The following is a 54,804-nucleotide window of genomic DNA, read 5'->3' as shown; positions in this document are numbered from 1 at the left end:
GTTGATGGCCGCCAGGCTCTGCGCCTGGATCAGGCGCCAGGGAATGTGCACCGCGTGCACGGTGTTGATCAGCGCTTCCTTGATCGCGTAGTAGCGATTGCGCGGCGCCGCCGAGCTGACCGCCAGGGCCTTGTTGACCCGGCTGGTGGTTTTCAGGGCCCCCAGCACCTGCTCGAAGCTGCGGGTCTGCAGGGCTTCGAACACGCTGAGTTCGGATGGACTCAGGGGCTTTTCTTCGACGGTGCGGGCGTTTTCGAACAGCGAATCGTAGGCGAAGTCTTCCCACACGGCGCGGCTGGCGCCGTTGCCGATCAGCAGGCCGCCGAACGCCGTGCTCGTGCCCAGGGCGTTCCAGTCTTCAAGTTCGGCGTCAAATTCCTGGAAATCCGTCATCGCGGTCATTGGTCTCAAGGCAGTAGGTGATCAGGGCGCCGACTTTATCACGACCGACCCTTGAGCCAGATCAAGATCGCCCGTGACCGATGAGTCGATCCTGTCGGGCATACACCGCATCGACACCCGCATTGGGCCTTCGCCCGGAGACTTCCTCATGAGCAGCACCTTCTTTATTCCCGCCGTCAACATCATGGGTATCAACTGCCTGGACGAAGCCATGGAGGCCATTCGCAACTATGGTTTTCGCAAGGCGCTGATCGTCACCGACGCCGGCCTGGCCAAGGCCGGGGTGGCCGGGATGATCGCCGAGAAGCTGGCCATGCAGGACATCGATTCGGTGATCTTCGATGGTGCCAAGCCCAATCCGAGCATCGCCAACGTCGAGCAGGGACTGGCGCAGTTGCAGCAGTCGCAGTGCGATTTCGTCATCTCCCTGGGTGGCGGTTCGCCCCATGACTGCGCCAAGGGCATTGCCCTGTGTGCCACCAACGGCGGACAGATTGCCGATTACGAAGGGGTCGATCGCTCAAGCAAGCCGCAGTTGCCGCTGATCGCCATCAACACCACCGCCGGCACCGCCAGCGAAATGACCCGTTTCTGCATCATCACCGACGAGTCGCGCCACGTGAAAATGGCCATCGTCGACCGTAACGTCACGCCCTTGCTGTCGGTCAACGATCCGGCGCTGATGGTGGCGATGCCCAAGGGCCTGACCGCCGCCACCGGCATGGACGCCCTGACCCATGCCATCGAAGCCTATGTGTCCACCGCCGCCAACCCGATTACCGATGCCTGTGCGCTCAAAGCCATCAGCATGATCAGCGCCAACCTGCGCCAGGCGGTGCACGACGGCAGCGATCTGTTGGCGCGGGAGAACATGGCCTATGCCCAGTTCCTCGCCGGCATGGCCTTCAACAACGCGTCCCTGGGCTTCGTGCATGCCATGGCCCACCAACTGGGCGGTTTCTACGACTTGCCTCATGGGGTGTGCAACGCCGTGTTGCTGCCCCATGTGCAGAGTTTCAATGCCAGCGTCTGTGCCGACCGCCTGACCGATGTGGCCCACGCCCTGGGCGCGGACATCCGTGGTTTCAGCCCGGAGGAGGGGGCCCAGGCGGCAATCGCGGCGATTCGTGTCTTGGCTCGGGATGTGGAGATTCCTGCCGGCCTGCGTGAGCTGGGGGCCAAGTTGCAGGACATTCCGCTGCTGGCGGCCAACGCCCTGAAAGACGCCTGCGGCCTGACCAACCCGCGTCCGGCGGATCAACGGCAGATCGAGGAGATCTTCCGTAGCGCGTTTTGAGGAACGGGTAGATCCGTTTCGCTGGCAAGCCAGCTCCTGCAAGTGAAGCGTTCATCAACGCGCCGGGGGCTGACGGCGGGTATGGAAAATTCGCAGTATCTGTAGCCGGTCTCCCCGCACCCGATAGGGAATCAGGTAGGGCCAGCCCGGGACCATCCACTCCCGGGTGCCGGGCAGGCGGCCTTCGCGGCCGCTTGAGGGGAGGCGGGCCAGTTGCTCGATGCTGGCCAATAGCGTCCTGACGAATTCCGCTGCGGCCCGGGGATCGTCCTGGGCGATATGACGCGCCTCAGCATCCAGGTTGTTCAAGGCGCTGCGCAGCCATTCAATGCCCATTGTCGGTCCACTTGCCGGCGATGGCCGCCACTTCTTCGGCACTGGCAAAGTCACCCGCGTCGGCCTCGTTCAGGGCCTTCTGGATTTCCTCTATCTGCCAGGCTTCCCGCGCCAGGTAATCCCGCAGGGCATCCACGGCGAGAAACGACTTGCTGCGCCCGGTGGCCTTTGCCAGCAGGGCCAGGGTTTCAGCGAGCTCATCGGGCAAGCGCAGGGACATGATGGACATGGCGATCTCGTCATACCCTAGCCCAGCCCCGGCCATTCGTCAGGTCTGGAGTTGTCACAAGGCAAGGCAACTCCCGAGCTCCAGCTCCCAGCGTTGAAAGCGCCCGCGCGGCAGAGGATAGTGCGAGCAGAAATCGCGCTGTATCCGCCTGTCACAAGGAGTCGTGAATGTTCCGTCGCTCTTCTCTGATCCCGCTGCTGGGCAGCCTGGCGTTGCTGGCCGGCGCCACCTCGGTGGCGGCCCAGTGCCTGCCGCCGCCACGCAATGCCGAGGTTCCGGGCTTTTCCCTGTGCAAGGACTGGCCGGCGTTTGCCGACCAGAGCATCAGCCTGTTGTCCGAGATGGTTCCGGACCCCAGCGACACCGGCAACGGTGACGGCACCTACAACCTGCAACTGGCAGTGCTGGAGCGCAACAGCGGACAGGTTCTGGCGCGCTATGCACAGCCTGCGGCCTTTGTTTCCGACGCGGTTCGCCTGGAGAGCGTGAAGCTCGACACCGGGCGCTTCCAACTCACGCCGCAGGTGCGGGCGTTCGGGGTCCGTGCCGGGTTCGAGGGCTCGTCCCGGGTCAACCCCTTCAGTCAGGTCTGGCTCAGCCTGTATGTGCGAGAGGGCAGCACCTTGCGCCCGGTGCTGGAGAAATTCCTGGCCCACTCCTACAACGGCGAATGGGATGGCCAGTGTGCCGGGGAGGGGACAAAAACCACCCGTACCCTGGAGATCGCCAAGACCCGCAGCCACGGTTATGCCGACCTGATCGTGCGTTCGGTCAGCGTCAGTACCCGAAGCGAAATAGTCGGCGAGGAGTGCCAGTCCAAGTCGGTGACCGCCAAGCCGGTGCTCGTCACTTTGCATTACGACGGCCAGCGTTATGTCCTGCCCAATGGCTACAGCGGTATCTGATACCGGCAATCGATAAGGACGCTTGATGAAACGGCTTGAACAATCGGCCCGAGGGCTGCTGCTGTGCGCCTTGCTGGGCATGGCGACGACCGCGCTGGCCGAGTGCAGCGACTCAATCTATGCCCCGGGAGAACTCCATGTCTGCAAGCCCTGGCCGGCGGAAGAAGGCATGAATATCGGGGTTCGAGCAACGCCGATGCAGGGGCCGGTCAACGCCAAAGCACCCCGCTACAACCTGGATGTGGCGCTGCTGCTCGACGACAACGGCTGGGCCGTGGCCAGTTACAACAAGGACCTGGCCCCGCGTTCCGATGGCCTGGCCTTGCAGGGGTTGCAGATCGACACCGGGCGTTATCAGTTGAGCGAGGAGGAGCGGGCCTTTGGCCTGCGGGTGAACTACCTCCGCGCCTCCAGCCCCCGGCCCTATGAGAAAACCGTGCTGACCCTGTTCGTGCGCGATGGCAAGGGCCTTCCGCCGAGGCTCGAAGGGCTGGTGGTGGATGAGCGCCGCGGCGAGTTCGGCACGGGCGGTGAGTGTGTCGGGCGCAGCCGGATCCTGCAGCGGACCCTGGAGCTGGGCAACGGCCAGCGCAATGGCCATGTCGACCTGCTGGTGCGTACGCGAATCGTCGACACCGAGCATTTCAAGGGCCCGGCCGGTTGCGAGCGTCGTGATCTGGCGCCCAGGAGCAGCCGCGTTACCTTGCACTACGACGGTCAGCGCTACCCCTTGCCCCAAGCCCTGAAAGGTGTGTGATCCATGCTCACTGGCCTCAATCACCTGACCCTGGCGGTCAGCGACTTGCCCCGCAGCCTGGCTTTCTATCACCAGCTATTGCAACTGCGCCTGGAGGCCACCTGGGAGTGCGGAGCCTATCTGTCGTTGCCGGGGCTGTGGCTGTGCCTGTCCCTGGACCCGCAACGGCAGGCGCCGGCCGTTGCCGATTACACCCATTACGCCTTTGGCGTCGGCGCTGCGGATTTTTCATCGCTGGTCCAGCGTCTGCGGGAGGCGCGGGTGCAGGAGTGGCGTGACAACCGCAGCGAGGGTGCATCGTTTTATTTTCTCGATCCCGATGGCCATCGACTGGAGGTCCATGTCGGTGACTTGGCCTCGCGATTACGCGCCTGTCGCGAACGTCCCTACGCGGGAATGCGCTTTTACCCCACCGACTGAGGTTGCGCTGCCTGGAAGCAGCTGACGAAAGTCGCTGGTGGCAAGGTGCCTTGATCGTGCAGAATCCGGCAGATTCGTTCTGTGCCTGGCGTTACCGTGAGGTGCATCCGTCCTGGAGTCTTGCCGATGACCTCATCGCTGTTGCTGGCCGTTATCGCCTCGGGTTTCATTTATGCCATCACCCCCGGACCCGGGGTCCTGGCGGTGTTCGGCATCGGTGCGTCCCGAGGCCGCAAGGCCGGCGCCGGGTTTCTTGGCGGGCACATGCTGGGGGATGTGGTCTGGTGCAGCACGGCGCTGATCGCCATTGTCGGTGCCCGGGAAATCGGCAGCGAGGCTTTCAATATCCTCGGCCTGCTCAGTGGCCTGTACCTGTTCTGGCTGGGAATGCGCGCGATCCGCGCCCGTCGCGGCAACGGCGATGAGCCCCAGGGCGCCGCGCGCCATCCGTTCTGGCACGGCGTTCTCTTCGGCCTGACCAATCCCAAGGCATACCCGGTGGCCGTGGCCACCTTCACTGCGCTGCTGTCCAGCCGCGCCGAGCTGCTCACCTGGTCGATGCTGCCCGGTCTGATTGCCCTGAGCTTCCTCGGTGGGCTTGCGGCATACGCTATTCTCATCGGCGTTGTCGGCGCGCGTCGGGTGCGCGATGGCTACCAGCGCCACGAACTGGCAATCACCCGGATCTGCGGGGTGATGTTCATCGGTTTTGCGATCAATGCCCTGCTGCATGCGGTACCGGGACTGATCGGCAACAAGGCATAACGCCGCTCGCGGGGTGCGAGGGTGTAAGGCCGGTGCTCGACACTGGCCGAACAGGCTCAAGGGATGGGTACTCAGTGCATTTTTCATGGGTAGTAGCTTTCTCTGATGGCAACCAACAACTCCGCGCCTCTGGCCAGTTTCATCGACCTGCTCCTGGACGCCGTGTGCGCCGTGGATATCGAGGGTCGCTTCGTGTTTGTCAGCGCTGCCTGCGAGCGGGTATTCGGCTACACCGCCGATGAGCTGATCGGTCGGAGGATGATCGAGCTGGTACACCCGGACGATCGCGAACGCACCCTGCAGGCCGCCCGGGAAATCATGGGCGGTGTGCCCAAGCCCAACTTCGAGAACCGCTACCTGCGCAAGGACGGGCGCGTGGCCCATATCCTCTGGTCGGCGCGCTGGTCGGAGGTGGACCAGTTGCGCATTGCCGTGGCCCGGGACATCACCGAGCGCAAGCTGGCCGAGTCGAAACAGGCCGCGCTGTATGCCATCTCCGAGGCGGCCCACGCCACCGAAGACCTGCTGGGGCTGTTCAAGCGAGTGCACCGGATCATCGGCGAGTGGCTGCCGGCGCTCAATTTCGCCCTGGCGCTGTACGACGAGCGCAGCGACAGCCTGAGCTTTCCCTACCACGTCGACGACTGCGAAAGCAGCCCGGAACGGCCCGGAACCCTGATCGGGCGGTTTTGCGCCCAGGTGCTGCAGCATGGCCAGTCCCTGCTGCTGGCGCCCACATGCCCGTCGAGCCGGAATCTGTGGGACGAGTTCGCGGTCATCCAAGGCCCGCGTTGCTGGCTGGGGGTGCCGCTGAATTCGCAGAAGGGCACCATCGGCGTGCTCATGGTCAAGAGCGCCCCCGGCGCCCAAGGCTACGGTGAGGCGGAGCTGGAACTGCTGCAGTACGTCAGTGCCCAGCTGGCTGCGGCCATCGAACGTGCGCAATTGCATGCGCGCCTGCACTACATGGCCGAGTACGACCAATTGACCCATCTGCCCAATCGCGAACTGCTGCGCGAGCGCTTGCGTTCGGCCCTGGCCCGGGCCCGGCGCGACTCGGGACGCATGGCCCTGCTGTACGTCGACCTGGACAAGTTCAAGGAGGTCAATGACACCTGCGGGCATGCCGTGGGCGACATGCTGCTGCAAGCGGTGGCCAACCGCCTCAAGGGTTGCGTGCGCGAATCCGACACCGTGGCGCGCATGGGCGGCGATGAATTCGTGGTGCTGCTGGAAAGCGTGCAGCACATTGATGACGCCCAGCACGTGGCGGAAAAAATTCGCCACGCGCTAAACGAGCCACTGCGCCTGGATGGCCATTGGCTGAACATCCTGCCGAGCATCGGCATTGGCCTGTACCCCGAACATGGCCTGGAGGAAAAACAGCTGTTCAAGTACGCCGACGAGGCCATGTATGCGGTCAAGCGCGAGCGCAAGAGCCGCTCCAGCGCCTGAGGCCGGCGCGCTGATCCAGCCCCCGGACCCAAGCGGGAAGCGTCGCCGTTCGTCGTCTCGGCGCCGCTCCCGGTAAACCTTTGGCGCTCAGGGTTTTCCCAATGCAGGCGGGGGCGCTGGCTCCCGCCGGATGGATTTGCAAGAGGAGACCCCCCATGAACTGCATGGCCACTGTCCTTGGCCGCGCCGGCCTGGCCCTGTTGCTGGGCCTTGGTGCCGGCAGCGCCCTGGCCCAATCCCCTGCGGCCTTCATCGACGATGCCTCGGCCCAAGCCATGGCCGATATCGAAGCCAGCCGCCAGGCGCACCGGCTGACCTCATCCAAGGCGCTCAAGGAATACACCATCCAGGTGATCAACGATCGCACCACGGCCAATCAGCATCTGGCGAAGATTGCCAGGCAGCTGGACCTGCCGGTGGCCCCCCGGGAACAACTGCTGGACCAGGCCAAGCGCCGGGTGCCGCCACTTCCCGAAGGCGAGGATAGCGACCGCGTCTACGCCACGAACCAGATCAAGGCCACCCAGGCGGCGATCCGGCAGATCCGGCAACAGGCGCAGACCAGCGAGCTTCCCGAGCTCAAGGCGTTCGCCGAGGAAACCCTGCCGAAACTGGAAAACCACCTGCAAATGGCCAGGGCGATCCGCGCCGGACGCCCGATCGATCGGCTGGAGGGGTGAACTGGCGTGAGCTGCTTCCAGCTGTTGGTGGGGCTCACAGACAGTTGCCTTGGGTGCTTCAACCTTAAGGCTGTTTGCTGCAGCGCGGCGTTTTTCTTCGCTTCGCTGCTGGCTGATGCTCAGGTGCGCTCCAGTTGATGTGGATGTCTGTCTTTGTGACGGTTTGTGACTAGTATCAATGGCGGTCAAAGTGCCAGCACGCTAACTCACGGATCGGAATCAGTCAGAGGTCTCCCATGGAATTTCTCGAAAAACTAACCAACCTTGCTGCCAAGGTGCGGCTGCAAGGTGCAGCCATTCAAACTGAAGAGGCCACGAAGAATGCTTTCGTCATGCCCTTTATCAGTACGGTTCTGGGCTATGACGTCTTCGATCCGATGGAGGTGACCCCGGAGTTCGTCTGTGATGTCGGAACCAAGAAAGGCGAGAAGATCGATTACGCGATCATCAAGGATGGCGAGGTGCAGATGCTCATCGAGTGCAAGAAAATCGGTGAACCACTGCACATCAATCATGCTTCTCAGTTGTTTCGCTATTTCCATGTCACCAGTGCGCGTATTTCCATTCTCACCAACGGTCAGGTCTACAAGTTCTTCACCGATCTGGACGCGCCGAACAAGATGGATGAGAAACCTTTTCTTGAGCTCGATCTGCTGGACATTGACGAGTACTCCGTTCCTGAATTGATCAAGTTGACCAAGTCGGCGTTTGACGTCGATTCGGTACTCAGTGCAGCTGGCGAATTGAAGTACGTCAGTCAGATCAAGAAAGTGATTGCCTCCCAGATCAGCAAACCTGACGACGACTTTGTGAAGGTTTTTGCTTCTCGGGTATATGAGGGCGTGATCACCCAGAAAGTCAGGGATCAATTCTCTGAACTGACGCGCAAGGCCATCGGGCAGTTTCTCAATGACCAGATCAATGAGCGACTCAAGTCAGCCATGAGTGGAACTAACCAGACGGTCATCACGACGCACTCTGCACCCATCAACGATGGACGTGAGCTGGTGGAGGAGGACGGCCCGGATGAAAAGATTTTCACGACGCTGGAGGAGCTGGAGGGGTATCACATCGTGCGAGCGGTGGTGCGCTCTGTGGTGGATGCCAAGCGGATTGTCCAACGTGATACCCAGAGCTATTTCGGTATCTTGCTCGACGACAACAATCGCAAGCCCATTTGCCGTCTGCATTTCAACCGTGCCCAAAAATACATCGGCATTTTCGACCAGGACAAAGTCGAAACTCGCCATCCGATCAGTTCGGTCGATGAGATCTATGAATATTCGGAACATTTGAAGAAGACGGTGGGTTTTTACGACTAGGCGATCTGTCTTCTAGAGAAAAACCGGCGGCCTGCCGTGATGAGTGAGCAAGGCGGTCCAGCGCCTGCTTACACCTCGGTACATGGCTTCGCACAATCAAACAGGATTGTGCTGGAGCTGCCTGGGCTGTGGGCTTAACGTGGCCCGCTGCAGGCGTCGGATCCGGCGCCGCGAGGCTCAAGGAGGCAGGACATGGCGCAGGCACCGCGCGTTGCGATCAGCGATCTGTACCATCGGGCAGAGGATTATTTCTTCCTGTCCATCTCGCAGTTCTATCGCCGCTTTGGCGACGAGGTGAACGCCTATTGCACCGGCGTTGCAGCCAGCAGCCTGAACCTGCTGCTGATGCAGGGCAGCGAACGCGACAACGCCGAGCCTCTGGCCGAGGGCGTGGCGTTTCTCGAGCGTGCCGGGGTGCCGTTCTGTGTGGTGATGCCCCAGGCCCAGGCGGCGCGCTACAGCCAGCAGTTGCTCCAGCAGCAACTGGTGGCGGCGGACCAGACCCGGTGCATGGCCCTCGATCTTGCTTCCTACGTCCCGCCCCAGGCCGCGCCGGCGCTGAGGGATGTGCGCTGCACCGATCGGCACCTGCAGGATTGGGCGCGGCCGGTGGCGAGTGCCTTCGAGTCGGGGGATGCGGCCATCGAGCAGTACCTGGCGCGGCATCGGGCGGCGTTGCAGGCCGGGCGGGCCTTGCGGCATTTCAGCCTGTACGTCGATCAGCGTCCGGTGAGCGCCTTGACCCTGTCCCTGGGGCCGGAGGTGGCGCGGCTGGACGATATCGGCACGCTGCAGGGTTTTCAGGGGCGGGGTTATGCCACGGCGCTGATCCACGCGGTGCTCGGCTTCGCCCGGAGCCGGGGCGCCAGATGGTGCGTGCTGGAGGCCTCGCTCGACGGTCTGTCGATCTACCGCAAGGCCGGCTTCAATGTCCTGTTCGACTACCGCACTTTCTGTCAGGCATGAGCGGGGCCGCGGCGTTCTGCCGGAACTGCCGCGGGCTGAGCCCGGTGAGGGCCTTGAATTGCCGGCTGAAGGCGCTGTGGTCGGTGTAGCCGCATTGCAGGGCCACTTCGGTGATGGGCTCCTGGGTCAGCAGCAATTGTGAGGCGTGTTCCAGGCGCACCTTGTGGATCATCTGCCGCGGCGTGAGGTGGAAGATGCGCTTGCAGTAGCGCTCCAGCTGGGCCGTGGACAGCCTGGCGATGCGGGTCAGGTCCTGCAGGCGGATGGCTTCGCTGTAGTGCTCGCGGATATGCCGGTCCACCGCCGCCAGGCGTTCATAGGCCGGATGGGTGTCATGGGCCGCCTGCAGGTCCAGGGAGATGCCGGCCATGCCGATGATCCGGGCGTCACGACCATAGAGCGGCAGCTTGTGGGTCAGGCACCAGCCCGGTTCGCGACTGCCGTACAGGTGCAATTCCAGTTGGCCCTTGATGGTCACGCCCTGGTGCAGCACGCGCTGGTCCTGCTCGGTGTAGACCGGGCCGAGCACCGCGGGAAAGACCTCGGCGGAGGTCTTGCCCAGCAGGGGGCGGATGCTCTTGAAGCCGCAGCGCTGGGCCAGGGTCAGGTTGGCGATCAGGTAGCGGGCCTGCAGATCCTTGATGAAGAACACCGCGCTGGGGATGCAGTCCAGCAGCGGGGCGAGGGGTGCCATGTTGGCCAGCAGGCTGTCGATGTCCCCGGGGGATTGGGCGGCGATGGCCCTGGGCAAATGGTGGAGCTGTGCGCTATCGATCATCGTCGGCCTCTCTCTGGGGGGGCTTGGGGGATGGATCTGTGTCGCTAAAGCCAGGGCCGGCAAAGGGCCGGGGGCTGCGTGCCGACCCGGGCCGGTGCCGGTTTTTAGTCTGCCGCGTCCGGCGGGCGGGCGTCGAGCATAAGGGTGGCGACCCGGGCCGGCACCAGGGGCGAACGCGGCGCCACCTCGGGCCAGTCGAACAGGCGCCGGGCGGCGCTGGCGCAGACCCGGCCCTGGCAGGCGCCCATGCCGCACCGGCTGTGCAGCTTGGCGCTGCTCCAGTCCGCCGCGCCGGCCACGGCCGCATAGGGCACATCTTCGCACCGGCAGAGCAGGGTATCGGGGCGGGCCAGTTGCAGGATCTGCGGTTGCAGTTCGAAGTGCCGTTGCAGCCGTGCGGCAAAGTCCTGCCAGTGCCGGCGGCGGTCGATCAGCGTGGCGGCCCGGGCACGCTGGCCGCTGGCCACGCAGCCGGCAATCTCGCCTTCGATCAAGGCCAGTTCGCTGCCACCGATGCCGGTGCATTCACCGGCGGCCAGGACCTGGGGCAGGCTGCTGCGTTGTTGCGGGTCGACGGCGATGGCCCCCTGCTCCAGGCGACAGCCCAGGTGGCTGGCCAGTCGGGTGTTGGGCACCAGGCCGAAGCCGCAGGCCAGGTAGTCGCAGGGCAGTTCACTGAGGTGCCGGCCCTGGCGGATGCGTACCCGTTGCAGGTGCTGGTCGCCCAGGGCCTCCACCACGTGGGCGTTGCAGCGGTAGGCCGGGGTGAGCAGTTGCATGGCCTGGATCAGCTTGGTCGGCCAGCGCCACAGTTGGCTGGCGAACCCCAGCACCGCCGCGGTGGGCGCCTGTTCCAGCACCCGCAGCACCCGCGCCCCGGCCTGGCGTGCGGTGGCGGCGGTGGCCAGCAGCAAGGGGCCGCTGCCGGCGATCACCAGGGTTTTTCCCTGCAGGGGCAGGCCGTTTTTCACAAGGGCCTGCAGGCCTCCGGCGCCGGTGACCCCGGGCAGGGTCCAGCCGGGAAAAGGCAGCAGCAGTTCCTGGGCGCCGCAGCACAGGATCAGCTGTTCGAAGTCCAGCTGCCAGGCCTGGCGGGCATCCTCCAGCAGCAGGCTGTGGGAGCTCAGGGCGGCGATCACGCGGGTGGCGCCGAGGTACCGCACCGCCGGGTGCTGCACAACCTTGAAGCGTTCGTCCGCGGCCGGCGGCGTCGGACCCTGGCGCCAGATCTGGCCGCCGGGGCGCGGGTTGTCGTCGATGAGCACGATCGAGCGGGCGCTGTGGCTGGCGGCCCGGGCCGCGGCCAGCCCTGCCGGGCCGCTGCCGACAATCAGTATCTGGCAGCGCAGGCGCCGGGGGTTCATTGGCTGCGCTCCACCTGCATGCCGTCCTGGCACAGGGTCTGGCAGGCCAGTTGGCGCAGGCCGTCGATGCTCATCCGGCATTCCTGGCAGATGCCCATGCCGCAGAACGGCGCCCGTGGCCCGCCGTTGCAGGCGGTGCGGGTCCGCGGGTCGCCGCTGGCGGCCACGGCGGCGGCGACCGTGAGGCCGGGGCGCACGGCCAGTGCCTGTCGATCCAGGTAGATGATCATGGGGACTCTCCAGTCAGGGGGGCGAAGCGCCCGGGCAGATAAGGTCGCGGATCGAGCGCCGGGCATTCGCCGAACATCTGCTGCACCAGCAGCCGTGCGCTGCCGGGGGCGGTGGTCACCCCCAGCCCTTCATGGCCGACCGCCAGCCACAGCCCCGGCTGTTGCGGGTGTTCGCCGAGGATCGGCAGGCCGTCGGGCGTGGCGGCGCGAAAGCCGGTCCAGGCGCGGATGCCGTTGAGCTGCGCCAGTGCTGGCAGGTACTCCACCGCGCGCCGCAGCATCGGTGCCAGCACCTGGGGCTCGACCTCGGGCTCCAGGGTGTCGAACTGTCGGGACGAGCCGATCAGCAGTTGCCCGGTGGGGCGTGGCTGGACATTGAACGCCACCGAGGTGCCGTTGCTGGCGTGGGCGCTGGCGGCATAGCCCAGCTCCACCAATTGATGCCCCACCTGCTGCGGGTAGCGGTCGGTGATCAGCAGGTGGCCCTTCTTCGGTCGCAAGGGCAGTTCCGCCAGCAGCTCCCGGGCGCCGTAGCCGTTGGCCAGCAGCACCTGGGGCGCCTGCAGCACCCGGCCATCGTCGAGTTCCAGCCGGTTGCCGGCGACGCTGCGGACCCGGGCACGCAGACAGCGGATCAGCGGCTGGCTGTCGAGCAGCCAGCGGGCGGTGGCCGGGGCGTAGAGGATGCCGTCGCCGGGGACTTGCAGGGCACCGCCCAGGCCCTGGCGCAGCATCGGTTCCAGGGCCGCCAGTGCCGGGCCATCGAGCAGTTGGCTGGTGACGCCCTGTGCGGCCAGGGTCTGCTGCTTGGTCCGGGCCAGGTCCATTTCCGCGCGGTCGGCGGCCAGCCACAGGGTGCCGCAATTGCGGTGGGCGCAGGCCTCGGGCAGATGGGCACGCAACTGGCGCCAGAGGCCGATGGAGTAGTGACTCAGGGCCAGCTCCGCAGGGTTGTCGTCCATGGCCACCAGATGCCCCATGCCGGCTGCGGTGGCGCCGCCACGGGCGTCGTCCAGTACCTGCACCCGCAGACCGCGGCGGGCCAGTTCGTGGGCGCAGGCGGCGCCGATGATGCCGGCGCCGACCACGATCACATCGGCCTCGGCCTGCACCTTCACGAGCCGATGCCCCAGGCGAACGGGTCGCTGTCGTCCAGCAGCAGGGTGGCTTCGGCGCTGATATGGGCACTGCCGCGCAGGGTGGGAATGATCCGGTCGCCGACCACTTCGTAGTGGGCGCTGAACTGGCTGCCGATGACGCTGGCCTGGCGCCAGGTCTGGCCCGGGGCGAGCTTGCCGTCCGCGGCCAGGCAGGCCAGCTTGGCACTGGTGCCGGTGCCGCAGGGAGAGCGGTCGTAGGCCTTGCCCGGACAGAGTACGAAGTTGCGGCTGTCGGCTTGCGGGTCGTCGGCGAACAGTTCGATGTGGTCGATGATCCCGCCCCCGGCGCCGGTAATTCCGGCGGCTTCCAGGGCCGCGCGCACGCTCCAGGTGTAATGGGTCAGGGCTTCGACATTGTCCAGGGCCAGGCGCTGGCCATGATCGCTGATCAGGAAGAACCAGTTGCCGCCCCAGGCAATGTCGCCGTGCAGCGTGCCGTGCCCCGGCACCTGCAGCGCCACCTGCCTGCGGTAGCGATAGGCGGGCACATTGCGCACGCTCACCGACAGGTCGTCATGCAGGGTGGCCTGCACCGTGCCCACCGGGGTTTCGATGCGGTGCACGCCGCAGTCGATGCGCCCCAGGTGGTACAGCGAGCGCACCAGGCCGATGGTGCCGTGGCCGCACATGCCCAGGTAGCCGCTGTTGTTGAAGAAGATCACGCCGGCGCAGGCATCGCTGGCCTGGGGCGCGCAGAGCAGGGCGCCCACCAGTACGTCGCTGCCCCGGGGTTCGAGGACGCAGGCGCGGCGCCATTGATCGTGGTCGTTGCGCAGGGTTTGCAGGCGCTCGGCCATGGAGCCCCGGCCCAGGTCGGGAAAGCCGTCGATGACCAGACGGGTGGGTTCACCCCCGGTGTGGGAGTCGATCACGGTTATTTTTTTCATGGCGGCACCTGCGGGGAAAGAGCTACAGAGTGGCCCTGGCGAGGGGGCTGCCGCTTGTGGGTTTTCCCTGGCGCGGATGACGAAATCGGCACAGTCGCCGGTGCGTACCCGGGCTCGGGGAGGTACGGCGCAGGCGATCGCTGAATGTGCCGATTTCGTCTCCTGCGGGGGTGAAAAGCTTCAAGCTGCAAGGGGGATAAAAGGCGACTCTGGATAGCGTCTCCAACGCCAGTCGGCCCGGCCGACCTCAAACAAGGACAAGACCATGAGCCGTAAAGCCATCCAGTGGAGCGGTGTATTCCCCGCCGTGACCACTCAGTTCAAAGCCGATTTCTCCCTCGATCTGCCGGCCACTCACCAGGTCATGCGCAAGCTGGTGGACGATGGCGTGTCCGGCCTGGTGGTGTGCGGCACCGTGGGGGAAAACACCTCCCTGAGTACCGCCGAGAAACTCGCGGTGATCGAAGTCGCCAAGGACGCCGCGGCCGGCCGGGTGCCGGTGATTGCCGGGGTGGCCGAGTTCACCACTGACTTTGCCCGCAACACCGTGCGCGAGGCCGCCAGGGCCGGGGCCGATGGGGTGATGGTGATGCCGGCGCTGGTGTACTCGGCCAAGCCCCATGAAACCGCGGCGCATTTTCGCGCCGTGGCCACCGGCACCGATTTGCCGGTGATGGTTTACAACAACCCGCCGATCTACAAGAACGACGTCACCCCCGAGGTGCTGATCGCCCTGCAGGACTGCGAGAACATCGTCTGCTTCAAGGATTCCTCCGGTGACACCCGGCGCTTCATCGACCTGCGCAACGCGGTCGGCGATCGTTACGTGCTGTTTGCCGGGCTCGATGACGTGGTGGTGGAAAGCGTCGCGGTGGGCGCCGAGGGCTGGGTCTCGGGCATGTCGGTGGCCTTCCCCAGGGAAGGCGAGACGCTGTTCCGCCTGGCCAGGGACAAACGCTTCGAGGAGGCCCTGGCCCTGTATCGCTGGTTCATGCCGCTGCTGCACCTGGACGCCCGGCCGGATCTGGTGCAGTGCATCAAGCTCTGCGAAGAGCTGGTGGGCCGCGGTTCGTCCATCACCCGGCCGCCGCGTCTGGCGCTGCAAGGGGAAACCCTGGCCGAAGTCAAAGCCATAGTCGCCAAGGCCCTGGCCACGCGGCCGCGCCTGCCGGACGTCGGCCTGTAATCCCTTGCCGGGCGCCCCGGGCGGGGCGCCCGCTTGCGCAACAGCGCATGTGCTGCAAGCGTCGGGCGGCCCCGCCGACGTGACATTCGACCTGCCTATTCCAATAACCCCAAAAAGGCGCAGCCCCATGTCAGGCAAAGGCAAATTCAAGAAGCAACTTTCTCTGGTGGACCTGACCTTTATCGGTCTGGGTGCGATCTTCGGTTCCGGCTGGCTGTTCGCCGCCAGCCACGTTTCGGCGATTGCCGGGCCGGCCGGGATCTTTTCCTGGCTGCTGGGTGGCTTCGCCGTGCTGCTGTTGGGCATCGTCTACTGCGAGCTGGGGGCGGCCCTGCCCCGGGCCGGTGGCGTGGTGCGCTACCCGGTGTTCTCCCACGGCCCGCTGCTGGGCTACCTGATGGGCTTCATCACCCTGATCGCCTTTTCCAGCCTGGTGGCCATCGAAGTGGTGGCGGCCCGGCAATATGCGGCGGCCTGGTTCCCGCTATTGACCCACGAAGGTTCCAGCAACCCGACGATCATCGGCTGGCTGCTGCAGTTCGCCCTGTTGTGCCTGTTCTTCTGGCTCAACTACTCCAGCGTCAAGACCTTCGCCAAGTCCAACAACTTCATCAGCCTGTTCAAGTTCATCGTGCCCTTGCTGGTGATCGTGGTGCTGTTCACCTTCTTCAAGCCCGACAACTTCCACATCCAGGGCTTTGCGCCGTTCGGCCTGTCGGGGATCGAGATGGCGGTATCGGCCGGGGGCATCATCTTTGCCTACCTGGGGCTGACGCCGATCATTTCCGTGGCCAGCGAAGTGCGCAATCCGCAGCGCACCATTCCCATCGCGCTGATTCTCTCGGTGCTGCTCTCGACCCTGATCTACGGCCTGCTGCAGTTGGCCTTCCTGGGCAGCATTCCCACGGAGATGCTGGCCAACGGCTGGAGCGGCATCAGCAAGGAATTTTCCCTGCCGTACCGCGACATCGCCCTGACCCTCGGGGTCGGCTGGCTGGCCTATCTGGTGGTGGCCGATGCGGTGATCTCCCCCAGCGGCTGCGGCAACATCTACATGAACGCCACGCCGCGGGTGGTCTATGGCTGGGCTCGCACCGGGACCTTCTTCAAGGTCTTCACCCGTATCGACGAGCAGTCCGGCATCCCGCGCCCGGCGCTGTGGCTGACCTTCGGCCTGTCGGTGTTCTGGACCCTGCCGTTTCCCTCGTGGGAGGCGCTGATCAACGTGGTCTCGGCGGCCCTGGTGCTCAGCTACGCGGTGGCGCCGGTCAGTGTCGCGGCCTTGCGCAAGAGCGCACCGCAGATGCCGCGGCCGTTCCGGGTGCGCGGTTTTGCCTTGCTCGGCCCGGTGTCCTTCGTGATTGCGGCGCTGATCGTCTACTGGTCCGGCTGGAGCACGGTGTCCTGGCTGCTGGGACTGCAGATCCTGATGTTCGTGATCTACCTGCTGTGCAGGCGCCTGGTGCCGACCGACCACCTGAGCATCGGCGAGCAGGTGCGCTCGTCGCTGTGGCTGATCGCCTTCTATGCCCTGACCATGGTCATTTCCTACCTGGGCAGCTTCGGCGGCATCGGCGTCCTGGCTCACCCTTTCGACACCCTGACCGTGACCCTCATGGCCCTGTGCATCTACACCTGGGGCGCCAACACCGGGGTGCCCGGCGCCAAGCTGGTGCTGGATGGCGATGAGGTGGAGTGAGCGTGCGCATTTTCCAACAGACGAGGCAAGCCATGACAGTGACTGGACAGATGCTGATCGGCCAACGCTCCAGCTTCGGCGCCAATGGGCGGATCCACGGGCTGGCCGCCGCCAGCGGCGAGCTGCTGCAACCGGCCTTTGGCGGTGCCGAACAGGCCGACCTGGAGCGCGCCTGCGCCCTGGCCCAGGCGGCGTTCGAGCCCTATCGGCAGTTGCCGCTGGAGCAGCGAGCGGCATTTTTGGAGAGTATCGCCAGCCACATCCTTGAGCTGGGCGATGAGCTGATCGAGCGCTGCCAGCTGGAAACCGGCCTGCCCCGCGCCCGCCTGGAGGGCGAGCGCGGACGTACCGTCGGCCAGTTGCGCTTGTTTGCCGCCGTGGTGCGCCATGGCGGCTTCCTCGGGGTACGGATCGATCCGGCGCAACCTTCGCGCCAGCCCCTGCCCAGGGTCGACCTGCGCCTGCGGCAGATCGGCCTGGGGCCGGTGGCGGTGTTCGGCGCGTCGAACTTTCCCCTGGCCTTTTCCGTGGCCGGTGGCGATACCGCCTCGGCCCTGGCAGCGGGCTGCCCGGTGATCGTCAAGGCGCATTCGGCCCACCCCGGGACCTCGGAACTGGTGGCCCGGGCCATCGCTCGGGCGGCCCGGCAGCAGGGCATGCCCGAGGGCGTGTTTTCACTGCTGTTCGACAGTGGCCGCAGCATCGGCCAGGGGCTGGTGGCGGATCCGCGGATCAAGGCCGTGGGCTTCACCGGCTCGCGCAGCGGCGGGATGGCGCTGATGCAGATCGCCGCGGCGCGCCCCGAACCGATCCCGGTCTATGCGGAGATGAGTTCGATCAACCCGGTGCTGCTGTTGCCCCATGCCCTGGAGGAATGCGCGGAGCCGATGGCCTCGGCGTTCGTTGCCTCGCTGACCCTGGGCGCCGGGCAGTTCTGCACCAACCCGGGGCTGATCCTGGCCGTCGATGGACCGGCGTTGCAGCGTTTTGAGCGGGCCGCCGCCGAGGCCCTGGGCCATGTGGCGGCGCAGACCATGCTCACGCCGGGCATCTACCGCAGCTACTGCCAAGGCGTGGCCATTCTCGCCGCGCATGCCCGGGTGCAGACCCTGGCCCTGGGCCCGGAAGGGCAGGGCCCGCAGGCGCGCGGGGCACTGTTCGCCACCTCGGCCACGGCCTTCATGGCGTGCCGCGAATTGCGCGAGGAAGTCTTTGGCCCGGCCTCGCTGATCGTTCGCTGCGAGGACGTCGCTGCCTTGCAGCAGGTCCTGCAGAGCCTGGAGGGCCAGTTGACCATCGCCGTTCACCTGAGCGACGGCGATCAGCCGCAAGTGCGGGCCTTGTTGCCGTTGCTGGAGAGCAAGGCCGGGCGCCTGCTGGCCAACGGTTTCGGCACCGGCGTCGAAGTGGCTCACGCCATGGTCCACGGCGGGCCGTTCCCGGCCACGTCCGACAGCCGCAGCACCTCGGTGGGCAGCCTGGCGATCCAGCGCTTCCTGCGCCCGGTGGCCTACCAGGACCTGCCCGAGGCGTTGTTGCCGGCCGAGCTGCACAGCGCCAATCCGTGGCGGGTGCCGCAACTGCTCGACGGTCAGTGACCGGCTTGACCTGAGGCGAGGCTGCGCTCCACCGGGGAGTGTCGGCCCGCTTGCTCCTTCATTCGCTTAATCCATCGGTAAAAACTCTCCCACAGGAGCGTTCCCCACCAGCCATAGAGGTTGCAGCATGTCTGAACACATCAGCCTGTCCCTGGATGACGTCCACGCCCTGGCGTATCGGGTTCTCAGCCATCACGGCCTGTCCGACGCCCATGCCCGGGTCATCGCCGAGGTCATTACCCAGGGCCAGCGTGACGAGTGCCATTCCCATGGGGTGTACCGCCTGCTGGGCTGCGTACGCTCGGTGCGCGAGGGCAAGATCGACCCGCGTGCCGAACCCAGCCTGCGGCACATCTCGCCGGCGGTGCTGGAGGTGGATGCCCATTACGGCTACTCGTTGCTGGGCTTTTACACCGGCTTGCCGTTGCTGGCGGACAAGGCCCGCAGCCAGGGCATCGCGGCGATGGTGATCAAGCGCTGCTTCCACTTTTCCGCGCTGTGGCCGGAGGTCGAGGCGATGGCCGCCAACGGCCTGGTGGGACTGGCGATGAACCCCAGCCACAGCTGGGTGGCCCCGGCCGGCGGGCGCCACCCGGTGTTCGGCACCAACCCCCTGGCCTTTGCCTGGCCGCGGCCGGGGGGCAATCCCTTTGTCTTCGACTTCGCCACCAGCGCCATTGCCCGGGGCGATATCGAGCTGCATGCGCGTCAGGGCAAGCCGATTCCCGAGCACTGGGCCATCGACGCCGACGGCGAGCCCACCACCGATGCACGGGCCGCCTTGCAAGGGGCGATGCGCACCTTTGGCGGGCACAAGGGCTCGGCCCTGGCGGCGATGATCGAACTGCTGGCCGGGGCGCTGATTGGCGACCTGACCAGTGCCGAATCCATGGCCTTCGATGAGGGTGTCGGGGCCACGCCTTGCCATGGCGAACTGGTGCTGGCGTTCGATCCCCAGGTGTTTCTGGGGGAGGGCTATCAAGCCGGGCTGGAGCGGGCGGAAGGGTTGTTTGCGGCCATTGCCCAGCAGGGCGCGCGGTTGCCGTCGCAGCGGCGTTTTGAGGCCCGGGCCCGCAGCCTGGAGCGGGGGGTGCAGGTTCCTCGGGCGCTGTGGAACGATATCCAGGCCTTGCTGCCATGACGCTCTGGGGGGCGATGGAGTGTCCATCGCCCCCCAAGTGCTGCGGCTCGGGTCAGAAGCGCAGGTTGGCCGCCAGTTCGGCGGAACGCCCCGGCGCGACGGTGGCAAACAGGCCAACGTGGGACGCGTCGTAGTAGGTCTTGTCGGCGAGGTTGAGCACGTTGAACTGCAGGTCCAGGTTCTTGTTCACGCGGTAAGCGGTCATGGCGTCGTAGCGCCAGTAGGCGTCCAGGCTGTGGGTGTTCTCATCGTTGGTGTAGCGCTTGCCCACGTAGTTGGCGCCGGCGCCGACCTTCCAGCGCTCGGTGAGTTTGAAGGTGCTCCAGACCGAGCCACTGTTGGGGGCGATGAATTTCAGCTGATTGCCGTTATGGACGGACTCGGCGTCGGCGGCGTATTTCACCGCCCTGGCATCCAGGCGGGTGTAGCCGGCCACCACTTCCCAGCGCTCGGTCAGGTGACCGGTGGCTTCCACTTCTAAGCCTTTGACTTCGACATTGCCGTCCAGGGTCGCGATGCCGGTCAGCGGATCGTAGGTGCGGGCGTTGTCTTTTTCGGTCTTGAACAGGGCGGCGGTCAGCGCCAGGCGTTCGTTGAGCAGGTCCCACTTGGTGCCCAGTTCGAGGCTGCGGCTCTTTTCTGGAGCCAGGTTGCTCAAGCGGCCGCCCGCCGGACCATCGGCCCTGCCTGATTGCCCGGCGGTTTCGCCCGAAGGGTTGAAGGACGTGCCGTAGGCCAGGTAGATGCTGCCGTAGGGCACGGGTTTGAAGACGATGCCGCTCTGGTAGCTCCACAGGTTGCTGCGGTTACTTTGGGCCGGGTCGCGGACGTGATAGGCGTCGTAGCGCAGGCCCAGGTTCAGGTCCCATTGCTCGTGCAGGGCGAGGGTGTCCATCACATAGACAGCGCGGTTGTTGTGTCGGGTGACAGTGTGCTGGCCATCGTCTCGCAGCACCGGGGTGAACGGATCCTTGGGATTGGGATGATGCAGGTCGCCGAGGTTGAGGCTCCTGGAGCTGGCGTAGCGGTTCTTGACATCGATGCGTTCATGGGAGAATTCCAGGCCGGCGCTGTAGCGGTGGCCGATGGCGCCGGTGTCGAAGGTGCCGTAGATGTCGGTCTGGTTGATCAGCGAGCTGTTGACCACATTGCGCCCGCGCGCCGAGCGTTGCACCCGGTTGGCCAGCTCCTGGGGCGCCAGGGCGATCGGCCGGCTCATGACGTAGTCCTGCATGCTGCGGCCCTGACGGGTGGTGTTGCGCAGGGTCAGGTGGTCATTGATGTCGTGTTCCAGCTGCAGGGTGGCGAGGTCCGCCGAGGTATTGCGGAAGTCGCGCTGGGTGAAACCATAGAAGTTGTCACGGTCGACCTTGATCGGCTTGCCGGTGATTTCCGACACCGGGTGACCCTGGTCGGGCAGGTCATCGCTTTGCAGGTGGTAGTAGCTCAAGGTGGCGCGGGTGTCGGTGTTCAGGCCGAAGCTCAGGCTCGGTGCCACGCCCCAGCGCGACACTTGCACATGATCGCGCCCGGGGGTATCGGCCTCATGCTTCATGGCGTTCAGGCGCAGCGCCAGGTTCTGTTCGGGCAGGTACTGGTTGAGGTCGACGGTGCTGCGGCGCAATTGATCGGTGCCCAGGGTCAGGCTGCCGGTGGCGAAGGTTTCCGCCTGCGGCACCTTGCTGATCAGGTTCAGGGTGCCGCCGGTGGAGCCACGCCCCGAGTAGGCCGAGCCCGGGCCTTTGACGATTTCGATCTGCTCGTAGTTGAACACTTCGTGGTTCATGCGCCCGACGTCGCGAATGCCGTCGATCATGATGTCGGTGCTGGCTTCGAAGCCGCGGATGAACGGACGGTCGCCCAGCGGTGTGCCACCTTCACCTGCACCAAAGGTGATGCCCGGTGTGTTGCGCAGGGCGTCGGTCAGGCTGGATACGGCGCGCTCTTGCATCAGGGTGTCGGTAATGATGGTCACCGACTTCGGGGTTTCGCGCAGCGGGGCGGTGAACTTCACCGAGTCCGAGGCTTCACGCTTGTAACCGGCTGGGTGAATACCTTGTACCGCCGTGGGCGCGAGGGTCACCGGAGCCGTCTGCGGGGGCTCGGTGTTGTCGGCGTCGGCGGCCAGGCTGGCTTCGCCAATTGCCATCAAACCAAGGGATGTGGACCACAACTTCCATGAATGTGGGCGGGCAGGACTGGACATTGAGAAAAGACCTCCATTTATTTGGAAGCGATTCTCATGTGAGAATTTTTATCATTCAATCAGACTTATCTGAACAATCGGATCGAAACGTGTATGCAGCGTTGGCTCTTCTGTTTTTTCGTCCGATGCGATTTCATGGACGGCCCTTTCTTCTTGGACACTCACGGATGAACCTGCACCTTGAAACCCCCAGGCTGTTGCTGCGACCACGGACCCTCGAGCATTTCCAGGCCTGCCTGCGCATGGACCAGGATCCGGAAGTCACGCGCTTCATTCCGGGCACCTGGGACGGCGGTCAATGGCACCAGGATTTCCTGCGCTCGCGCATGACCCAGGACTTTGGCCCGCGCTGCGGTTATTGGGCGATCTTCGCCAAGCAGGCGCCGGATGAATTGCTGGGCTGGGTGTCCTTCATTCCCTTCGACGCAGTCGGGCCGGAGCTGGAAATGGGCTGGCGCCTGGTGCGTCGGGCCTGGGGGCAAGGCTATGCCAGCGAGGCCGCACGCCGGATTGTCGCCCATGCGTTTGCCGACCCGGCCGTGGAACGGATAGTCGTCGATGCCCATGTCGATAACGAGGCGTCGTTGGCGGTGGCGCGCAAGATCGGCTTTCGCTTCACCCACGATGCGGATTTTGAAGGCTTGCCTTGCCGCTTCTTTGCGATGAGCCGTGAGGATTTCCGGCAGCAAACGGCGGCCGGCTGAGGCGGGGATGCCAGTGCGGGGCGCCGTGGTTCGGCGCCCCCATGCTCGATGACGGCCCTCAGAGGTGACGGCTGACCCACCACAGCACCAGGAAGGCGATCGCGGCGGCCAGGGCCGCAAGCTGGAACAGATTGATCAGGCACTTCAGGCCCAGGGGGAATTTCCGGTAGTCCTTCACGTTCAGGCCGCCGTTGCGCAGGAACAGGTGGGGCATGGCGAACATGGCGCCGATGCACAGCAGCATGAAGAAGCGGCTCAGGGGATCCTTGCCCAGGAGCGGCATGCGGATGGCGATGACCCGGCAGCGAGCCAGGTGCTTGACCATGTCATCGAGCCTGAAATAGCCCAGGTACACCTGGATCACCAGGGACACCAGCCCGGACATGACCACCAGGACCCAACCCGCAGTGTAAATATCTTTGGCGTTACACATATCTCTTCAGTGACCTCCTCAAGCTTCACGACCAGGCGTTCAGCGTATTGCTCCTCCAGTGAGCCCCGACACGCAGGGCAGCCGGCCACCATACCACCCCGGGAGGCGAGGCGGGCCGCAGCCGGGCTGTAGCGACCATAGGCGCGGGCTTGCCCGGCCAACATGAGACAAGTACCAAAGGTGCGGGCGAGGGCCCTGGAGTGCCCGCCAAGGGTTGTCCTAGAGCTTGGCGCAACACTCGACGTCGGCCTGGGTGGTGACCTGGGTGTCGATGCCCAGGCGGTATTTGCAGTAGTCGATGATCATCTGCCGTTGTTCGTCGCTGAGTTTTTCCACGCGCCGGTAATCGCCGTCATTGGCGTGGATGTTGAAAAACTCCAGGCGCAGGGTCGGGGCTTGCTTGAGAAACCAGCGGGTGTGGGTTTCGGCCTCTTCCAGCTCGGTGTAGTAACCGACATTGAGCATCAGCAACAGGATGAGGGAGAGCAGGAACAGCAGTTTTTTCAAGGTACGGCTCCTTCCGTGAGCGAGGGGCGCCCAGGGCGCGGGCGGCGCATGCTTGAGCTTTTTGCGCCGCTTGGCAAGGGTTTCGGGTCGCTGGGGTGCTCAGGCGTCCTGGGCCGGGTTGCACCGGGTTCAGCAAACAGACAGTGGCCAACTGTTAAAAAGTGCAACACGCCAAGCAGGAGCGGGGCGGTAACAGGGGGCAAATGGCTTCCAGCGGATGCACGGCAGATCGCCAAGCGACTGTCGCGGCCAGTGGCCCGATGCATCGGCTGGCAAGCCGCGAGGGCGATCTTCGGATCGCTCTTTTTTTTCGTGTTTATCCGGCTGCCTGGTCGAGGCTTCAGACCAGCCCCAGGGCATTGGGCCGCGAGTTGGGGAACACTTCCTGCACCTGGGCGCCCGTCAGCCCCCAGGTCGTGGCCAGCAAGCCCCCGAGCAGATCGCGGTAGTTGTTGAGCACCGGGTAGTCGCGGTCCTGCAGCAGGCCCCGGGCATTCACCGCCACTTGCTCCCCGGCCAGGCGCCCACCGCGTACAGCGCCGCCGAGCACCCAGTACACCGTGCCGTGGCCGTGATCGGTGCCCTTGGCGCCATTCTCGCGAAAGGTTCGGCCGAATTCGGATACCACGATCACCAGGCTGTTCTTCCAGTGCTCGCCCATGGCATCGGCATAGGCCGCCAGCCCTTGCCCGAGGTTGGCCAGGTTGTTGGCCAGCGGGCCCTGGGTACTGCCCTGGTTGACGTGGGTATCCCAGCCGCCGACATCGACGAAACCCAGGCGATATTGCTCGCGCATCAGGCTGGCCATGCGCCGGGTCTGGGTGGCGAAGCTCTGCGCATTGGCGGCCCCGCGATTGGCCGCGAGCATCTCTTGCTGCAGCTCCTGCGAGACTTTCTGGCGCAAGGCCAGGCCGTCGCTGGCCGCCGCGGCGTAGGGCGTGTGCTGGTACATGGACGACAGAATGTTTGCCTGGCGCGCATCGAAGGGCGCCTTGCCGGCACTGCGCAGGGACAGGTTGGGAATGTCCCGGCCACCCTGGAAGCTCAGGGGCAGGGCATCGGTGAAAGCCATCGGCGCGCTGTCGGGCACTTGCCGGACCAGGCGCGCGAGAAAGCCCGAGTCGTAGCGCCGGCGTGGCTGGCTCGGCTGTCCGGCCTCGATGCTGTCCTGGGTTGCGAAGTGGCTGCGGGACAGGTCGTCGGTGCCGGCGAAGGGCACGAAGGCCATTTCCTTGCGCTGCCACAGCGGGTACAGCGAGTCCCGCAGCACCGGGTTCAGGCCCCAGTGGCTGTCCAGGGCGATGGCGCTTTGCGGGTTGTGCGCATCGGGGCGGGCGATTGCCAGGCTTGGGCGCGACTCGTAGTAGAAGTCGCTGCTGTAGGGCACCAGCAGGTTGTTGCAGTCGTAACCGCCGCGCAGGAACACCAGCAGGGTTCGCGGCGCGACGGCCGGTGCGGCGAACAGCCGGGCGGAAAACGACAGGCCGGGCAGGGCGGCTGCGGCGGCCGCGGCAATCAGCAGTTGGCGACGATTCATGGCAGTTCCCGGTCAGGTGGCGCGCAGCCCTTTGGCGCGTGCTCAGCGGTTGTTGAAGTCCGGCGAGGACAACAGGAAGGTGTTCCATTCCTGGGGCGAGACGGCCTGCTCCAGGGCGTTGCGGGTGGCGCTGGAGAGGTGAGGCGCGATCGCCTGGTAATACATCGGGGTGGTGATCATCGGAAAACCCGGCCCCGGAACCGTGCTGCCTTCGGCGGTGAACAGCCGGTTATTGCCCGAACCTATGGCCCGGGCGATTTCAAAGCGCTTGGCCATTTGCCCGGAGCTCGACCAGCCACTGGCCACCAGCGGCCAGCCGTCGGGGGTAATCCGGCCGAACACCGGCTGGCCCATCTGGTTCAGCCAGTTGAGCAGGGGCCGCGGGTTGGCCACAGGCTTGCCGTCATAGGTCAGGCGCAGCGCCGACACCACGAACTGCTGTGGGTCCTTGAATTTCTTGCCGGTCGATTGCAGCAACTCCGGCGACTGCATCAGCGTGCGCATGACCTGGGCAATGTCACCGTCGCTGTCGCGGAAGGTCTTGGCCATGCGGGCCACCAGGGCCGCCGGCGGTTCGTCGGCGACGAAGTACTGGGCCAGCTTGCGCGAGATGAACTGGGCGCAGGCCGGTTGCCGGGTGATGAGGTCGATGGCCTGGGTGATCTCGTCGTAGCCGCTGCCCTTGATGGTGTGGCCGAGCAGGCGCTTGTCGCTGAAGTCATGGCGCCTGGGGTTGAACTGGAACAATCCCTGTTGCACCACCAGCGGCTGCAAGGACCGGGGCCAATGTTGTTCGCGACCGTCTCGGGGCGCCAATCCGGCTCCGGTCAGGATCAGTGCCAGTTGCTGCACGTCCTCCTGGCTGTAGCCGGCCGCCACGCCCAGGCTGTGCAGCTCCAGCAGCTCACGGGCGTAGTTTTCGTTGACCCGGCCCTTGGCGTTCTGGCTGTTGTCGAGGTATTCGAGCATCGCCGGGCTTTGCAGGGTGGCCAGCAGCAGGTCCTTGAACCGGCCCAGGGCATGGGGGCGAATCGCCTCGTTCACGTAGTCGGCGCTCAGCAGTCGCACCTGGCCCTTGCCCTGGAACAGGCTGAAGTGATTGAGCCAGAACAGCACCAACTGCTCCTTGAGCTGGTTGGGGCCATAGATGGCTTGCAGCAGCACTGCGGACTGGGTCTGCTCGGCGAGCTGGTTGGCCCGCTGGCGAAGGTCTTGCCTGGCCTGGTTGCGGGCATCGCCGTCGGGCATGGCCTTGAGCTGTTCCTGGCGCTGCTTGAACTCCTGCAGCAAGGCCGGGGTCGAGTCGTTCAGGGCCGGGTAGCTGCGCAGCAGGGCGTCGATTGCCGCTGGCAACGGCTCGCGCAGGCGATCCTGCAGTTGCGCCTCGAGCAATCCGTCGCGGCCCAGGTGGCGCAGGCGCTGGAGTTGTGCGGTGTCCAGATCGAAGCCGTCGCGCCTGAGCCAGGCAATGTCGGCGGCGCTGGGGGGCAGGGGCTCGGCGGCCTGGGCAAGGAGCGGCAGGAACACGGCCAGCGCGCTCCACAGGTACAGGCAACGATGCAGCGTATGAGGCCTTGGCATGGGGCGGTTTTCCGGATGGAGAGGGCAGCGGTGTAGCGTCGCAGTACGGCCTGGCTGGGTGCTACCTTCCAGGGTGGATCGCTCTAGATCAAGTGTTTCAACGCAGCCTTCGGGCGCTGGCCGTCGACCGTTCGTCCGACGGATGGAATTGGCAAGCACTAGTCACTGCGTCATGCTGTCGATGGATGTCGTAATGCCATTACTTCAAGGTTCGGCCGGTTTTCCGGGCGTCGTTATATCCCCGTGTGGGTGAGATAGGTTTCTGATGAGTGTGTTGATCCTGCCCGAGACGGCATATGCCCGATAAGGCGTTGGCCGAGGAGCAGCGCCTGGCTGCCCTGTATGCCCTGGAACTGCTGGATACCGCCCGTTGCGAGCGCTTCGACCGCATCTGCCGGCTGGCTGCCGAGTATTTCAAGGTGCCCACGGCGTTGATCACCCTGGTGGACCGTGATCGGCAATGGTTCAAGTCGCGGGTGGGGTTCGCGGTCGAACAGACCCCGATCGAGCAATCGTTCTGCGCTTACACCATCAGAACCGATGATGTGTTCGAGGTGGAAGACGCCCGCCAGGATGTGCGTTTTCACCGCAACCCCCTGGTGACTGATGATCCGGGCATCGGCTTTTATGCCGGCGCGCCGCTGATTACTTCCACCGGGCATGCGATTGGCAGTCTGTGCGTCATCGACAAAGAGCCCCAGCGCCTGAATGCCGCCGAGCGCCAGCAATTGCGCGACTTGGCATCGCTGGTGATGGAACAGGTCGAGCAGCGTCAGCGCCTGACCCGGCGCGACCCGGTGAGCTGCCTGCCCAACCGTGAACAGTTCCAGAGAGATCTGTACGACCTGGCGGACGAAAATCCGGGGGAAAGGCGCGTGCTGGTGCTGGTGGATGCGGTGGACATGACTGTGGCCCACGAGCTGACCCTGGCCATGGGCCTGGCGCCGTTCGAAACCATCGTGCGCTTCCTGGCCCAGCAACTGCTCGCCTACCTGGGGCGGCATGTGCGGGTGTACCACGTGTCGGTCAAGCGCTTCGGGTTCCTGCTGCCGGCGGCCCCCGGGATCGAGCGCTTTCTGGACGGGCTGGTGCGGCGTCTGCGCCGTCAGCCGCCGGGCCTGGAACTGCCGATGATTCCGGCGGTGTGCGCGGGCACGGTGGAATTTTCCACGGACCGCGACGCTGTGCCCGACGTGCTGCGCAAGGCGATGTTCGCCCTGGAGCTGGCGACCCTCAACCGCAGCACCTGGGCGCCCTACGATGTGGTGCGTGACCAGGCCTATCGGCGGGCCTTCAACCTCGCCTCGGACATCAGCGAAGCCCTGGACAGCGGGCAGATCTACCTGATGTTCCAGCCGCGCTTCGCCCTGCCCGACGGTGCTCAGGTGAGCGCCGAGGCACTAATCCGCTGGGATCATCCGTGGCTGGGGCCGATTTCACCGGCGGAGTTCATTCCGGTCATGGAGCGCAATGCGCTGATCCACCGGGTGACCCACTGGGTGATCAATGCCGTGCTGGAGCGCCTGCACCGCTGGAGTTCCAGCGACGTGCAGCGTCTGTCGATCAACCTCTCGCCCCAGGATTTCGAGGATCAGGACATTGCCGATGTGCTGCGCGATGCCTGCCGGCGTCATCGCATCGACCCGCAGCGCCTGGAAGTGGAAATCACCGAAGGGGCCTGGCTGCGCTCCAATCCCAAGGTGCTGGATCAGCTGAGCAAGATTCGCGGCCTGGGCATGGATGTGGCCATCGACGACTTTGGCACCGGCTACAGCAACTTCGCCTACCTGCACCAGATTCCGGCCAATGTGGTGAAGCTCGACAAGTCCATGGTCACCGACCTTGAGAGCAGCGCCCAGCACCAGAAGATCACCCGCTCGGTGATCGCCCTGGCCCGGGAACTGGGTTACCGCACCGTGGCCGAGGGCATCGAGAGTTTCAAATGTCTGCAGATGCTGCGGGCCTTTGGTTGCGACGAGGCCCAGGGCTACTTCCTGGCCCGGCCCATGGCCCAGGAAAAGTTCCTCGCCCGCTGTGGCGCCCGGCGCTTTCCCTTGCAGCAGGGCTTCTAGCCACGCGGGACCCTCCTGCCGAGGTGGCCGCGCAACGGCGGCCGCCTCAGCGCTGGGCGGCCACCAGCAACATCATCGGTCGCTCGCGCTCTTCTTCCAGGGCGGGTTGCGCCAGCACTTGCTGGGCGCTCGGTCCCCATTCCTCGACGTGGCGAATGTTGAACCCGGTAGCGATCAGGGTGTTGAGCAGGGTGCCCAGGGTACGGTGCTGCTTGATCACCCCCTCGGCCAGCCAATGGGTGATCCGTTCGCCTTCCTGCTGATAGCTGTCCAGGGGCCAGGACTTGCGGCCCTGGTCATCCACCTGCCAGCCCGGATTGCGTGGAGCCATGAAGATCGGGTGCTCGATGGAGAACACCAGGCGCGCCCCGGGCACCAGGGCTGCGTAGACCTGGGCGAACAGGCCGCGCAGGTCCTTGATGTAATGCAGGGCCAGGGAGCTGTAGGCCAGGTCGAAGCTGCAGTTGGGCAGGCTCAGGTGTTCCAGGTCGGCCCGCTGATAATCGATATGGGGCGCCGAGGTGCTGGCGCGGGCAGTCGCCAGCATCTTTTCCGAAACGTCCAGGCCCAGCACCTGCTGGGCCCCTTGTTCGCTTGCCCATCGGCTGAACCAGCCATAACCGCAGCCCAGGTCCAGCACCTTGAGGCCTTTCATCGGTGGCAGCAGGGCTTGCAGGGCCGGCCATTCCGGCGCCGCATCCAGGCCGCCGACGGAGCGCCCTAGCTGGCTGTAGCCCTGAAAAAAAGTCGGGTCGTCGTAAATGTTCTGGGTCATGTCGCAGTTCCTTCAGGTTCGTGTGCAGCCCGTGATGTCGGGCGAATCATGCAAAAGAAGCGGCTGAGGGGCTTGTCCCTCGAAGGGCGCGACGCAGGTATCGTCGATGGCCGGGCAGGGGGGCAGGGAAACAGGCCGGATATCATAGCCAATTTGCCAGGCCGGGCTATCGCCGGGTGCGTTGTGCGTGCCGATCGTCGGGAGCACAAGCGCCGGCCAAGGCCAACTGAAGCGTCCCGATTGGCGGCCTGTACCCTGCGAGGATTCATGGGCAAAGCGAGAGTGATGGGCACGACCATCGAGGCGACCCGTTCGGCCGAGCCAGGTACAGGGCTGGGGCTCGAGTCGTCAGGCTTGAAGCTTGGAAGAGAAGAGGTCGCCTGAGTTCAACGACGGGGAAACTGCTTTGCGGATCTGCGCTGACTGGCAGATTGGGGAAGTGGAGCGGGTGAAGGGAATCGAACCCTCGTTATCAGCTTGGGAAGCTGGAGTAATGCCATTATACGACACCCGCTCGAACGGCTGACTTTGTACCAGATGTGGCTGCAGATTTGAAGTTTTTCTTTATCTGACCTGCGCTTGCGTGTCATCGCTGTTCGCCGCAGGTGGGCCATGCGCCAGGAAAAACAGGGTTTTTCAAGGGCGGCTGGCCCACCGGTGACGATGCACTGTCAGATCGCCCGTGCATGCTGATGCTGAACGCAGTGCGCGCGCGTTCGACCGTCGTACTGACCCGGCTTGAGGAATCCCAGCAATGCCTGGCGGCTGTCGCGGCAGGCGGCCTTGTGTTCCATGTCGAGAAAGTGCCCGGTGGCCTGGATGGTGCTGAAGCTCGCTTGCTGCACATGGTCGGCGAACAGCTTGGCGTCATTGGCCGAGGTGTACTCGTCCCACTCACCGTTGAGAAACAGCACTGGCACCTGGATGTTCTTCGCCGCTCGCAAGTAGCACTGCCGGTCGCCGTTGAGCACATGGCTGATGTGGAAGTGCATCTGCCCGTATTCGTGCTCCGCCAGGCTGCTGACGTGGCGGTAGTTGTAGCGCTTGAACAGCGAGGGCAGGTGCTTGCCGATGGTGTCGTTGACCAGGTGGCCGACGCGATGGCGGTCGAGGTTGCCGAGGTAATCGACACCGCGCTCCAGATAATCGCGCATCGGCTCGTTGATCACCGGCGAGAACGAGCTGATCACCGCCTTCTCGATGCGCCGTGGACGCTGGGCCAGAGCCTGCAAGGCGGCGGCGCCACCCCAGGAAAACGACAGCACATGCTCGGCGGCGAAGTGCTCGATCAACTCCAGGAGGATCTGCCCCTCCACTTCCTTGGTGAGCATCCGTTCGTGTTTGTTGTGGGCTTTGGAGCGGCCCGCGTAGGGCTGGTCGTAGAGCACCACGTTGAACTGCGGGTGCAGGTTCTTCACGGTCTGCGCAAAGGACGCAGTAGTGGCCATCGAGCCGTTGACCAGAATGATGGTCTTGTCTGCGGCATCTGCGCGATAGAACTCCGTGTAAACCCGATACTGACCCTGTATATCCAGCACAGCGATTTCTGGCCTCATGTCATAAGACTCCTGGCAAGCGGGTATGCGCGCATCACTGAGTGTGCACGGGCAATGTGACAGGTAGGCATACGCCTGGAATGGGAGCCCATGTCGATCCGGTAAGGCAGGTCGACGGGTGTTGTTATAGGTGGGCGATTTGCCGGGGGAAATGCAGAGCAGGCAGGGCTCAGGCCGGCAAAAGGTTTCTTAGATGTCTGTTCGTGACTCATCGGTCACATTTCGGCCGACGGAGTGATTCAAGCAGGGCAATCGGCAACCTGCAAGTCGATTGGACAAATTGTTCGACAGCTTCTGCCCAGCGGTCGTCCGGGCAGGGGGGGGCACTTCAGATCAGGCGGATTTCGTCGGCGCTCAGGGGCCGGTATTCGCCAGGTGCCAGCCGTTCGTCCAGTAGCAGCGGCCCCATGCGTTCGCGATGCAGGCGCAGCACCTTGTTGTTGAAGTGGCCGAACATGCGTTTGACCTGGTGATAGCGCCCTTCGACGATGCTCAGCCGGGCGCTGCGCGGACCGAGGATCTGCAACTGCGCGGGCAGGGTGGTGAGGTCTTCGAAGGCAAAATACAGGCCCTCGGCGAAGGTCTGGATGTACTCGGGCCCAATCTCGTCTTCGGTTTCCACGTAGTAGAGCTTGGGCAGTTTGGTCTGCGGCTGGGTCAGGCGTCGCGACCACTGGCCGTCGTTGGTGATCAGCATCAGCCCGGTGGTGTTGTAGTCCAGGCGTCCGGCGATGTGCAGCTCCTGCGGGTGCGGCTCGTGGATCAGCTCCAGCACGGTCCGGTGCTCGGGATCGCGGGTGGCACTGACGCAACCCATGGGCTTGTGCAGCATGAAGTAGCGCGCCGGCTTGCCGGCCTGCAGCACCTCCTCATCCAGCTCCACCCGACTGAATTCGCTGACCTCGGCCCGGGGATCGCTGACCGGCTGACCGTCGATGCGGACGCGCCGCTGCACTAGCAGCAGGCGCACCTGTTGGCGGTTGAAGCGCGGCAGGTTGCTGAGGAAACGGTCAAGGCGCATGGCGGGAAATCGCTGGCAGTGGACGGGGACGGGTTTCAGGAGCGGGGCAGGGTGCCGGCGCGCAGCTGCGCCTCGACCCCGGCGCAGCGCGGGCACAGGCAGGCACGGTCGCGCAGTTGGGGCGCCAGGGCCTCGATGATGGCCGGGTCGATGCTCACGCTGTAGCACCAGCAGGCTCGGTCCGCCGTGCGTGGGTCGGCCAGGGCGCAGTCGTTGCGGGCACCGCAGGCCGGGCAAAGGTCAGGTTCATTCATGGCTGGAGTGAGGCATTTCCACGCAGGTTCGATTACGTCCACTTTGCTTGGCGCGATACATCGCATGGTCGGCACGGGACAGCATGCTGTGCAGGGTGTCTGCCGGTTGCAGGGCGGTCAAGCCGATACTGACGGTCAGTTGCAGGGGTTGCCCTTCATAGTAGTAGCGTTGCCGTTCGGTCAGCAGACGAATCTTTTCGGCGATCTGCAGGGCGGGCCCGCTCTCGGTGTCCTTGAGCAGGACGATGAACTCCTCGCCGCCCCAGCGACAGACGATATCGGACTGGCGCAGGCAGTCCTGCAGGTCCCGGGCGAAGCCGCTGAGCACCTGGTCCCCGGCCAGGTGGCCGTAGGTATCGTTGAGGCGCTTGAAGTGATCCAGGTCCAGCAGCAGGGCGCAGAGCGGCGTCAAGTCGCGTCGCGCCTCTTGCAGGGCCTGGGCCGCCAGCAGGTCGAAACCGCGACGGTTGGGCAGACGGGTCAGGCTGTCGAGGGTGGCCTGGGTTTCGATCTTGCGCTGGTAGCGGCGCACCACGCCGCTGAGCAGGATCAGCACGATGGCGGTGATCACCAGGCAGATCAGCAGGTTCAGGTACAGCGACTGGCGGATGCCGTTGAGGGCGCCGTCTTCGCGCTTGTCGACGAACAGGTACCAGTTCAGTTCGGGAATGAAGCGCACATTGAGAAAATGCCCCTGGCCCTGGGTCGAGTATTCATAGCTGCCGCTGTGGGGCTTGGGCAGTTGGGCCATCAGTTCCTTGAGGCTTGCCAGATCATGCAGGGACTGGCCACTGCGGGCACCCTGGGGACCGCCATCGGCACCGGTCAGCACGATGCGCCCGAAGGTGTCGACGAAGTACACGCTGCGCTGGTAGCGCTGCTGGTACTTGTCGATCAGCTTGATCACCGCGTCCACCGTCAGGCCGACGCCAGCGGCGCCGATGAAGCGGTCCTGGTAGTCGTAGACCTTGTAGTTGATGAAGAAGGTCAGTTTGTCCTGATTGGCCAGGTCCGGGTCGACGTTGATTTCGTAGGGCGTCGCCATATTGCGCACGCGAAAGTACCAGGCGTCCCGCGGCTCATCGACCTTGATCTTCTTCAGCACGCCCTTGGCCTGGTAGTAGGTGAGGCTGGTGTTGGAGACGAAGAAGGCGGTGTAGGCGTCGTAGTGGGTCATGACCTCGTTGAGGTAGCGGGTCATCTGGCTGGGGTCGCGCTCGCCGGCCACCACCCAGTCACGCATGAAGGTGTCGCGGGCCATCATCGAGGAGATGAGCACCGGCCGTACCAGGTCCTTCTGGATTTCCGAATACACGGTGTCGGAAGTCAGCGGCAGTTCGGTGTTGACGATGTTGTCGCGGATCGAATCCCGCGAGGCGTAGTAGCTGAGCAGGGAGGTGGCGAGGAAGCCACTGCCCAGCAGGGTGATCAGGACCAGCACCAGCGAACGTTGCGAATACAGGGGAGAACGAAGCGGCATGGCGATTCCGTGATAGTGGCCCGATGACGCATTCTAGTGGCACGGCGGACAAATGACTTGTTCAACAGCGCACGGAATTGTCTGGGCATTGATACGTTGCAAACACTTCTTGCACCGCCGCCGGCCCAGGCCTTGAGACGCCATGGGCGGGGGCCTACCAGCGGTCGCATGACTTGTATCAATGTGTTGCCAGAATCGCACCAGAAGGCATTTTTGCGGTCAGATATTGCGTCAGTCAGCCTGTTGCTGATTGCCGCCTGCCAGCGTCGCTGGCGTGGCTTCTTCGCGGTCCAGGAGGCCGCCATGTATCGTCGACTTCTGCTTGTTGCATTACTGGGTTTGAGTCTTGGCGCGTGTGTCCCTTATTACGATGGAGGCTCAAGCTACTACAGCTCCGAGGTCTACAGTGCCCCGGCACCGGCCTATTACTACGGTGGCGGCGCTTCCTATTACTCGACCGGACGCAGCTACTACACCCCACGCTACTACCAGCCGGCGCCGCGTTATTACGCACCGGCTCCGCGTTACTACCAGGTCCCCCGGGCGGGCTACCGACCTTATCCCGCGCAGGGTTGGGGCGGGCATGAGCGCCACGGCAACTGGAACAACGACAACGGTGGCAATCAGGACTGGGGCGGTCACGGCGGGCGTGGCCGTGGCGACCATGGACGGGGTGGGCGCGGCCACTGATTGCGCCGGGGCCTGGAGCCCGTAGCCGCCTCAGGTGGCTACGGGCTTTTTAGTAATCCGTCAGGTCCGCCAGGGGATGGCGACCTTCCCAGGCCTTGTGGAAGTGCGCTTCGACCACGGCCTCGGGCACCTGATTGATATCCGCCCAATGCCAGTGCGGTTGATGATCCTTGTCGATCAGGCGCGCACGCACGCCCTCGGCAAACTCCGGATGCCGGCAGCAGTTCAGGCTCAGGGTGTACTCCATCTGGAACACCTCGGCCAGCGACAGGTAGCGGGCGCGGCGGATCTGTTCCCAGACCAGGTGGGCCGTCAGCGGGCAGCCCTGGGTGAGGGTCTGGGCCGCGCGTTGGTAGAGGGCATCGTCGTGATGCTGCAACTGGCTGACGGCGCGCCAGGCGCAGGCCACGTCACTGACATCCAGCCATTCGTCGATCTGCGCCCGGTGCGGCAGCCACTGGGCGTCGGGCAGTTGCGCCAGGGCTTCGTGCTGCAAGGCCTTGAGCAGGCTGTTGAGCTGCCGCGGGGTCTGTTCCTGCCAGTTCAACTGCAGCAAGCCTTCGATCAGCGTTTCCTGTTGCTCATCCAGCAGGAAGCGGTCGGCGAGGCCCAGGTCCAGGGCATCGCGGCCATTCATATGGGCCCCGGTGAGCCCGAGAAACAGGCCGAGCTTGCCGGGCATCCGTGAAAGGAACCAGCTGGCGCCGACATCGGGATACAGGCCGATGCTGATTTCCGGCATCGCCAGGCGACTGCTGGGGGTGACGATGCGGATGCCGGCCCCTTGGAGCAAGCCCATGCCGCCGCCCAGTACATAGCCGTGGCCCCAGCAGATCACCGGCTTGGGGTAGGTGTGCAGGCGATAGTCGAGACGGTATTCCGCAGCGAAAAAATGCCCGGCCAAGGCCGGTACTTCACCCGGATGATCCAGGCAAGCCTGGGCCAGGCTGCGCACTTCGCCACCGGCACAGAAGGCCTTGGCGCCGTTGCCGCGCAACAGCACGCAGACCACTTGCGGGTCCTTGGCCCAGGCGTCGAGGCGTTCGCTCAGTTGCTGGATCATCGGCAGCGACAGGGCGTTCAGGGATTTTTCCGCGTCCAGGGTGGCAATGGCGATGCGGGCGCCATCGCTGCCAGTGAGTTCTTCGACGTGCAGGTTCATCGTGACCTCGAGGAGCAATAGAAGCGATCAGTATGATCGCTGGTAGGGAAAGTGCCGGTTCCGTGTCAGATCAATTGACAAGCGAAGTCGGCTTTCCTAGGGTGCGGCCATTGTTTTTTCACGGGCCTGGCCATGACTGCTGACGATCGTATCAAACTCGAACCGAGCTGGAAGGAGGCCCTGCGTGCCGAATTCGAGCAGCCCTACATGAGCGAACTTCGCGAGTTCCTGCGCCGGGAACATGCCGCCGGCAAGGAAATCTATCCGCCGGGACCGATGATCTTCAACGCCCTGAACTCGACGCCGCTGGACAAGGTCAAGGTGGTGATTCTCGGCCAGGACCCGTACCACGGACCGGGCCAGGCCCACGGCCTGTGCTTCTCGGTGCAGCCCGGAGTGCCGGCGCCGCCGTCGCTGGTGAACATCTATAAAGAGCTCAAGCGCGACCTGAACATCGACATTCCCAACCACGGCTACCTGCAAAGCTGGGCCGACCAGGGCGTGCTGATGCTCAACACCACCATGACCGTGGAGCGGGCCAACGCCGCCTCCCACGCGGGTAAGGGCTGGCAGTTTTTCACCGATCGGATCATCGAGGTGGTCAGCGAGCATCAGCCGCATCTGGTGTTCCTGCTGTGGGGCGCCCATGCCCAGAGCAAGCAGAAACTGATCGACGCCACCAAGCACCTGGTGCTGACCTCGGTGCACCCGTCGCCGCTGTCGGCCTACCGTGGCTTCCTCGGTTGCGGGCACTTCAGCCGGACCAACAAGTACCTGGAGCAGAATGGCGAGACGCCGATCGAGTGGCGCCTGCCGCCGTTGTAAGGCCAATCCTGTAGCCGCTGCGCAGGCTGCGGCTACAGGGGGCCTTTGTTCCAGTGGCGGAACAGGGGCTCGGCGAGAAACAGCACGAACAACAACCTCATGACCTGCATCGCCGTCACCAGTGGCACCGACAGTTGCAGGACCTCCGCTGTCAGGCTCATCTCCGCAATGCCGCCGGGCATCATGCCCAGGGTCAGCGATCGCAGATCGAGGCGGGTCAACACACTCAGGCCCAGGGCCGCGAGGCCGGCCATCAGCATGGTCAGGGCGGTGCCGATCAGGGTGCGGCCCATGAACGAGGGCGCCCGACGGAAGAACTCTCGGTTGAAATGACAGCCCAGGCCACTGCCGATCAGCCACTGGCCGATCTGGCTGGCGCCGTCGGGCAGGCCGATGTGCAGGTCCCAGGCGATGCTCGCCGTCGCGCTGAGCAGCAAGGGCCCGAACAGCCAGGGATTGGGCTGGCGCAGGCGTTGCCAGAGCCAGGCCAGCAGCGCTCCAGCCGGAAACAGCAGGGCCAGCCACTGCCAGTCCACGCTGCTTGCCTGCAGGGACGGGGTGCCTTCCCCCAGCAGGTACTTGAACGCCGCCGGTACACAGAGCACCACCGTCAGCACCCGCAGGCTCTGCCCGGCTGCTACCCGACTGAGCACCGCACCGTTACGGGCGCCGAGATTGACCATCTCCCCGGAGCCACCGGGCATGCTGGAGAAGAATGCCGTGGCCCGGTCTTCCCCGGTGCGTCGCAGCAACCAGACCCCGACCACGCTGGACAGGCTGGTGACCAGGGCACCGAAGAAGATCAGGCCGAAATGGCTCAGCACCTGCTCCATCACCTGCGGAGTGAAGTGCAGGCCGATGCCGATGCCCACCACCCATTGCCCGCCTTTGCGCCCGCCGGGGATCTCCGCCAACTGCCAGGGCGTCAGGCAGCGCACCAGGATGATCGCCAGCAGCGAGCCGACCATCCACGGCAGCGGCCAGCCGATCTGGCTGGCCAGGTAGCCGCCAGCCAGACCCACCAGGGGCGTGCCCCACCATTGCCGGAAGCGGGCGTCAGACATCGGCCACGGCACGTTGCTGGGCCGCGCGCTTGCGCCAGATGCGCAGCAGCGGCATTAGCAGCATGATCACGGTCAGCACCCAGACCCCGACCGTGATCGGGCTCGACCAGAGAATCTCCATGGCGCCGTTGGAAATCGACAGCGCCCGGCGCAGGTTCTGTTCCATCAGTCCGCCGAGGATGAAGCCCAGCAGCACCGGCGACAGCGGGAAGTCCAGCTTGCGCAGGATGTAGCCGAAGATGCCGATACCGACCATCAAAAACAGGTCGAAGGTGGTGGCGTGCACCGCGTAGACGCCGATCCCGGTAATGATCGCGATCACCGGCACCAGGGCCCAGTTCGGCACCGCGAGGATACGGGTGAAGAGGCGGATCATCGGGATGTTGAGGATCACCAGCATGATGTTGGCGATGAACAACGAGGCGATCAGGCCCCAGACGATGTCCGGTTGCTGCTGGAACAGCAGTGGGCCGGGGGTGATGTTGTACAGCGACAGGGCGCCGATCATCACCGCGGTGGTGCCGGAGCCGGGTACGCCGAGGGTCAGCATCGGCACCAGGGCACCGCAGGCCGAGGCGCCGATGGCGGTTTCCGGGGCGGCCAGGCCACGCTTGTCGCCTTCGCCGAAGGTGCCGCTGGCACCGGCGATGCGCTTCTCGGTCATGTAGGCCACGGCGCTGGCCAGGGTCGCGCCGGCGCCGGGCAGCACGCCCATGATGAAGCCCAGCAGGCCGCAGCGGATGTTCACCGCGAACACCGAGGCCGCTTCCTTGATGTTGAACATCATGCGCCCGGTGGCTTTTACCGCTTCCTGGCCGCGATGGGTCTTCTCCAGCAGCAACAGGATCTCGCTGATGGAGAACAGGCCCAGCACCAGCACCACGAACTGGATGCCGTCGGTGAGGTGGATGTTGTCCCCGGTGAAGCGGTACACGCCGCTGTTGGCGTCGATGCCGACCGCCGACAGGAACAGCCCGATCAGCGCGGCGATGAAGGTCTTCAACGGCCGGTCGCCGGCCATCCCGCCCAGGCAGACGATGGCGAATACCATCAGCACGAAGTACTCCGCCGGGCCGAAGGCGATCGCCCACTTGGCCAGCAGCGGGGCGAACAGCACCATGCCGCAGGTGGCGATGAAGGCGCCGATGAACGAGCTCCAGGCCGACAGCGACAGGGCCACGCCCGCCAGGCCCTTGCGCGCCATGGGGTAGCCGTCGAGGGTGGTCATCACGGTGGAGGCTTCACCGGGAATGTTCAGCAGGATCGAGCTGATGCGGCCGCCGTATTCGCAGCCCAGGTAGACCGCCGCCAGCAGGATCAGCGCCGATTCCGGCGGCAGGCCCAGGGCGAAGGCGATGGGAATCAGCAGCGCCACGCCGTTGATCGGGCCCAGGCCCGGCAGCAGCCCGACCACGGTGCCGATCAGGGTGCCGGACAGGGCGGTGACCAGGTTGTAGGGGGTCAGTGCAACGCCGAAGCCCTGGCCCAGGTAACTGAGGGTATCCATATCAATTCTCCAGAACGTCGAGCAGGCCGAGGGGCAGAGGCACGTCCATGACCCGGTCGAACAGCCAGTAGAGGCCGACACTGAGCAGGCTGATGATGATCAGGCTGGGCAGCCAGCGGCCGCCGTAAAGCCGGGCCATGGGTACACCGATGAGGATGCTGGCGACGATGAACCCCAGGGGTTCGAAGGTGCCGGCGAACACCAGCAGCAAGGCCACGCAGATCGTGATCTTGTTCAGGGTGGCCCGGTCCAGGGGCGGTTCGTCTTCGCTGTGCTTGATCGGTGTCGGGCGCACCAGCATGTACAGCAAGGCCAGGCCCATCAGGCCGAGCATCAGCAGAGGGAAGGCCCGCGGGCCCACGGGTTCGTAGGAAAAGGCCGCCTGGTACGGCCAGGCCATCAGTGCCAGAGCGGCACAGGCCAGCAGCAACACCGCGGCGAAGAGACGTTGAACGAGCATGGTTAACTCCCGGGCGCGGCCCCCGATGCGCGAGGGCCGGGCCGTCAGCAAGGGACGGTCACTGGATCAGGCCGAACTCTTTGGCCAGGGTCTTGTAGTCGGCCACCTGCTTTTTCACGTAGGTGTCCAGCTCGGGGCCGGTCAGGGCGAAGGGGAACAGCTCGCGCTGATCACGCAGCTTGGCGAACTCTTCGGAGGCCAGCAGCTTGTCGAAGGCGTTTTTCCACCAGGCGTACTCCTCGTCGGTGACCTTCGGCCCGAGGTAGAAACCGCGTACCACCGGCCAGACGATGTCGTAGCCCTGTTCCTTGGCGGTGGGGATGTCTTTCATTTCGGGCTCGTCCAGACGCTGTTCGGAGAACACCGCCAGCAGGCGCATATCGCCGGCCTGGATATGCGGCATGGAGTCGGAGATGTCGGTGCTGCCCACCTGGATGTGCCCACCCAGCAGGGCGGTGGCGATTTCACCGCCGCCTTCCAGGGCGACGTAGCGCAGGTCCCGGGGGTTGATCCCGGCGGCCTTGGCGATCAGCGCGGTCTGCATCCAGTCCTGGCTGCCCACGGTGCCGCCGGAACCTATCACCACTTTGCTTGGATCTTTCTTAAGAGCCTGGACCAGATCGTCGAGGGTCTTGTAGGGCGAGTCGCTTTTCACCGCGATAGCGCCGTAGCTGGTGCCGACCGCCGCCAGCCAGCGCACCGCGCTTTCATCGAAACGGCCGAACTTGCCCTGGGCCAGGTTCAGCAGCGAGCCGCTGGACCAGGCCACCAGGGTCCCGGCGTCGGCCGGGCGCTGGGCCACCACCGCGTTGTAGGCCACGGCACCGACTCCGCCGGGCATGTAGGTCACGCGCATCGGCTTGGTCAGAATCTTCTCGTTGACCAGCGCGCTTTGCGCCAGCTTGCAGGTCAGGTCGAAGCCGCCGCCCGGGGAGGCCGGGGCGATGCATTCCGGGCGCTTGGGCTCGGCGGATGCGGCCAGCAACTGGCCGGCGAACAGCATGCAGCCGGCGGTGAGGGCGAGGTTGCGCAGTGAAAAGTCCATGATTGTCTCCACAGGAGTTGTTGTTATCGGTCTGTCCGGGTCATCCCCGACCCTTGTTCCGCAGCGGCCGGCTGACCGGCGAAGGAGCCCTTGAGCCGGGTGTCGGGCTGGCGGGCCTCTTCGCTGGCAAGCCAGCGCCTACAAAACGCTGAAACGGTGAGATACGAGGCGTGCTCGCGGGCTTACCACAGGGCTACGGCGTAACTCACCAGCAGGCGCACTTCATCGGCGTCGCGAGCCGAATAGTTGGAGCGGTAGGTGGCGTTGCGCAGGCGCACCGCAACGTCCTTGAAGGTGCCGCTTTGCACCACGTACTTGATCTCGGTGTTGCGCTCCCACTCCTTGCCGGTGTCGCCGTTTTTCAGGGCGATGTTGTCGCCGCTGATGTAGCGGGTCATGAAACTCAGGCCGGGCACCCCGAGCTTGGCGAAGTCGTAGTCGTAGCGAGCCTGCCAGGAACGCTCCTCGGCACCGGCGAAATCGTTGATCTGCACGAAGTTCACTAGGTACGGGTCGCTGCCATCGACATAGGGGAAGGCGCTGTCGCCGGACATGTGCTGATAGCCGGCGCTGAGTTTGTGGCCGTTGAGGGCGTAGCTCAACAGGCCGTTGAGGGACCTGTTGTCGATCTTGCCGCCCCGGGCCTGGCCCTGGTCGTCGCTGATGGCCAGGCGCAGGTCGCTGGCGAAGGTGCCAGGCCCCAGGGGGCGGGACGCGACCAGGCCGAGGAAGTGCTGGTTGTAGACGTCGTCCAGTTGGGCGAAGTGATAGCTGCCGGTGATCTTGTCGGTGAACTTGTAGTCCAGGCCGCCGAAGTTGAAGTGCTTGCCGGCCACGGTGCCGGCGAAGCGGCTGTTCTTGTTGTTGAGGCGGATGTCCTCGTAGTTGCTGTCGTCGCGGTCCTTGGCCTTGTCCAGGCGGCCGCCGGTGAAGGTCAGGTTCTTGATCTCCTTGGAGGTCAGCAGGCCGCCTTCGAAGGTCTGCGGCAGAATGCGCCCGTCGTTGGGCTTGAGGATCGGCAACTCGGGAATCAGGCTGCCGATTTTCAGTTCGGTGGCGGAGATCTTCACTTTGCCGGTCAGGCCGAGCTTGGAGTACTGGTCGGCGGCGCGTCCGTCATCGTGGGTCGGCAGCAGGCCGGTGCCGGTGCGGTCGGGGCTGGAGTCGAGCTTGACCCCCAGCATGCCCAGGGCGTCGACGCCGAAGCCCACCGTGCCTTCGGTGTAGCCCGACTGCAGGTTGAGCATGAAGCCCTGGGCCCATTCGTCGCGCTTGGACTGCTGGGCGCTGGTGCCATCGCGAAAGTCGCGGTTGAAGTACATGTTGCGGGTTTCGAAGGTGGCGCTGCTGTCTTCGAAGAAGGCGGCCTGACTGAAGGGCGCGACACCGGCGAGGGCCGCGGCGCTGGCCAGGGCGGTCGGGGTCAGACGGGAAAAAAACACGGGTGTGACGGCGTGAGGGCGCGTGGACGGCATCCAGGGGTACTCCGTTATTGTTCTTATTGTCGACGAAAACGCTTCGAGGCGTTTTGCGTGTCAGCGGTCGTTGAGACCAGGGCAGTCGAGACTGTCCGTAACGGGACTCTAAAGGGCCAACCTTTCGCTAACCTTTCAGTGCATTTTCCCGGTTTTCGGGCTTCACAGCGGCGGATGCGGCGGTACACTCCGCGCCAAAGAGCGGCGTCGATCCCCCCTGAAACGAGGTAATCATCCATGCGAGTCCTGCTCGTCGAAGACCATCTGCAACTGGCCGAAAGTGTCGCCCAGGCGCTCAAGAGCACCGGCCTGACCGTGGATGTGCTGCACGATGGCGTGGCCGCCGACCTGGCCCTGGGCAGCGAGGAGTACGCTGTAGCGATCCTCGATGTCGGCCTGCCGCGCATGGACGGTTTCGAGGTGCTGGCGCGCTTGCGGGCCCGGGGCAAGAACCTGCCGGTGCTGATGCTCACTGCCCGCAGCGACGTCAAGGACCGGGTTCACGGTCTGAACCTGGGAGCCGACGATTACCTGGCCAAGCCGTTCGAATTGACCGAGCTGGAAGCCCGGGTCAAGGCCCTGTTGCGCCGCAGCGTGCTGGGTGGCGAACGCCAGCAGCGCTGCGGGGTGCTGGCCTATGACCTGGACACCCGACGCTTCACCCTGGGCGAGGAACTGCTGACCCTGACGTCCCGCGAGCAGGCCGTGCTGGAGGCATTGATTGCCCGTCCTGGCCGGGTGATGAGCAAGGAGCAGCTGGCGTCCCAGGTGTTCGGTCTGGACGAGGAAGCCAGCCCGGACGCCATCGAGATCTATGTCCACCGCCTGCGCAAGAAGCTCGATGGCCAGGCGGTGGCGATCGTCACCTTCCGCGGCCTGGGCTACTTGCTGGAAAGTCGCGATGCATAAGCCCAGCAGCCTGCGCTGGCGGTTGCTGTGGAACCTGGCGCTGCTGCTGGTGGTGCTGATGCTGGCCAGCGGCTTGAGTGCCTACTGGAACGGCCGCGAGGCCGCCGACACCGCCTATGACCGGACCCTGCTGGCCTCGGCGCGGACCATCGCCGCCGGCCTGTCCCAGCGTGACGGCAGCCTGAGCGCCAATGTGCCCTATGTGGCCCTGGATACCTTTGCCTACGACAGTGCCGGACGCATCTACTACCAGGTCAACGACATTCACCAGCAACTGATTTCCGGCTACGAAAACCTCCCCGGTCCGCCGCCGGGCACCCCGCGTACCGATGACTACCCGGCCCTGGCGCGCTTCTATGACGCCACTTACCAGGGGCAGAACGTGCGGGTGGTGAGCCTGCTCAAGGCGGTCAGCGAGCCGAACATGAATGGCATGGCGGAAATCCGCGTGGCCGAGACCGACGAAGCGCGGGTCGCCATGGCCCGCAGCCTGATGGCCGATACCTTGCTGCGCCTGGGCATGCTGGCCATCGGGGCGTTGCTGCTGGTGTGGTTTGCGGTGAGTGCCGCGCTGCGGCCACTGGAGCGTTTGCGCGGTGCGGTGGAGGAACGTCAGCCCGATGACTTGCGGCCACTGCCGCTGGTGTCGGTGCAGCGCGAGTTGTGGCCCCTGGTGCGGGCCTTGAATCATTTCACCGAACGCCTGCGCGGGCAGTTCGAGCGCCAGGCGCAGTTCATTGCCGAGGCCGCCCATGAGTTGCGCACGCCCCTGGCGGCACTCAAGGCCCGCCTGGAACTGGGCCTGCGCTCCGATGAACCGCAGACCTGGCGTTCGACCCTGGACAGCGCGGCCCAGGGCACCGATCGCCTGACTCACCTGGCCAATCAACTGCTGTCCCTGGCTCGGGTGGAAAACGGCGCCCGGGCCATTGCCGAAGGCGGTGCGCAGTTGCTCGATCTGAGCCAGCTGGCTCGGGAGCTGGGCATGGCCATGGCGCCCCTGGCCCATGCCCGGGGCGTGGCCCTGGCGCTGGAGGCCGATGAGCCGGTGTGGCTCAAGGGCGAGCCGACCTTGCTCAACGAGTTGCTGAGCAATCTGGTGGACAACGCCTTGGCCCACACGCCACCGGGCGGCAATGTGGTGCTGCGGGTTTTTGCGCCGGGCGTGCTGGAGGTGGAGGACGATGGACCGGGGATTCCCCAGGAGGATCGGGACCGGGTCTTCGAGCGTTTCTATCGACGCAATCAGCAGGTGGCCGGTTCGGGATTGGGCTTGGCGATCGTGGGGGAAATCTGTCGCGCCCATCTGGCCCAGATCAGCCTGCATGACGGCGAGCCTTCGGGGCTGAAGGTGCGGGTGAGCTTCATCGCCGGATGAGCATCAGTAGAGCATTGAGCGGGATGCTTGCAGGTCGTTGCACACGGCCTGGTTTTCCGGGTCGATCCCCAGCTTCTTGAAGGCCGGCACGCTGAAGGCGTCGATCCGCGAGAGCGGGTGATCGGTGTCCTTGTGGCAGTACAGGGTCGCCACCTGCACCAGATCGACGTAGTCGATCCCGGCGCTCTGGCGGTCGAAGTGCAGGTACTGCCCGGGGATTGCCACCAGTTGCTCGGGGAACTCCCAGACCCGCAGCAGCTTGTCTCCCAGCAAGGGGTGGATACGCTCGATCACGTGGTTGAGGCTGACCGGGTCGGACAGCAGTTCGTAATGGTCTTCGGCGTAGGTCAGGATCGGCAGTACGCCGATCTGGTGCACCAGTCCGCCCAGGGCCGCCTGGTCGGGCTTGAGCTGGGTGTAGCTGCGACACAGGGCGTAGCTGACCCCGGCCACTTCCAGGCTGCGGCGCCAGACGTCGTGCATCTTTTGGGCAACCACTTCGGAGCGGGCGTTGAAGATCTGCTCCATCACCAGGCCGATGGCCAGGTTGCTGCTGTAGTTGACCCCCAGGCGGGTGATCGCGGTGTGCAGGTCGGTGACTTCCTGGGTCGCCCGCAGCAGGGGACTGTTGACCACCTTGATCAGTCGCGCCGACAACGCGGTGTCGCGGCCTATCACTTTGCTTAGGGTGCTGACGCTGATTTCCGGGTCTTCGGCGGCCTGGCGAATCTGCATGGCCACCTCCGGCAGGGTTGGCAGGACCAGGTCATCGTTGTCGATGGCCTCCACCAAATCCCGTTGGACCTTTTGCGCCAGCTCAGTCATTTCAGTTCTCTAGGGTGTTGCAGGGAAGGGGTGTCGATCAGCGCTGGATTTCGCGATCGCGGTCCAGCTCGTACGGCAGATCCAGCAAGTGCAGACCGGGTCCTTCGAGTGTCCCCAGGTGCAGGTTGCCGTCTTCCACCGCCTCGGCCTGCAATACGGCCAGCAGTTCCACCTGATCGGTCGCCTGGGCGGCCAGCACCACTTCACCGATGGCGCTGCCGTGGGTGGGGGAGAACAGCGGGGTGCCCGGGACGGGAAGCTCGCCTGCGGGCAGGGCGAGGCGGTAGAGGCGGCGCTTGAGCTTGCCCAGATACTGCATGCGGGCGACGATTTCCTGGCCGGTGTAGCAGCCCTTCTTGAAGCTGACGCCACCCACGGCCTGCAGGTTGAGCATCTGTGGAATGAACAGCTCGCGGGTCTGTGCCATGACCTGGCCGAGGCCGGCGCGGATCTGGCCCAGCAGCCACTGGTTGAGCTCGCCCTCGGGCAGTTGCGCGGCCAATTGCCGAGCCCGGTGCTCGGCCTGTTCAGCCGGGACCCAGAGTTCGGCGCGGTCGCTGGACACGCGTATGGCCATCAGGTCCTCGGTCCGGACCACGGCGCCGTCTTCCTGGGGCAGTGCGAGGCCCAGGCTGCCGAGGGTGGCGTCGCCGCCAGCAAGGCCGAAACGCACCCAGCTGGCGCTTTCGTCGCTGAGCGTGGCCTTGGAGAACACGGCGTACTTTTTCAGGTCCGCCAGTTGTGGTTCGAGCAGTTCACGGGCCATGGCCAGCAGGCAACCGTCCCCTTGCAGAAGGATGCGGAAACTCGACTGCATGCGACCTTTCTGGTTGCAGCGCGCGCCGAGGCTGGATTGGCTGTCGCTGAGGTAATTGAGGTTGCAGGTCAACTGACCCTGAAGGAATTTGCTGGCATCAGGGCCGCGGACGGCGAGGACGCCTTCGTGGGACAGGGGGCAGAAAAAAGCGGAGTCAGCCATGGTTCATCGCAGGGTAAAAAGTCTGGGGCACATCATAAGGGGGCGCCCCTGAAATGGATAGTTCACAAAGGATAGCCGGTGACCGACCAAAGCCGACTGTTCTCGTGTTCCCCGGGCTGTATACTTGCGCTCTATTTGAGGAGCGCTCCATGGTTGAAGATGTTGAACTGAATCGCCTCTACTGGCACAGCCGTCGCGGCATGCTTGAGCTGGACGTGTTGCTGGTGCCGTTCGTCAGGGAGGTGTACCCGCATCTCGATGAGACTGATCGCGAGTGCTATCGCAAGCTGCTGGAGTGCGAGGATCAGGACATGTTCGGCTGGTTCATGGAGCGCAGCGAGTCCGAGGACCCTGAGCTGCAGCGCATGGTTCGCATGATTCTGGACCGTGTCCAACCCAAGTAGCCTGTTCGAGTGCCGCTGGCGTGCTTCAAGGCAACTGCTGGCGGCCTACCTGATGGCCCAGGCATTCGCCGTGGCGGCCATTTTTCTTCTGCAGTGCGCGCCTGTCGCCCAGTTCCTGGGATTGTTGCTGTGCCTGTTGCATGCCGGTTGGGTACTGCCTCGACAGATTCTCCTGACTCACCCCCGGGCGTTCACTGGCTTGCGGTATTCGGCACAGGGCTGGCAGTTGTGGAGCCCGGCCAAGGGTTGGCAGGCGGTGCAGCTGCGCCCTGACAGCCTGGCGTTGCCGCTGATCGTGGTCCTGCGTTTTCGTGTGCGCGGCGAGCCGTGGGTGCGTTCTCTGTGTGTCCCGCGGGATGCGCAGGCGGCCGACGTGCATCGGCGCCTGCGGGTGCGGCTCAAGTTCGGCCGGCGTAGGTGGGCGGCTGCAGAATAGTGTCCCGGGCCTCGGGCAGCAGCTGCGGGTAGTCGAGTGTGTAGTGCAGGCCGCGGCTTTCCTTGCGCTCCATGGCCGAGAGGATCATCAGCTCGGCGACCTGGGCCAGGTTGCGCAACTCGATCAGGTCGCGACTGACCTTGTAGTTGCTGTAGAACTCGTCGATCTCATCCAACAGCAGGCGCACCCGATGCTGAGCCCGTTGCAGGCGCTTGTTGGTGCGCACGATACCCACGTAGTCCCACATGAATCGCCGCAGTTCATCCCAGTTGTGCGCAATGATCACGTCTTCGTCGGAGTCGGTGACCTGGCTCGCGTCCCAGGCGGGCAGGGCGGCGGGAATCGAGACCCGGGGCAGTTGCTCAAGGATGTCGGCGGCTGCCGAGCGGGCATAGACGAAGCACTCCAGCAGCGAGTTGCTGGCCATGCGGTTGGCCCCGTGCAGGCCGGTGAAGCTGGTTTCGCCGATGGCGTACAGGCCGGGCACGTCGGTGCGGCCCTGCTGGTCGACCATTACCCCGCCGCAGGTGTAGTGGGCCGCCGGTACCACCGGGATCGGCTGCCGGGTGATGTCGATGGAAAACTCCAGGCAGCGTTCATACACCGTCGGGAAGTGGCTTTTGATGAACTCGGCCGGCTTGTGGCTGATGTCCAGGTAGACGCAGTCAATCCCCAGGCGCTTCATTTCGTGGTCGATGGCCCGGGCGACGATATCCCGCGGAGCCAGTTCGGCCCGTGGATCGAAGCGCGGCATGAAACGTTCGCCGTTGGGCAGCTTGAGGTGGGCGCCTTCGCCGCGCAGGGCCTCGGTGATCAGGAAACTCTTGGCCAGCGGGTGATACAGGCAAGTGGGGTGGAACTGATTGAATTCCAGGTTGGCTACCCGGCAGCCCGAGCGCCAGGCCATGGCGATGCCGTCACCGCAGGCGCTGTCGGGGTTGCTGGTATAGAGGTAGACCTTGGCCGCGCCGCCGGAGGCGAGAATCACGAAGCGCGCGCCGAAGGTATCGACTTCGCCGGTGCCGCGATTGAGCACGTAGGCCCCCAGGCAGCGGTCGCCTTCCAGGCCCAGGCGCTTTTCGGTGATCAGGTCGACGGCGACCCTTTGCTCCAGCAGCTCGATGTTGGGGTGTTGTCGGGCTTGGGCCAGTAGCGTCTTGAAGATCGCCGCGCCGGTGGCGTCTGCGGCATGGATGATTCGTCGGTGGCTGTGGCCGCCTTCGCGGGTCAGGTGGAATTCGAAGCCGCTTTCATCGCTGCCGGCGTCTTCGTCCCGGGTGAAGGGCACGCCTTGGTCGATCAGCCATTGGATGGCTTCACGGCTGTGCTCGACGGTAAAGCGCACCGCATCTTCATGGCACAGGCCGCCACCGGCATTGAGGGTGTCATCGACGTGGGACTCGACGGTGTCGGTATCGTCCAGTACGGCTGCTACACCGCCCTGGGCCCAGTAGGTCGAGCCATTGGCCAGGTCGCCCTTGCTCAGGACGGCAATACGCAGGTGGCTGGGCAGGTTAAGGGCCAGGCTCAAGCCGGCGGCGCCGCTGCCTATCACCAGAACATCGTGTTGAAACTGTTGGCTCATTTGAAGGATTCCGCTCAAAGCGACCCAATACGGGGTTGGCGCAAGACGCCTGAATCGGCGAGTCAAAGCAGCCACACAGCCCACTAGTATATAGAGGGGGGGATCGGCACAATAGTCGCGCCTTCATGGCGTTGTGCGACTTCGCTGAGCAAAAGCGTTGCTCTCGGCCAGCCTCTACTCGCGGCGTTCCAGCTTCCGCGCGGGCTGATCGAAGAAGTAAGGCGGTTTTTCTCTTCACCGTTACACAATCTTCGTTCGGCACAGCTATAAAGATTGGGAACTTTTGCCAAGGCCCCAAACTCAATAGAAGGTTGCCTGAAAGAAGGGATAGCGTCGGTTCTGGCCAGGGTTTGCAGTCTGTCCCTTGTGACGGAAATCGACGACAGGATTATTCGCGCAGCCGGCCTTGCCCGCGCTGCGTTTTTCGTGCGTGCCGGATCAGAGCCCGCAGGAAACTTGCTTGGAGGGGGAGAACTTTTGCGAAAAGCCCGAGTCTATGTTTGCAAGCCTGATCGATTAGTGATGCAAGCCTCCTCCGAGCTTATCGAGGAGTGTTCATGCTAACCCAGGAAGAGGATCAGCAGTTGGTCGAGCGCGTTCAGCGTGGCGACAAGCGAGCGTTCGATCTGCTCGTGCTGAAATACCAGCACAAAATTCTCGGGTTGATCGTGCGTTTCGTGCACGACACCCATGAAGCCCAGGATGTCGCACAAGAAGCCTTTATCAAGGCTTACCGTGCGCTAGGTAATTTTCGGGGGGACAGCGCGTTCTATACGTGGCTGTACCGTATCGCCATCAACACGGCGAAAAACTATCTGGTTTCACGCGGCCGCCGGCCGCCGGATAGCGATGTCAGTTCTGAGGATGCGGAGTTCTATGACGGCGATCATGGCCTGAAGGATCTCGAATCGCCGGAACGTGCATTGCTGCGGGATGAGATCGAAGGCACCGTCCATCGAACCATTCAGCAACTACCTGAAGATTTGCGTACAGCCTTAACTTTACGTGAATTCGATGGTCTGAGTTACGAGGACATTGCCAGCGTCATGCAGTGTCCGGTGGGTACCGTGCGCTCCCGGATTTTCCGCGCTCGGGAAGCCATCGATAAAGCCCTGCAGCCGTTGTTGCAGGAAACCTGAGACAGCGGCGACAGCCAAGAGAGGAACCGCCATGAGTCGTGAAGCCCTGCAGGAATCGCTGTCCGCGGTGATGGATAACGAAGCGGACGAACTGGAATTGCGTCGGGTATTGAATGCCGTCGACGAAGTGGAAACCCGTGAGACCTGGGCTCGTTATCAAATCGCCCGGGCGGCCATGCACAAGGAGTTGCTGCTTCCGCGTCTGGACATTGCCGCTGCCGTTTCTGCAGCCCTGGCCGATGAAGCTGTACCGGCCAAAGCGTCTCGTGGACCTTGGCGCAGCCTGGGTCGTCTGGCAGTGGCTGCGTCTGTGACCGTAGCGGTACTTGCTGGCGTACGTCTGTACAACCATGACGAGATCGCTGGTGTTGAGCTCGCTCAGCAAGCGGGTCAGCCAACTCTGGCTGCTCCACAAGTCAAAGGCCCTGCTGTATTGGCCGGCTACAATGAGAGCTCGGAAGCCACCGGTCCCATGGCCAATGGCGTATTGCAAGGGCAGCCCGGCTGGCACGACCAGCGCCTGCCAAGTTACCTGCGTCAGCATGCTCAGCAAGCTGCACTCAAAGGCACTGAAAGCGCACTGCCTTATGCCCGTGCGGCGAGCCTGGAAAACCGCTAAGGAGGATCATGCGCGCCATACCTCTACTCTCGCTTCTGCTCAGTGGCTGGTTTGTGGTTCCAGCCCACGCCGACGAAGCCCAGGACTGGTTGCAGCGTCTTGGGCAAGCGGAACGCCAGCAAAGCTTTCAGGGCACCTTCGTTTACGAGCGCAATGGTAGTTTTTCTACCCATAACATCTGGCATCGTGTCCAGGATGGAAACGTCCGTGAGCGGTTGATCCAGCTTGACGGATCCGCTCAAGAGGTTGTGCGTGTCGATGGTCGTACCCAATGCGTCAGCGGTACGTTGGTGGCAGGGTTGGGGGATGCCCCGGACTCTGCGGCGCGTGCCCTGGATCCGCAAAAACTCAAGAATTGGTATGAGCTAGCCGTTATCGGCAAGTCGCGCGTGGCCGGGCGCCAGGCGGTGATCATTGCGGTCACCCCGCGAGACCAGCACCGTTACGGCTTCGAATTGCACCTGGATCAGGAAACCGGCTTGCCGCTCAAGTCCCTGTTGTTGAACGACAAGGGGCAACTGCTCGAGCGCTTCCAGTTCACCCGTCTGGACACCGCAGATGTCCCGGATGACAACGAGCTGCGCGCCGGCCCGGACTGCAAACCGGTGGCTCTGGACAGCGACAAGGCCTCGGCGATCAAGAGCACTCGGGCCTGGCACTCCGACTGGTTGCCTCCGGGTTTCGAGTTGACCAGCAGCAGCGCCCGCAAGGATCCGCAAACCAAGTCCGTGGTCAACAGCCTGCTGTATGACGATGGTTTTGCGCGTTTTTCCGTGTTCCTCGAGCCGCTCAATGGCGAAGCGGTTACCGATACTCGTTCTCAGCTGGGGCCGACGGTTGCCGTATCACGGCGCCTGACCACCCCCGAAGGCGAAATGATGGTCACGGTGGTCGGGGAGATTCCCATTGGCACCGCCGAACGTATTGCTCTGTCCATGCGCTTCGATGCCGCCACCCAGCAATGAACCTTTATTGGTTGTGTAAGAGGTCAGTCATGGCTCACCCACAATTGAGAAGATGAAATGTCTGGTGAGCAATTTCATTTGCAAAATCCACAAAGTTTTTTTATAGGTCAGAACCCCCTCGGTTCTGACCTTATTTGTCGTTCCTGGAGCAAAAGTGCCACCCCTGTCTTTTCGGTATTTGCTGCTCCATATCGCTTAACCACGCTCGTCGTAACGGGAGCCGTATGTCGATACCACGCTTGAAGTCCTACTTCACCATTCTTGCCACCGTACTGGTGCTGGGGCAGGCCGTGTCTGCCCAGGCCGCCGAGTTGCCTGATTTCACCCAACTGGTCGAGCAGGCCTCGCCCGCAGTGGTGAACATCAGTACCACGCAGAAACTGCCTGATCGTCGGGTTTCCAACTCGGCGCAGATGCCCGACCTGGAAGGCTTGCCGCCAATGCTGCGGGAGTTCTTCGAGCGCGGCATGCCCCAGCAGCGCTCCCCGCGCGGCGATCGCCAGCGTGAGGCGCAATCCCTGGGGTCGGGCTTCATCATCTCCCCGGATGGCTACATCCTCACCAACAACCACGTGATTGCCGATGCGGACGAGATCCTCGTGCGCCTGGCCGACCGCAGCGAATTGAAAGCCAAGCTGATCGGCACCGACCCGCGTTCTGACGTGGCGCTGCTGAAGATCGATGGCAAGGACCTGCCCGTGCTGAAACTGGGCAAATCCCAGGACCTCAAGGCCGGGCAATGGGTCGTGGCCATCGGTTCGCCGTTCGGCTTCGACCACACCGTGACCCAGGGCATCGTCAGCGCCATCGGTCGCAGCCTGCCGAACGAAAACTATGTGCCGTTCATCCAGACCGACGTGCCGATCAACCCGGGCAACTCCGGTGGCCCGCTGTTCAACCTGGCCGGTGAAGTGGTGGGGATCAACTCGCAGATCTACACCCGTTCCGGTGGCTTCATGGGCGTGTCTTTCGCGATCCCGATCGACGTGGCAATGGATGTTTCCAATCAACTGAAAACCGGTGGCAAGGTCAGTCGTGGTTGGCTGGGCGTGGTGATTCAGGAGGTCAACAAAGACCTGGCTGAATCCTTCGGCCTGGAAAAACCTGCCGGTGCACTGGTGGCGCAGGTTCAGGACGGCGGCCCGGCAGCCAAGGGCGGCTTGCAAGTGGGCGATGTGATTCTCAGCCTCAATGGCCAGCCCATCGTCATGTCGGCGGACCTGCCGCACTTGGTGGGCGCGCTGAAGGCCGGGGCCAAGGCCAATCTGGAAGTGATCCGCGAGGGCAAGCGCAAGAACGTCGAGCTGACCGTCGGTGCTATTCCCGAGGAAGACAAGGACCTGAGCATGCTGCCCAAGTCCGGAGTCGAGCGCAGCAGCAACCGTCTCGGCGTGGCCGTGGTCGAACTCAACGATGAGCAGAAGAAAGCCTTCGACCTCAAGGGGGGCGTTGTCATCAAGGAAGTTCAGGATGGTCCTGCCGCCCTGATCGGCCTGCAACCGGGCGACGTGATCACTCACCTGAACAACCAGGCGATCACCACCGCGAAGGAGTTCACTGAAATCGCCAAGGCGCTGCCGAAGAATCGTTCGGTTTCCATGCGTGTTCTGCGTCAGGGGCGCGCCAGCTTCATTACCTTCAAGCTGGCCGAATAACCCGTCAGCCTTCAGGGTTGCCCAATAAAAAGCCCGCCTCGTATGAGGCGGGCTTTTTTATGGTCCCGCTCCAGGTCAGCGCATCATGTCCTTGACCATCTGCTCCTGATCCATCATCTCGCGCTGACGCGCATCGATTCTCGACGACAGGGGGAAGTTGCTGCCGGCCCGGCGCTTGGCGAAGTCCAGTTGCTGGATGGCCTGGCGATAGTCGCCGACCAGGGCGAAGTACTCGGCCCGGGCCTGGTGTAGGCCGATGATGTTGCCGGACAGGCCGCGGGTTTCCGCCACCAGGTACCAGACGTCCGGGTCATCCGGGCGACTTTTCAGCAGGCCTTCCAGGGCTTTTTCCGCGTCCGCCGGGCGGTTCTGCTTAAGTAGAAGGTCAACGCGGACCTGGTTCAGCGGATAGTTGCCGGGGTAGAGGTTGAGCATTCGCTCGACCCGGCTTTGCGCATCCGGCAGGCGGCTGTTGGCCATGTCCAGCTCGATCTGGGCCAGGTTGTAGGTGATGTCATTGGGTGACTTGGCCAGCAACGGCTTGAGGTTTTCCCGCGCCTCGTTCCATTGGCTGCCCTTGATCTGGGCGATGGCCAGGCCATAGCGCGCGATGTCGTTCTTCGGGTTCTCGTCGAGCTGGGCGCGAAAACGCTTGGCAGCCAGGCCCGGGGACTCCTCATAGTTGAGTTGTACCCGGGCCCGAATCAGTTGATAGCGCAGGCTGTCTTCGGTGCCGCCCTGCTTGGCCTGTTCCGCGCGGTTGCGGGTGTCGGCGATCCGCGATTCGGTAACCGGGTGGGTCAGAAGGAATTCCGGCGGCTTGGCATCGAAGCGGTACTGACGCATCAGGCGCTCGAACATGGTGGGCATCGAACGCGGATCGTAGCCGGCCTTCTCCAGATTGAGGATGCCGATACGGTCGGCTTCCTGCTCGTTCTGTCGGGAGAAGCGCCGCTGTTCCTGGATCGCCGCCGCCTGGGTGCCGGCGATGGTGGCGATCCCGGCATCCCCGGCACCGGCGGCGGCGATCACGATCCCCGCCAGCAGCGCGGCCATCATCGGCACCTGCATGCGTTGCTGGGCCTCGACGCCGCGGGCGAAGTGCCGCTGGGAAAGGTGCGCCAGTTCGTGAGCCAGTACCGAGGCATATTCGCCTTCGGTCTGGGCGTTGAGGAACAGGCCGCCGTTGACTCCGACAATCCCGCCGGGAGCGGCAAAGGCGTTGAGCTGCGGGCTGTTGATCAGGATGAACTCCAGGCGCCGGTCATTGACCTGGCTGGTTTCCACCAGTTTGTAGACGCTGGTTTCGACGTAGTCCTTGAGCTGCGGGTCGTTGAGCTGCGAGACCTGGCTGCGCAGCAGCGCCAGCCAGGCGCGGCCCAGCTGGTGTTCCTGTTGTGGCGAGACAATGGCTGAACTGGCATCACCGAGTGACGGCAGGTCGTCGGCGAAGCCCGGTGAGGCGAGCAGGCAAGCGAGCGTCAGCAGGGTAGGGCGCAATAAATTCATGCACAAAGCCTTATTCGACAAAGGCTCTACTGTAGCTGGCCGCTGGTCCGGGGACCAGACAAAGGCGGTGAAAACTCTGCGGATCCAAGGTGCTTTCTGGCAAATTCCAGCGTCTACCCCATAAGCCCTTTGTCGCAGCGGGGTGTGTGTTTGGGGCAAGGCTTGTTTATTGCCGGGGGCTTGAGCTTGCAGGGTATTCTAGGCGCCTGAATTCATGATCGGAGTAAGTTCAATGACCGATGTTGTCGCCCATGATGCCGAGCTGGACGCCAGCGGGCTCAATTGTCCGCTGCCGCTGCTCAAGGCCAAGATGGAACTCAATCGCCTGGCCAGTGGCGCGGTGCTCAAGGTCATTGCCACCGATGCCGGGTCCCAGCGCGACTTTCGCACCTTTGCCCGTCTGGCCGGTCATACCCTGCTGCACGAAGAGGACGATGCCGGGGTCTATCGTTACTGGCTGAAAAAGGCCT

At 64.3% G+C, this 54,804-nt stretch carries 54 protein-coding genes and 1 tRNA gene (2 of these 55 running past the window's edge); 26 read left to right on the top strand and 29 right to left on the bottom strand.

Annotated features, from left to right (window positions below; genetic code table 11):
* On the bottom strand, positions 1–393 hold the beginning of the coding sequence (locus ACMGG8_RS27475) for a DUF4917 family protein (protein ID WP_414159986.1). The gene continues 627 nt to the left of window position 1, outside the view; 393 of the gene's 1,020 nt are visible here — the first part of the coding sequence; its start codon is at positions 391–393; the stop codon falls past the left edge of the window.
* A 157-nt stretch (positions 394–550) separates the two neighbouring features.
* Between ACMGG8_RS27475 and yiaY the strand changes: the two genes are divergently transcribed.
* Entirely contained in the window at positions 551–1,699 is a 1,149-nt protein-coding gene (gene yiaY / locus ACMGG8_RS27470; RefSeq protein ID WP_414158774.1) for an L-threonine dehydrogenase, read from the top strand.
* A 54-nt stretch (positions 1,700–1,753) separates the two neighbouring features.
* On the opposite strand, the gene ACMGG8_RS27465 is transcribed toward yiaY, so the two are convergent.
* Entirely contained in the window at positions 1,754–2,035 is a 282-nt protein-coding gene (locus ACMGG8_RS27465) for a type II toxin-antitoxin system RelE/ParE family toxin (protein WP_414158773.1), read from the bottom strand.
* Positions 2,025–2,264 carry a CopG family ribbon-helix-helix protein gene (locus tag ACMGG8_RS27460; RefSeq protein ID WP_414158772.1) on the bottom strand — a complete coding sequence of 80 codons (240 nt, stop codon included), beginning with the start codon at positions 2,262–2,264 and terminating at the stop codon, positions 2,025–2,027. The genes ACMGG8_RS27465 and ACMGG8_RS27460 overlap by 11 nt, the downstream gene beginning before the upstream one ends.
* A gap of 167 nt (positions 2,265–2,431) precedes the next feature.
* Here ACMGG8_RS27460 and ACMGG8_RS27455 point away from each other — a divergent pair, with 167 nt between their 5' ends.
* The 8 genes from ACMGG8_RS27455 (at position 2,432) to ACMGG8_RS27420 (ending at position 9,534) form a co-directional block, all read left to right on the top strand.
* Entirely contained in the window at positions 2,432–3,169 is a 738-nt protein-coding gene (locus ACMGG8_RS27455; RefSeq protein ID WP_060837954.1) for a hypothetical protein, read from the top strand.
* Positions 3,170–3,194: 25 nt separating this feature from the next.
* Entirely contained in the window at positions 3,195–3,926 is a 732-nt protein-coding gene (locus ACMGG8_RS27450; protein ID WP_414158771.1) for a hypothetical protein, read from the top strand.
* 3 nt (positions 3,927–3,929) lie between these two features.
* Positions 3,930–4,346 (top strand): fosfomycin resistance glutathione transferase, encoded by a 417-nt coding sequence (fos, locus tag ACMGG8_RS27445; RefSeq protein WP_060837956.1) that lies wholly within the window; start codon positions 3,930–3,932, stop codon positions 4,344–4,346.
* 126 nt (positions 4,347–4,472) lie between these two features.
* Positions 4,473–5,111: a LysE family translocator gene (locus ACMGG8_RS27440; RefSeq protein ID WP_060837957.1), complete on the top strand. Its 639-nt coding sequence runs from the start codon at positions 4,473–4,475 to the stop codon at positions 5,109–5,111.
* 105 nt (positions 5,112–5,216) lie between these two features.
* Entirely contained in the window at positions 5,217–6,566 is a 1,350-nt protein-coding gene (locus ACMGG8_RS27435; protein WP_060837958.1) for a diguanylate cyclase domain-containing protein, read from the top strand.
* A 155-nt stretch (positions 6,567–6,721) separates the two neighbouring features.
* Positions 6,722–7,246, top strand: coding sequence for a DUF4142 domain-containing protein (locus ACMGG8_RS27430; RefSeq protein WP_108544647.1), 525 nt, complete (start codon positions 6,722–6,724; stop codon positions 7,244–7,246).
* A gap of 236 nt (positions 7,247–7,482) precedes the next feature.
* Positions 7,483–8,568: a type I restriction endonuclease gene (locus ACMGG8_RS27425; RefSeq protein WP_060837960.1), complete on the top strand. Its 1,086-nt coding sequence runs from the start codon at positions 7,483–7,485 to the stop codon at positions 8,566–8,568.
* A 192-nt stretch (positions 8,569–8,760) separates the two neighbouring features.
* Positions 8,761–9,534, top strand: a complete 774-nt coding sequence (locus ACMGG8_RS27420; RefSeq protein ID WP_060837961.1) for a GNAT family N-acetyltransferase — start codon at positions 8,761–8,763, stop codon at positions 9,532–9,534.
* On the opposite strand, the gene ACMGG8_RS27415 is transcribed toward ACMGG8_RS27420, so the two are convergent.
* From ACMGG8_RS27415 to ACMGG8_RS27395, 5 genes are all read right to left on the bottom strand, one after another.
* Complete coding sequence (locus tag ACMGG8_RS27415) at positions 9,494–10,312, bottom strand: AraC family transcriptional regulator (RefSeq protein WP_060837962.1); 819 nt, start codon at positions 10,310–10,312, stop codon at positions 9,494–9,496. The genes ACMGG8_RS27420 and ACMGG8_RS27415 overlap by 41 nt on opposite strands.
* Before the next feature lie 104 nt (positions 10,313–10,416).
* On the bottom strand, positions 10,417–11,676 hold the full coding sequence (locus tag ACMGG8_RS27410) for an FAD-dependent oxidoreductase (protein ID WP_414158770.1): 1,260 nt from the start codon (positions 11,674–11,676) through the stop codon (positions 10,417–10,419).
* Positions 11,673–11,906, bottom strand: coding sequence for a 2Fe-2S iron-sulfur cluster-binding protein (locus tag ACMGG8_RS27405; RefSeq protein WP_060842715.1), 234 nt, complete (start codon positions 11,904–11,906; stop codon positions 11,673–11,675). The genes ACMGG8_RS27410 and ACMGG8_RS27405 overlap by 4 nt, the downstream gene beginning before the upstream one ends.
* On the bottom strand, positions 11,903–13,024 hold the full coding sequence (locus ACMGG8_RS27400) for an NAD(P)/FAD-dependent oxidoreductase (protein WP_414158769.1): 1,122 nt from the start codon (positions 13,022–13,024) through the stop codon (positions 11,903–11,905). Before ACMGG8_RS27400 ends, ACMGG8_RS27405 begins: the two co-directional genes overlap by 4 nt.
* Entirely contained in the window at positions 13,021–13,953 is a 933-nt protein-coding gene (locus ACMGG8_RS27395; RefSeq protein WP_414158768.1) for a 4-hydroxyproline epimerase, read from the bottom strand. The genes ACMGG8_RS27400 and ACMGG8_RS27395 overlap by 4 nt, the downstream gene beginning before the upstream one ends.
* A gap of 265 nt (positions 13,954–14,218) precedes the next feature.
* Here ACMGG8_RS27395 and ACMGG8_RS27390 point away from each other — a divergent pair, with 265 nt between their 5' ends.
* The 4 genes from ACMGG8_RS27390 (at position 14,219) to ACMGG8_RS27375 (ending at position 19,577) form a co-directional block, all read left to right on the top strand.
* Positions 14,219–15,139, top strand: coding sequence for a dihydrodipicolinate synthase family protein (locus ACMGG8_RS27390; protein WP_414158767.1), 921 nt, complete (start codon positions 14,219–14,221; stop codon positions 15,137–15,139).
* Positions 15,140–15,266: 127 nt separating this feature from the next.
* On the top strand, positions 15,267–16,838 hold the full coding sequence (locus ACMGG8_RS27385; protein ID WP_060842719.1) for an APC family permease: 1,572 nt from the start codon (positions 15,267–15,269) through the stop codon (positions 16,836–16,838).
* A gap of 32 nt (positions 16,839–16,870) precedes the next feature.
* Positions 16,871–18,436 carry an aldehyde dehydrogenase (NADP(+)) gene (locus ACMGG8_RS27380; protein ID WP_414158766.1) on the top strand — a complete coding sequence of 522 codons (1,566 nt, stop codon included), beginning with the start codon at positions 16,871–16,873 and terminating at the stop codon, positions 18,434–18,436.
* Positions 18,437–18,563: 127 nt separating this feature from the next.
* Entirely contained in the window at positions 18,564–19,577 is a 1,014-nt protein-coding gene (locus tag ACMGG8_RS27375; protein ID WP_414158765.1) for an Ldh family oxidoreductase, read from the top strand.
* Between the two features lie 52 nt (positions 19,578–19,629).
* Here ACMGG8_RS27375 and ACMGG8_RS27370 read toward each other — a convergent pair whose 3' ends face one another.
* Positions 19,630–21,726, bottom strand: a complete 2,097-nt coding sequence (locus tag ACMGG8_RS27370; RefSeq protein WP_414158764.1) for a TonB-dependent receptor — start codon at positions 21,724–21,726, stop codon at positions 19,630–19,632.
* Positions 21,727–21,950: 224 nt separating this feature from the next.
* On the opposite strand from ACMGG8_RS27370, the gene ACMGG8_RS27365 reads away from it, so the two are divergent.
* Positions 21,951–22,487: a GNAT family N-acetyltransferase gene (locus ACMGG8_RS27365; protein WP_060842723.1), complete on the top strand. Its 537-nt coding sequence runs from the start codon at positions 21,951–21,953 to the stop codon at positions 22,485–22,487.
* Positions 22,488–22,545: 58 nt separating this feature from the next.
* Here the strand turns inward: ACMGG8_RS27365 and ACMGG8_RS27360 are convergent, their stop codons facing one another.
* The 4 genes from ACMGG8_RS27360 to ACMGG8_RS27345 all read right to left on the bottom strand — a co-directional run bounded on the left by ACMGG8_RS27360 (position 22,546) and on the right by ACMGG8_RS27345 (position 26,545).
* Positions 22,546–22,920 (bottom strand): hypothetical protein, encoded by a 375-nt coding sequence (locus tag ACMGG8_RS27360; protein WP_060837972.1) that lies wholly within the window; start codon positions 22,918–22,920, stop codon positions 22,546–22,548.
* 219 nt (positions 22,921–23,139) lie between these two features.
* Entirely contained in the window at positions 23,140–23,427 is a 288-nt protein-coding gene (locus tag ACMGG8_RS27355) for a hypothetical protein (protein WP_414158763.1), read from the bottom strand.
* Positions 23,428–23,767: 340 nt separating this feature from the next.
* Positions 23,768–24,964 carry a DUF1501 domain-containing protein gene (locus tag ACMGG8_RS27350; protein ID WP_414158762.1) on the bottom strand — a complete coding sequence of 399 codons (1,197 nt, stop codon included), beginning with the start codon at positions 24,962–24,964 and terminating at the stop codon, positions 23,768–23,770.
* A gap of 42 nt (positions 24,965–25,006) precedes the next feature.
* The gene (locus ACMGG8_RS27345; RefSeq protein WP_414158761.1) at positions 25,007–26,545 is read right to left on the bottom strand and encodes a DUF1800 domain-containing protein; all 1,539 of its coding nucleotides are present in this window, start codon (positions 26,543–26,545) and stop codon (positions 25,007–25,009) included.
* 296 nt (positions 26,546–26,841) lie between these two features.
* Between ACMGG8_RS27345 and ACMGG8_RS27340 the strand changes: the two genes are divergently transcribed.
* Positions 26,842–28,617 (top strand): EAL domain-containing protein, encoded by a 1,776-nt coding sequence (locus ACMGG8_RS27340; protein WP_060837975.1) that lies wholly within the window; start codon positions 26,842–26,844, stop codon positions 28,615–28,617.
* 46 nt (positions 28,618–28,663) lie between these two features.
* On the opposite strand, the gene ACMGG8_RS27335 is transcribed toward ACMGG8_RS27340, so the two are convergent.
* The 6 genes from ACMGG8_RS27335 to ACMGG8_RS27310 form a co-directional block, all read right to left on the bottom strand.
* Entirely contained in the window at positions 28,664–29,392 is a 729-nt protein-coding gene (locus ACMGG8_RS27335) for a class I SAM-dependent methyltransferase (RefSeq protein ID WP_060842725.1), read from the bottom strand.
* A gap of 440 nt (positions 29,393–29,832) precedes the next feature.
* Positions 29,833–29,906, bottom strand: a tRNA-Gly gene (locus ACMGG8_RS27330).
* Between the two features lie 157 nt (positions 29,907–30,063).
* On the bottom strand, positions 30,064–30,948 hold the full coding sequence (locus ACMGG8_RS27325) for an alpha/beta fold hydrolase (RefSeq protein ID WP_060837977.1): 885 nt from the start codon (positions 30,946–30,948) through the stop codon (positions 30,064–30,066).
* A 328-nt stretch (positions 30,949–31,276) separates the two neighbouring features.
* On the bottom strand, positions 31,277–31,969 hold the full coding sequence (locus tag ACMGG8_RS27320; protein WP_108544664.1) for a pseudouridine synthase: 693 nt from the start codon (positions 31,967–31,969) through the stop codon (positions 31,277–31,279).
* A gap of 35 nt (positions 31,970–32,004) precedes the next feature.
* Positions 32,005–32,223 (bottom strand): cysteine-rich CWC family protein, encoded by a 219-nt coding sequence (locus ACMGG8_RS27315; RefSeq protein WP_060842727.1) that lies wholly within the window; start codon positions 32,221–32,223, stop codon positions 32,005–32,007.
* Positions 32,216–33,703, bottom strand: coding sequence for a diguanylate cyclase (locus ACMGG8_RS27310; protein WP_414158760.1), 1,488 nt, complete (start codon positions 33,701–33,703; stop codon positions 32,216–32,218). Before ACMGG8_RS27310 ends, ACMGG8_RS27315 begins: the two co-directional genes overlap by 8 nt.
* 303 nt (positions 33,704–34,006) lie before the next feature.
* Between ACMGG8_RS27310 and ACMGG8_RS27305 the strand changes: the two genes are divergently transcribed.
* Positions 34,007–34,393, top strand: coding sequence for a hypothetical protein (locus ACMGG8_RS27305; RefSeq protein WP_082729322.1), 387 nt, complete (start codon positions 34,007–34,009; stop codon positions 34,391–34,393).
* 49 nt (positions 34,394–34,442) lie between these two features.
* On the opposite strand, the gene ACMGG8_RS27300 is transcribed toward ACMGG8_RS27305, so the two are convergent.
* Positions 34,443–35,555: an enoyl-CoA hydratase/isomerase family protein gene (locus ACMGG8_RS27300; RefSeq protein ID WP_414158759.1), complete on the bottom strand. Its 1,113-nt coding sequence runs from the start codon at positions 35,553–35,555 to the stop codon at positions 34,443–34,445.
* 132 nt (positions 35,556–35,687) lie between these two features.
* On the opposite strand from ACMGG8_RS27300, the gene ung reads away from it, so the two are divergent.
* Positions 35,688–36,380: a uracil-DNA glycosylase gene (gene ung, locus ACMGG8_RS27295; protein ID WP_060837982.1), complete on the top strand. Its 693-nt coding sequence runs from the start codon at positions 35,688–35,690 to the stop codon at positions 36,378–36,380.
* A gap of 32 nt (positions 36,381–36,412) precedes the next feature.
* Here the strand turns inward: ung and ACMGG8_RS27290 are convergent, their stop codons facing one another.
* The 5 genes from ACMGG8_RS27290 to ACMGG8_RS27270 form a co-directional block, all read right to left on the bottom strand.
* Positions 36,413–37,444, bottom strand: a complete 1,032-nt coding sequence (locus ACMGG8_RS27290) for an AbrB family transcriptional regulator (RefSeq protein ID WP_060837983.1) — start codon at positions 37,442–37,444, stop codon at positions 36,413–36,415.
* On the bottom strand, positions 37,437–38,951 hold the full coding sequence (locus tag ACMGG8_RS27285) for a tripartite tricarboxylate transporter permease (protein ID WP_060837984.1): 1,515 nt from the start codon (positions 38,949–38,951) through the stop codon (positions 37,437–37,439). Before ACMGG8_RS27285 ends, ACMGG8_RS27290 begins: the two co-directional genes overlap by 8 nt.
* A 1-nt stretch (position 38,952) precedes the next feature.
* Entirely contained in the window at positions 38,953–39,411 is a 459-nt protein-coding gene (locus ACMGG8_RS27280; RefSeq protein WP_060837985.1) for a tripartite tricarboxylate transporter TctB family protein, read from the bottom strand.
* A gap of 58 nt (positions 39,412–39,469) precedes the next feature.
* A complete protein-coding gene (locus ACMGG8_RS27275; RefSeq protein WP_060837986.1) occupies positions 39,470–40,456 on the bottom strand; it encodes a Bug family tripartite tricarboxylate transporter substrate binding protein in 987 nt (328 codons plus the stop codon).
* Positions 40,457–40,638: 182 nt separating this feature from the next.
* Positions 40,639–41,931: an OprD family porin gene (locus ACMGG8_RS27270; RefSeq protein WP_108544670.1), complete on the bottom strand. Its 1,293-nt coding sequence runs from the start codon at positions 41,929–41,931 to the stop codon at positions 40,639–40,641.
* A gap of 237 nt (positions 41,932–42,168) precedes the next feature.
* On the opposite strand from ACMGG8_RS27270, the gene ACMGG8_RS27265 reads away from it, so the two are divergent.
* Complete coding sequence (locus tag ACMGG8_RS27265; RefSeq protein WP_060837988.1) at positions 42,169–42,840, top strand: response regulator; 672 nt, start codon at positions 42,169–42,171, stop codon at positions 42,838–42,840.
* Positions 42,833–44,218, top strand: a complete 1,386-nt coding sequence (locus tag ACMGG8_RS27260) for a sensor histidine kinase (protein WP_060837989.1) — start codon at positions 42,833–42,835, stop codon at positions 44,216–44,218. The genes ACMGG8_RS27265 and ACMGG8_RS27260 overlap by 8 nt, the downstream gene beginning before the upstream one ends.
* 3 nt (positions 44,219–44,221) lie before the next feature.
* Here ACMGG8_RS27260 and ACMGG8_RS27255 read toward each other — a convergent pair whose 3' ends face one another.
* Positions 44,222–45,043 (bottom strand): HDOD domain-containing protein, encoded by an 822-nt coding sequence (locus ACMGG8_RS27255; RefSeq protein WP_060842730.1) that lies wholly within the window; start codon positions 45,041–45,043, stop codon positions 44,222–44,224.
* A 37-nt stretch (positions 45,044–45,080) separates the two neighbouring features.
* Entirely contained in the window at positions 45,081–46,022 is a 942-nt protein-coding gene (locus tag ACMGG8_RS27250; protein WP_414158758.1) for a YgfZ/GcvT domain-containing protein, read from the bottom strand.
* A 149-nt stretch (positions 46,023–46,171) separates the two neighbouring features.
* On the opposite strand from ACMGG8_RS27250, the gene ACMGG8_RS27245 reads away from it, so the two are divergent.
* Together ACMGG8_RS27245 and ACMGG8_RS27240 are read left to right on the top strand one after the other, a co-directional pair.
* On the top strand, positions 46,172–46,426 hold the full coding sequence (locus ACMGG8_RS27245) for a succinate dehydrogenase assembly factor 2 (RefSeq protein WP_016963899.1): 255 nt from the start codon (positions 46,172–46,174) through the stop codon (positions 46,424–46,426).
* Complete coding sequence (locus tag ACMGG8_RS27240; protein ID WP_060837992.1) at positions 46,410–46,862, top strand: protein YgfX; 453 nt, start codon at positions 46,410–46,412, stop codon at positions 46,860–46,862. Before ACMGG8_RS27245 ends, ACMGG8_RS27240 begins: the two co-directional genes overlap by 17 nt.
* Here the strand turns inward: ACMGG8_RS27240 and nadB are convergent.
* A complete protein-coding gene (nadB, locus tag ACMGG8_RS27235) occupies positions 46,825–48,447 on the bottom strand; it encodes an L-aspartate oxidase (protein WP_108544674.1) in 1,623 nt (540 codons plus the stop codon). The two genes, ACMGG8_RS27240 and nadB, sit on opposite strands and share 38 nt — an antisense overlap.
* A 557-nt stretch (positions 48,448–49,004) precedes the next feature.
* Between nadB and rpoE the strand changes: the two genes are divergently transcribed.
* The 4 genes from rpoE to ACMGG8_RS27215 all read left to right on the top strand — a co-directional run bounded on the left by rpoE (position 49,005) and on the right by ACMGG8_RS27215 (position 52,825).
* Positions 49,005–49,586: an RNA polymerase sigma factor RpoE gene (gene rpoE / locus ACMGG8_RS27230; protein ID WP_007930230.1), complete on the top strand. Its 582-nt coding sequence runs from the start codon at positions 49,005–49,007 to the stop codon at positions 49,584–49,586.
* Between the two features lie 31 nt (positions 49,587–49,617).
* On the top strand, positions 49,618–50,205 hold the full coding sequence (locus ACMGG8_RS27225; protein ID WP_016963902.1) for a sigma-E factor negative regulatory protein: 588 nt from the start codon (positions 49,618–49,620) through the stop codon (positions 50,203–50,205).
* Positions 50,206–50,213: 8 nt separating this feature from the next.
* Positions 50,214–51,170: a MucB/RseB C-terminal domain-containing protein gene (locus ACMGG8_RS27220; protein ID WP_060842736.1), complete on the top strand. Its 957-nt coding sequence runs from the start codon at positions 50,214–50,216 to the stop codon at positions 51,168–51,170.
* Between the two features lie 224 nt (positions 51,171–51,394).
* Complete coding sequence (locus tag ACMGG8_RS27215) at positions 51,395–52,825, top strand: DegQ family serine endoprotease (protein ID WP_060837995.1); 1,431 nt, start codon at positions 51,395–51,397, stop codon at positions 52,823–52,825.
* Positions 52,826–52,900: 75 nt separating this feature from the next.
* Here the strand turns inward: ACMGG8_RS27215 and ACMGG8_RS27210 are convergent, their stop codons facing one another.
* Positions 52,901–54,334: a M48 family metalloprotease gene (locus ACMGG8_RS27210; RefSeq protein WP_047302467.1), complete on the bottom strand. Its 1,434-nt coding sequence runs from the start codon at positions 54,332–54,334 to the stop codon at positions 52,901–52,903.
* A gap of 232 nt (positions 54,335–54,566) precedes the next feature.
* On the opposite strand from ACMGG8_RS27210, the gene ACMGG8_RS27205 reads away from it, so the two are divergent.
* A protein-coding gene (locus ACMGG8_RS27205; RefSeq protein ID WP_060837996.1) for a sulfurtransferase TusA family protein crosses the window boundary here: on the top strand, positions 54,567–54,804 show its 5' portion. Its footprint extends 2 nt past the window's final position; 238 of the gene's 240 nt are visible here — the first part of the coding sequence; the start codon lies at positions 54,567–54,569; only part of the stop codon is in view: it crosses the right edge, with 1 base visible at position 54,804.

The sequence above is a fragment of the Pseudomonas sp. BNK-45 genome (assembly GCF_047456255.1).
Taxonomy (GTDB): domain Bacteria; phylum Pseudomonadota; class Gammaproteobacteria; order Pseudomonadales; family Pseudomonadaceae; genus Aquipseudomonas.
The sequence above is the reverse complement of the archived record's forward strand: the minus strand, read 5'-3'. Positions and strand labels throughout refer to the sequence as shown.

Bases quoted from the DNA above. Each gene is read 5' to 3' on its own strand.
- yiaY (WP_414158774.1), top strand. From the start codon at position 551: ATGAGCAGCACCTTCTTTATTCCCGCCGTCAACATCATGGGTATCAAC.
- ACMGG8_RS27465 (WP_414158773.1), bottom strand. From the start codon at position 2,035: ATGGGCATTGAATGGCTGCGCAGCGCCTTGAACAACCTGGATGCTGAG.
- ACMGG8_RS27460 (WP_414158772.1), bottom strand. From the start codon at position 2,264: ATGTCCATCATGTCCCTGCGCTTGCCCGATGAGCTCGCTGAAACCCTG.
- ACMGG8_RS27455 (WP_060837954.1), top strand. From the start codon at position 2,432: ATGTTCCGTCGCTCTTCTCTGATCCCGCTGCTGGGCAGCCTGGCGTTG.
- ACMGG8_RS27450 (WP_414158771.1), top strand. From the start codon at position 3,195: ATGAAACGGCTTGAACAATCGGCCCGAGGGCTGCTGCTGTGCGCCTTG.
- fos (WP_060837956.1), top strand. From the start codon at position 3,930: ATGCTCACTGGCCTCAATCACCTGACCCTGGCGGTCAGCGACTTGCCC.
- ACMGG8_RS27440 (WP_060837957.1), top strand. From the start codon at position 4,473: ATGACCTCATCGCTGTTGCTGGCCGTTATCGCCTCGGGTTTCATTTAT.
- ACMGG8_RS27435 (WP_060837958.1), top strand. From the start codon at position 5,217: ATGGCAACCAACAACTCCGCGCCTCTGGCCAGTTTCATCGACCTGCTC.
- ACMGG8_RS27430 (WP_108544647.1), top strand. From the start codon at position 6,722: ATGAACTGCATGGCCACTGTCCTTGGCCGCGCCGGCCTGGCCCTGTTG.
- ACMGG8_RS27425 (WP_060837960.1), top strand. From the start codon at position 7,483: ATGGAATTTCTCGAAAAACTAACCAACCTTGCTGCCAAGGTGCGGCTG.
- ACMGG8_RS27420 (WP_060837961.1), top strand. From the start codon at position 8,761: ATGGCGCAGGCACCGCGCGTTGCGATCAGCGATCTGTACCATCGGGCA.
- ACMGG8_RS27415 (WP_060837962.1), bottom strand. From the start codon at position 10,312: ATGATCGATAGCGCACAGCTCCACCATTTGCCCAGGGCCATCGCCGCC.
- ACMGG8_RS27410 (WP_414158770.1), bottom strand. From the start codon at position 11,676: ATGAACCCCCGGCGCCTGCGCTGCCAGATACTGATTGTCGGCAGCGGC.
- ACMGG8_RS27405 (WP_060842715.1), bottom strand. From the start codon at position 11,906: ATGATCATCTACCTGGATCGACAGGCACTGGCCGTGCGCCCCGGCCTC.
- ACMGG8_RS27395 (WP_414158768.1), bottom strand. From the start codon at position 13,953: ATGAAAAAAATAACCGTGATCGACTCCCACACCGGGGGTGAACCCACC.
- ACMGG8_RS27390 (WP_414158767.1), top strand. From the start codon at position 14,219: ATGAGCCGTAAAGCCATCCAGTGGAGCGGTGTATTCCCCGCCGTGACC.
- ACMGG8_RS27385 (WP_060842719.1), top strand. From the start codon at position 15,267: ATGTCAGGCAAAGGCAAATTCAAGAAGCAACTTTCTCTGGTGGACCTG.
- ACMGG8_RS27380 (WP_414158766.1), top strand. From the start codon at position 16,871: ATGACAGTGACTGGACAGATGCTGATCGGCCAACGCTCCAGCTTCGGC.
- ACMGG8_RS27375 (WP_414158765.1), top strand. From the start codon at position 18,564: ATGTCTGAACACATCAGCCTGTCCCTGGATGACGTCCACGCCCTGGCG.
- ACMGG8_RS27370 (WP_414158764.1), bottom strand. From the start codon at position 21,726: ATGGCAATTGGCGAAGCCAGCCTGGCCGCCGACGCCGACAACACCGAG.
- ACMGG8_RS27365 (WP_060842723.1), top strand. From the start codon at position 21,951: ATGAACCTGCACCTTGAAACCCCCAGGCTGTTGCTGCGACCACGGACC.
- ACMGG8_RS27360 (WP_060837972.1), bottom strand. From the start codon at position 22,920: ATGTGTAACGCCAAAGATATTTACACTGCGGGTTGGGTCCTGGTGGTC.
- ACMGG8_RS27350 (WP_414158762.1), bottom strand. From the start codon at position 24,964: ATGAATCGTCGCCAACTGCTGATTGCCGCGGCCGCCGCAGCCGCCCTG.
- ACMGG8_RS27345 (WP_414158761.1), bottom strand. From the start codon at position 26,545: ATGCCAAGGCCTCATACGCTGCATCGTTGCCTGTACCTGTGGAGCGCG.
- ACMGG8_RS27340 (WP_060837975.1), top strand. From the start codon at position 26,842: ATGCCCGATAAGGCGTTGGCCGAGGAGCAGCGCCTGGCTGCCCTGTAT.
- ACMGG8_RS27335 (WP_060842725.1), bottom strand. From the start codon at position 29,392: ATGACCCAGAACATTTACGACGACCCGACTTTTTTTCAGGGCTACAGC.
- ACMGG8_RS27325 (WP_060837977.1), bottom strand. From the start codon at position 30,948: ATGAGGCCAGAAATCGCTGTGCTGGATATACAGGGTCAGTATCGGGTT.
- ACMGG8_RS27320 (WP_108544664.1), bottom strand. From the start codon at position 31,969: ATGCGCCTTGACCGTTTCCTCAGCAACCTGCCGCGCTTCAACCGCCAA.
- ACMGG8_RS27315 (WP_060842727.1), bottom strand. From the start codon at position 32,223: ATGAATGAACCTGACCTTTGCCCGGCCTGCGGTGCCCGCAACGACTGC.
- ACMGG8_RS27310 (WP_414158760.1), bottom strand. From the start codon at position 33,703: ATGCCGCTTCGTTCTCCCCTGTATTCGCAACGTTCGCTGGTGCTGGTC.
- ACMGG8_RS27305 (WP_082729322.1), top strand. From the start codon at position 34,007: ATGTATCGTCGACTTCTGCTTGTTGCATTACTGGGTTTGAGTCTTGGC.
- ACMGG8_RS27300 (WP_414158759.1), bottom strand. From the start codon at position 35,555: ATGAACCTGCACGTCGAAGAACTCACTGGCAGCGATGGCGCCCGCATC.
- ung (WP_060837982.1), top strand. From the start codon at position 35,688: ATGACTGCTGACGATCGTATCAAACTCGAACCGAGCTGGAAGGAGGCC.
- ACMGG8_RS27290 (WP_060837983.1), bottom strand. From the start codon at position 37,444: ATGTCTGACGCCCGCTTCCGGCAATGGTGGGGCACGCCCCTGGTGGGT.
- ACMGG8_RS27285 (WP_060837984.1), bottom strand. From the start codon at position 38,951: ATGGATACCCTCAGTTACCTGGGCCAGGGCTTCGGCGTTGCACTGACC.
- ACMGG8_RS27280 (WP_060837985.1), bottom strand. From the start codon at position 39,411: ATGCTCGTTCAACGTCTCTTCGCCGCGGTGTTGCTGCTGGCCTGTGCC.
- ACMGG8_RS27275 (WP_060837986.1), bottom strand. From the start codon at position 40,456: ATGGACTTTTCACTGCGCAACCTCGCCCTCACCGCCGGCTGCATGCTG.
- ACMGG8_RS27270 (WP_108544670.1), bottom strand. From the start codon at position 41,931: ATGCCGTCCACGCGCCCTCACGCCGTCACACCCGTGTTTTTTTCCCGT.
- ACMGG8_RS27265 (WP_060837988.1), top strand. From the start codon at position 42,169: ATGCGAGTCCTGCTCGTCGAAGACCATCTGCAACTGGCCGAAAGTGTC.
- ACMGG8_RS27260 (WP_060837989.1), top strand. From the start codon at position 42,833: ATGCATAAGCCCAGCAGCCTGCGCTGGCGGTTGCTGTGGAACCTGGCG.
- ACMGG8_RS27255 (WP_060842730.1), bottom strand. From the start codon at position 45,043: ATGACTGAGCTGGCGCAAAAGGTCCAACGGGATTTGGTGGAGGCCATC.
- ACMGG8_RS27250 (WP_414158758.1), bottom strand. From the start codon at position 46,022: ATGGCTGACTCCGCTTTTTTCTGCCCCCTGTCCCACGAAGGCGTCCTC.
- ACMGG8_RS27245 (WP_016963899.1), top strand. From the start codon at position 46,172: ATGGTTGAAGATGTTGAACTGAATCGCCTCTACTGGCACAGCCGTCGC.
- nadB (WP_108544674.1), bottom strand. From the start codon at position 48,447: ATGAGCCAACAGTTTCAACACGATGTTCTGGTGATAGGCAGCGGCGCC.
- rpoE (WP_007930230.1), top strand. From the start codon at position 49,005: ATGCTAACCCAGGAAGAGGATCAGCAGTTGGTCGAGCGCGTTCAGCGT.
- ACMGG8_RS27225 (WP_016963902.1), top strand. From the start codon at position 49,618: ATGAGTCGTGAAGCCCTGCAGGAATCGCTGTCCGCGGTGATGGATAAC.
- ACMGG8_RS27220 (WP_060842736.1), top strand. From the start codon at position 50,214: ATGCGCGCCATACCTCTACTCTCGCTTCTGCTCAGTGGCTGGTTTGTG.
- ACMGG8_RS27215 (WP_060837995.1), top strand. From the start codon at position 51,395: ATGTCGATACCACGCTTGAAGTCCTACTTCACCATTCTTGCCACCGTA.
- ACMGG8_RS27210 (WP_047302467.1), bottom strand. From the start codon at position 54,334: ATGAATTTATTGCGCCCTACCCTGCTGACGCTCGCTTGCCTGCTCGCC.